Source organism: Streptomyces sp. NBC_00659, from assembly GCF_036226925.1.
Lineage (GTDB): Bacteria > Actinomycetota > Actinomycetes > Streptomycetales > Streptomycetaceae > Streptomyces.
Window position 1 is genome coordinate 9,350,861 of the sequence record NZ_CP109031.1, and the last position, 57,671, is coordinate 9,408,531.

Annotated in this window: 45 protein-coding genes and 6 pseudogenes (2 of these 51 running past the window's edge); 28 read left to right on the top strand and 23 right to left on the bottom strand. The window is 69.6% G+C overall.

The features are described 5' to 3' along the window. The 6 genes from OG410_RS41150 to OG410_RS41175 all read left to right on the top strand — a co-directional run. A protein-coding gene (locus tag OG410_RS41150; RefSeq protein ID WP_329303845.1) for a type VII secretion system-associated protein crosses the window boundary here: on the top strand, positions 1–309 show its 3' portion. Its footprint begins 123 nt before the window's first position; 309 of the gene's 432 nt are visible here — the last part of the coding sequence; its start codon lies beyond the left edge, outside the window; its stop codon occupies positions 307–309. Between the two features lie 28 nt (positions 310–337). Continuing rightward, on the top strand, positions 338–2,986 hold the full coding sequence (locus OG410_RS41155; protein ID WP_329303846.1) for an AAWKG family protein: 2,649 nt from the start codon (positions 338–340) through the stop codon (positions 2,984–2,986). 35 nt (positions 2,987–3,021) lie between these two features. Continuing rightward, positions 3,022–3,465 carry a YbaB/EbfC family nucleoid-associated protein gene (locus OG410_RS41160; protein ID WP_329303847.1) on the top strand — a complete coding sequence of 148 codons (444 nt, stop codon included), beginning with the start codon at positions 3,022–3,024 and terminating at the stop codon, positions 3,463–3,465. 57 nt (positions 3,466–3,522) lie between these two features. After that, a complete protein-coding gene (locus OG410_RS41165; RefSeq protein ID WP_329303848.1) occupies positions 3,523–3,858 on the top strand; it encodes a hypothetical protein in 336 nt (111 codons plus the stop codon). 16 nt (positions 3,859–3,874) lie between these two features. Continuing rightward, positions 3,875–17,197, top strand: coding sequence for a hypothetical protein (locus OG410_RS41170; RefSeq protein WP_329303849.1), 13,323 nt, complete (start codon positions 3,875–3,877; stop codon positions 17,195–17,197). A gap of 127 nt (positions 17,198–17,324) precedes the next feature. Beyond that, on the top strand, positions 17,325–18,512 hold the full coding sequence (locus OG410_RS41175; RefSeq protein ID WP_329303850.1) for a type VII secretion system-associated protein: 1,188 nt from the start codon (positions 17,325–17,327) through the stop codon (positions 18,510–18,512). Between the two features lie 83 nt (positions 18,513–18,595). Here the strand turns inward: OG410_RS41175 and OG410_RS41180 are convergent, their stop codons facing one another. Then, a complete protein-coding gene (locus OG410_RS41180) occupies positions 18,596–22,000 on the bottom strand; it encodes a right-handed parallel beta-helix repeat-containing protein (protein ID WP_329303851.1) in 3,405 nt (1,134 codons plus the stop codon). 429 nt (positions 22,001–22,429) lie between these two features. Between OG410_RS41180 and OG410_RS41185 the strand changes: the two genes are divergently transcribed. Then, the gene (locus OG410_RS41185) at positions 22,430–22,624 is read left to right on the top strand and encodes a transposase (RefSeq protein WP_329303852.1); all 195 of its coding nucleotides are present in this window, start codon (positions 22,430–22,432) and stop codon (positions 22,622–22,624) included. Positions 22,625–22,734: 110 nt separating this feature from the next. Beyond that, positions 22,735–23,199 (top strand): transposase, encoded by a 465-nt coding sequence (locus OG410_RS41190; protein ID WP_443063864.1) that lies wholly within the window; start codon positions 22,735–22,737, stop codon positions 23,197–23,199. Between the two features lie 79 nt (positions 23,200–23,278). Here OG410_RS41190 and OG410_RS41195 read toward each other — a convergent pair. From OG410_RS41195 to OG410_RS41215, 5 genes and pseudogenes are all read right to left on the bottom strand, one after another. Continuing rightward, positions 23,279–24,253: pseudogene (locus tag OG410_RS41195) on the bottom strand (xanthine dehydrogenase family protein molybdopterin-binding subunit); the annotation flags it as partial. A 15-nt stretch (positions 24,254–24,268) separates the two neighbouring features. Continuing rightward, complete coding sequence (locus tag OG410_RS41200) at positions 24,269–25,492, bottom strand: xanthine dehydrogenase family protein molybdopterin-binding subunit (protein WP_329303853.1); 1,224 nt, start codon at positions 25,490–25,492, stop codon at positions 24,269–24,271. Then, positions 25,489–26,745, bottom strand: a complete 1,257-nt coding sequence (locus OG410_RS41205) for an XdhC/CoxI family protein (RefSeq protein WP_329303854.1) — start codon at positions 26,743–26,745, stop codon at positions 25,489–25,491. The genes OG410_RS41200 and OG410_RS41205 overlap by 4 nt, the downstream gene beginning before the upstream one ends. A 366-nt stretch (positions 26,746–27,111) precedes the next feature. After that, positions 27,112–27,582, bottom strand: a complete 471-nt coding sequence (locus tag OG410_RS41210; protein WP_329303855.1) for a (2Fe-2S)-binding protein — start codon at positions 27,580–27,582, stop codon at positions 27,112–27,114. A gap of 224 nt (positions 27,583–27,806) precedes the next feature. Further along, the gene (locus tag OG410_RS41215) at positions 27,807–28,805 is read right to left on the bottom strand and encodes an SDR family oxidoreductase (protein WP_329303856.1); all 999 of its coding nucleotides are present in this window, start codon (positions 28,803–28,805) and stop codon (positions 27,807–27,809) included. Positions 28,806–28,999: 194 nt separating this feature from the next. Here OG410_RS41215 and OG410_RS41220 point away from each other — a divergent pair, with 194 nt between their 5' ends. Further along, entirely contained in the window at positions 29,000–29,860 is an 861-nt protein-coding gene (locus tag OG410_RS41220; protein ID WP_329303857.1) for a helix-turn-helix transcriptional regulator, read from the top strand. Positions 29,861–29,897: 37 nt separating this feature from the next. Here the strand turns inward: OG410_RS41220 and OG410_RS41225 are convergent. The 3 genes and pseudogenes from OG410_RS41225 to OG410_RS41235 all read right to left on the bottom strand — a co-directional run. After that, positions 29,898–30,023 (bottom strand): annotated as a pseudogene (locus tag OG410_RS41225) (IS5/IS1182 family transposase); the annotation flags it as partial. Between the two features lie 178 nt (positions 30,024–30,201). After that, positions 30,202–30,348: pseudogene (locus OG410_RS41230) on the bottom strand (transposase family protein); the annotation flags it as partial. A 324-nt stretch (positions 30,349–30,672) separates the two neighbouring features. Beyond that, on the bottom strand, positions 30,673–32,358 hold the full coding sequence (locus OG410_RS41235) for a ribonuclease J (protein ID WP_329303858.1): 1,686 nt from the start codon (positions 32,356–32,358) through the stop codon (positions 30,673–30,675). Between OG410_RS41235 and OG410_RS41240 the strand changes: the two genes are divergently transcribed. Then, entirely contained in the window at positions 32,350–32,736 is a 387-nt protein-coding gene (locus OG410_RS41240; RefSeq protein ID WP_329303859.1) for a hypothetical protein, read from the top strand. The genes OG410_RS41235 and OG410_RS41240 overlap by 9 nt on opposite strands. Here the strand turns inward: OG410_RS41240 and OG410_RS41245 are convergent. Continuing rightward, the gene (locus tag OG410_RS41245; RefSeq protein ID WP_329303860.1) at positions 32,733–32,981 is read right to left on the bottom strand and encodes a hypothetical protein; all 249 of its coding nucleotides are present in this window, start codon (positions 32,979–32,981) and stop codon (positions 32,733–32,735) included. The genes OG410_RS41240 and OG410_RS41245 overlap by 4 nt on opposite strands. Positions 32,982–33,155: 174 nt before the next feature. Between OG410_RS41245 and OG410_RS41250 the strand changes: the two are divergent. Beyond that, a pseudogene (locus tag OG410_RS41250) lies at positions 33,156–33,440 on the top strand (integrase core domain-containing protein); the annotation flags it as partial. Positions 33,441–33,557: 117 nt separating this feature from the next. After that, entirely contained in the window at positions 33,558–33,710 is a 153-nt protein-coding gene (locus OG410_RS41255) for a hypothetical protein (protein ID WP_329303861.1), read from the top strand. 164 nt (positions 33,711–33,874) lie between these two features. On the opposite strand, the gene snpA is transcribed toward OG410_RS41255, so the two are convergent. Continuing rightward, on the bottom strand, positions 33,875–34,570 hold the full coding sequence (gene snpA, locus OG410_RS41260) for a snapalysin (protein ID WP_329303862.1): 696 nt from the start codon (positions 34,568–34,570) through the stop codon (positions 33,875–33,877). A gap of 187 nt (positions 34,571–34,757) precedes the next feature. On the opposite strand from snpA, the gene OG410_RS41265 reads away from it, so the two are divergent. From OG410_RS41265 to OG410_RS41285, 5 genes are all read left to right on the top strand, one after another. Beyond that, positions 34,758–35,795: a LysR family transcriptional regulator gene (locus tag OG410_RS41265; protein ID WP_329303863.1), complete on the top strand. Its 1,038-nt coding sequence runs from the start codon at positions 34,758–34,760 to the stop codon at positions 35,793–35,795. Positions 35,796–35,956: 161 nt separating this feature from the next. Then, positions 35,957–36,715, top strand: coding sequence for a transposase (locus OG410_RS41270; protein ID WP_329303864.1), 759 nt, complete (start codon positions 35,957–35,959; stop codon positions 36,713–36,715). A 91-nt stretch (positions 36,716–36,806) separates the two neighbouring features. Beyond that, the gene (locus OG410_RS41275) at positions 36,807–37,235 is read left to right on the top strand and encodes a hypothetical protein (RefSeq protein WP_329303865.1); all 429 of its coding nucleotides are present in this window, start codon (positions 36,807–36,809) and stop codon (positions 37,233–37,235) included. Beyond that, positions 37,235–39,355 carry a carbamoyltransferase C-terminal domain-containing protein gene (locus OG410_RS41280; protein WP_329303866.1) on the top strand — a complete coding sequence of 707 codons (2,121 nt, stop codon included), beginning with the start codon at positions 37,235–37,237 and terminating at the stop codon, positions 39,353–39,355. Before OG410_RS41275 ends, OG410_RS41280 begins: the two co-directional genes overlap by 1 nt. Before the next feature lie 37 nt (positions 39,356–39,392). Then, complete coding sequence (locus OG410_RS41285; RefSeq protein WP_329303867.1) at positions 39,393–40,028, top strand: HAD-IA family hydrolase; 636 nt, start codon at positions 39,393–39,395, stop codon at positions 40,026–40,028. Between the two features lie 193 nt (positions 40,029–40,221). On the opposite strand, the gene OG410_RS41290 is transcribed toward OG410_RS41285, so the two are convergent. Beyond that, positions 40,222–40,866 (bottom strand): hypothetical protein, encoded by a 645-nt coding sequence (locus tag OG410_RS41290; RefSeq protein WP_329303868.1) that lies wholly within the window; start codon positions 40,864–40,866, stop codon positions 40,222–40,224. A gap of 11 nt (positions 40,867–40,877) precedes the next feature. On the opposite strand from OG410_RS41290, the gene OG410_RS41295 reads away from it, so the two are divergent. Together OG410_RS41295 and OG410_RS41300 are read left to right on the top strand one after the other, a co-directional pair. Then, positions 40,878–41,096, top strand: a complete 219-nt coding sequence (locus OG410_RS41295) for a hypothetical protein (RefSeq protein WP_329303869.1) — start codon at positions 40,878–40,880, stop codon at positions 41,094–41,096. 4 nt (positions 41,097–41,100) lie between these two features. Continuing rightward, entirely contained in the window at positions 41,101–41,481 is a 381-nt protein-coding gene (locus OG410_RS41300) for a DUF6415 family natural product biosynthesis protein (RefSeq protein ID WP_329303870.1), read from the top strand. 72 nt (positions 41,482–41,553) lie between these two features. On the opposite strand, the gene OG410_RS41305 is transcribed toward OG410_RS41300, so the two are convergent. Continuing rightward, the gene (locus OG410_RS41305) at positions 41,554–41,991 is read right to left on the bottom strand and encodes a GNAT family N-acetyltransferase (protein WP_329303871.1); all 438 of its coding nucleotides are present in this window, start codon (positions 41,989–41,991) and stop codon (positions 41,554–41,556) included. Between the two features lie 546 nt (positions 41,992–42,537). On the opposite strand from OG410_RS41305, the gene OG410_RS41310 reads away from it, so the two are divergent. Next, a complete protein-coding gene (locus OG410_RS41310; protein ID WP_329303872.1) occupies positions 42,538–43,269 on the top strand; it encodes a hypothetical protein in 732 nt (243 codons plus the stop codon). A gap of 120 nt (positions 43,270–43,389) precedes the next feature. On the opposite strand, the pseudogene OG410_RS41315 reads toward OG410_RS41310, so the two are convergent. Further along, positions 43,390–43,662, bottom strand: a pseudogene (locus OG410_RS41315) (hypothetical protein); the annotation flags it as partial. Positions 43,663–43,694: 32 nt separating this feature from the next. Here OG410_RS41315 and OG410_RS41320 point away from each other — a divergent pair. After that, a complete protein-coding gene (locus OG410_RS41320) occupies positions 43,695–44,045 on the top strand; it encodes a hypothetical protein (RefSeq protein WP_329303873.1) in 351 nt (116 codons plus the stop codon). Positions 44,046–44,339: 294 nt separating this feature from the next. On the opposite strand, the gene OG410_RS41325 is transcribed toward OG410_RS41320, so the two are convergent. The 3 genes from OG410_RS41325 to OG410_RS41335 all read right to left on the bottom strand — a co-directional run bounded on the left by OG410_RS41325 (position 44,340) and on the right by OG410_RS41335 (position 46,720). Next, the gene (locus tag OG410_RS41325; protein ID WP_329303874.1) at positions 44,340–45,053 is read right to left on the bottom strand and encodes a tetratricopeptide repeat protein; all 714 of its coding nucleotides are present in this window, start codon (positions 45,051–45,053) and stop codon (positions 44,340–44,342) included. Beyond that, the gene (locus tag OG410_RS41330; protein WP_329303875.1) at positions 45,053–45,856 is read right to left on the bottom strand and encodes a hypothetical protein; all 804 of its coding nucleotides are present in this window, start codon (positions 45,854–45,856) and stop codon (positions 45,053–45,055) included. The genes OG410_RS41325 and OG410_RS41330 overlap by 1 nt, the downstream gene beginning before the upstream one ends. Positions 45,857–46,045: 189 nt before the next feature. Continuing rightward, the gene (locus OG410_RS41335; protein WP_329303876.1) at positions 46,046–46,720 is read right to left on the bottom strand and encodes an HAD family hydrolase; all 675 of its coding nucleotides are present in this window, start codon (positions 46,718–46,720) and stop codon (positions 46,046–46,048) included. Positions 46,721–46,843: 123 nt separating this feature from the next. On the opposite strand from OG410_RS41335, the gene OG410_RS41340 reads away from it, so the two are divergent. Continuing rightward, the gene (locus OG410_RS41340; protein ID WP_329303877.1) at positions 46,844–47,830 is read left to right on the top strand and encodes a helix-turn-helix domain-containing protein; all 987 of its coding nucleotides are present in this window, start codon (positions 46,844–46,846) and stop codon (positions 47,828–47,830) included. A 132-nt stretch (positions 47,831–47,962) separates the two neighbouring features. Here OG410_RS41340 and OG410_RS41345 read toward each other — a convergent pair whose 3' ends face one another. After that, positions 47,963–48,430, bottom strand: coding sequence for a PaaI family thioesterase (locus OG410_RS41345; protein WP_329303878.1), 468 nt, complete (start codon positions 48,428–48,430; stop codon positions 47,963–47,965). Between the two features lie 265 nt (positions 48,431–48,695). Between OG410_RS41345 and OG410_RS41350 the strand changes: the two genes are divergently transcribed. Next, complete coding sequence (locus OG410_RS41350) at positions 48,696–50,315, top strand: endo-1,4-beta-xylanase (protein ID WP_329303879.1); 1,620 nt, start codon at positions 48,696–48,698, stop codon at positions 50,313–50,315. A gap of 404 nt (positions 50,316–50,719) precedes the next feature. Further along, positions 50,720–51,079 (top strand): hypothetical protein, encoded by a 360-nt coding sequence (locus OG410_RS41355; RefSeq protein ID WP_329303880.1) that lies wholly within the window; start codon positions 50,720–50,722, stop codon positions 51,077–51,079. A 163-nt stretch (positions 51,080–51,242) separates the two neighbouring features. Here the strand turns inward: OG410_RS41355 and OG410_RS41360 are convergent. Next, positions 51,243–52,523 (bottom strand): annotated as a pseudogene (locus OG410_RS41360) (IS256 family transposase). Positions 52,524–52,580: 57 nt separating this feature from the next. Here OG410_RS41360 and OG410_RS41365 point away from each other — a divergent pair. After that, complete coding sequence (locus OG410_RS41365) at positions 52,581–52,991, top strand: transposase (protein ID WP_329304471.1); 411 nt, start codon at positions 52,581–52,583, stop codon at positions 52,989–52,991. Between the two features lie 45 nt (positions 52,992–53,036). On the opposite strand, the gene OG410_RS41370 is transcribed toward OG410_RS41365, so the two are convergent. Further along, on the bottom strand, positions 53,037–53,450 hold the full coding sequence (locus OG410_RS41370) for a contact-dependent growth inhibition system immunity protein (RefSeq protein WP_329303881.1): 414 nt from the start codon (positions 53,448–53,450) through the stop codon (positions 53,037–53,039). 348 nt (positions 53,451–53,798) lie between these two features. On the opposite strand from OG410_RS41370, the gene gcvH reads away from it, so the two are divergent. After that, positions 53,799–54,182: a glycine cleavage system protein GcvH gene (gene gcvH / locus OG410_RS41375; protein ID WP_329303882.1), complete on the top strand. Its 384-nt coding sequence runs from the start codon at positions 53,799–53,801 to the stop codon at positions 54,180–54,182. A gap of 239 nt (positions 54,183–54,421) precedes the next feature. On the opposite strand, the gene OG410_RS41380 is transcribed toward gcvH, so the two are convergent. Next, positions 54,422–54,883, bottom strand: coding sequence for a DUF6924 domain-containing protein (locus OG410_RS41380; protein ID WP_329303883.1), 462 nt, complete (start codon positions 54,881–54,883; stop codon positions 54,422–54,424). Positions 54,884–55,515: 632 nt separating this feature from the next. Here OG410_RS41380 and OG410_RS41385 point away from each other — a divergent pair. Then, positions 55,516–55,797 carry a hypothetical protein gene (locus OG410_RS41385; RefSeq protein ID WP_329303884.1) on the top strand — a complete coding sequence of 94 codons (282 nt, stop codon included), beginning with the start codon at positions 55,516–55,518 and terminating at the stop codon, positions 55,795–55,797. A gap of 28 nt (positions 55,798–55,825) precedes the next feature. Here OG410_RS41385 and OG410_RS41390 read toward each other — a convergent pair whose 3' ends face one another. After that, complete coding sequence (locus OG410_RS41390) at positions 55,826–56,227, bottom strand: nuclear transport factor 2 family protein (protein WP_329303885.1); 402 nt, start codon at positions 56,225–56,227, stop codon at positions 55,826–55,828. Further along, the gene (locus tag OG410_RS41395; protein ID WP_329303886.1) at positions 56,224–57,222 is read right to left on the bottom strand and encodes an NADP-dependent oxidoreductase; all 999 of its coding nucleotides are present in this window, start codon (positions 57,220–57,222) and stop codon (positions 56,224–56,226) included. The genes OG410_RS41390 and OG410_RS41395 overlap by 4 nt, the downstream gene beginning before the upstream one ends. 122 nt (positions 57,223–57,344) lie before the next feature. Between OG410_RS41395 and OG410_RS41400 the strand changes: the two genes are divergently transcribed. Continuing rightward, positions 57,345–57,671, top strand: the beginning of a protein-coding gene (locus OG410_RS41400) for a LysR family transcriptional regulator (RefSeq protein WP_329303887.1). 549 nt of this gene lie beyond the right edge of the window; the window shows 327 of its 876 coding nt (coding positions 1–327); its start codon is at positions 57,345–57,347; its stop codon lies beyond the right edge, outside the window.

Here is a 57,671-nt window from a genome sequence, read left to right on the forward strand (position 1 = left end):
TCGCTGTTCACCATCCACTCGGCGCTCAGCGCCACCCCCGACAAACAGCTCGCCATCGGCCCCATGGGGACCGCCGGCACGGTGCACGGTGACGCCCTGCGCACCAACACGGTCGCGCTGATGAAGAACGTCGACCAGGTCTTCGTCAAGCAGAAGAAGCTGTTCAACGACATGGAGCGGGACCTCAGGGACACCGTGACGACCCTGCTCGACACCTCCGGGTCCTCGTTGCAGGCCGTGGCCACCGACCGGTTCGTCTCGTCCATGGCCGACGTCGGTCAGGACCTCGGCGGCACCAGCCTCGCCTGACCCCCACCCACCAGGAGTTCCCGGCACCATGGCAGACGAAGGCAAGTGGGAGCAGGCGGTCTACCTGATGACCGGATGGAAGGTTCCGGCCAGGGGCTCCGTCACCAGCGACCTCCAGGGCAAGTCGAACCGGAACGGCGGCAGCGGTGACGACGCCGTCGACACCCCCTGGTTCTCCGTGACCATCTCCGACGTCGGGAAGACCGACGCGACGGCCGCCGCCCAGCGGCTGGCCGCGGCCGGCGGGAACTACGTGCTGTTCTTCGCGGGCACCGGCGACGCGGGTCCGATGGAGAACGCGAAGTCCCTCAACCTGTATGTCGCGAAGGTCACTTACGCGTGGCAGACCGGCAGCGGCGTGAGCGGGACCAACTTCTACAAGTACGCCAACGGCGTCGCGTCGGCCCTGGACCAGCTGGCGGCCTCCCCCTGGAGGACCAACGGTTTCTCCTTCGACGGACTGGCCGTGACGGAGACCGACTCCGTCGACCTGGGCACCTTCTCCTACCGGGCCAAGTCCCTCGACCGGGCGAAACTGTTCTTCGAGGAGCACCAGACCCGGCTCGAGGGCTGGGTCGACGCCATGGGACGGGACAACGCGGCCTGGCAGGGCAATGCGGCCGGTGTCTTCGTCAACCTCCTCGACACCCTGCGCAAGCAGTACAAGCACTACGACGAGCAGTTGGCGCCCAACGGCTTCAGCGCCCAGAGCGCGAGCGTCGTGGACGGCTATGCGAGCAAGACCTTCCAGGGCAACGGTCTGATCGAGGCGGAGCACGCCCTGAGCGCGGCTGTCAAGACGCTCAGGGACGCCTGGACCAAGTGGCACGGAGACCAGAACGGCAACGTCACCGGAAAGGCGCCGGACGGCTCCGCCAACACCCCCGCGGGCCACTGGAACCCGGAGGACGTGATGCGTGACGTCCTCACCGAGATCAAGCAGTGGCTCGACGCCAACAACGCCGGCAGGGTGGTCACCCACTCCAACACCTACGGCACCTCCTACGGCGGCACCGAGTACTGGTACGACCTCATGGAGGGGTTCAAGGAGAACGTACCGGCGTACGGCAGCCTCACCGACCCCGCCAACTGGGCGAAGATCGGCCAGGAGGCGGTGGCCCGCTGGAACAACGGCGTCACCGCCCATCTGGACCCCGCGGCCGACACCGCGACGACGACCCTCAGCGGCGCCTGGTCGAAACTGATGAACACCGACTGGGACCCCGGCTACGGCTTCGAGGAGGCGCCCTCCGCCACCCTCACCACGACGGGCGGCAGCGGCAACGACGGCAGCGGCAACAGCGATTCGGACTTCGATGTCAGCGACATCGCGAACATGCTGAACAACCAGAACTCCTCCGTCAGCAACGCCCTCAACGACATCGCCTCGTCCACGAACGACGCGCTGAACGGCGTGGGCTCGTCCACGAACGACGCGCTCAACGACATTCTGTCCGGAGGGAGTTCGGGCAGCACCGGTGGCGGCGGCATCGGCACCGACCTCAACAGCGATCTCAACGACATCCTCGGCACCGACGGCCTGTCGGGCGACGGGACGGGAACCGGCAGCGACCTGGGCACCTCGCCCACCTACACCTCGCTGCTCAACAACGCGCTCAACGGCATCGGTTCGTCCGGCTCCGGCACCACGAAGATCAACTCGGACGGCAGCATCACCGTCACCAACCCCGACGGCAGTACGACGACCACCAGACCGGACGGCACCGAGGTCACCGAGTACCCGGACGGCAGCACCCTCACCACCGACCCGGACGGCCGGACCACCCTGGCCAACGCCGACGGCAGCACCTCCGTGCAGAACGCCGACGGCTCCGTGACCACCACCTATCCGGACGGCAGCGAGGTCACCCTCGACCCCGACGGCTCCTACACCGTCCAGGGCGCCGACGGCGCGGTCAGCGACCTCGACCTGAAGCCGGGCCAGACCGTCACCAACCCCGACGGCAGCACCACCACCCTCAACTCCGACGGCAGCATCACCACGAAATACCCCGACGGCCTGGTCAGCACCCTCGAACCGGACGGCACCTACACCGTCGACGCCCCCGGCACCGGCGGAGTCGACACCTCCTCACCGTCCCCGGACGGCTCGGGCACGTCGACGGGTTCCGGCACCGGCCTCAACAGTTCCGGCACCTCGACCGGCACCGGTCTGAACGGCGCGCTCGACGACCTCCTCAACGGCACCGCGTCCACCACCGACTCCCTCACCACCGCGACACAGGACGGCGACTTCCTCTACGACGACGTCCCCTACACCTCGTCGCTCTCCGGCGCGCTCGGCGGCCAGGTCCCGTCCGGCGACGGCCTCACCGGGTCGTCCGGTCTGAACCCCGGAGCGCTCGCCGCCTCCCGCATGGGCGGCCTGGGCGGCGAGATGACCGCGGCCGAACGCGTCCGGTCCGGCTACGCCGACACCGACGCGGCCGGCGGCACCACCCGCACCACCGCCGCCCGGTCGGCCACGACCACCGAACAGGCCGCGTCCCGGGCCACCACCAGCTCGGGGATGCCGTTCATGCCACCCGGCGCCGGACAGGGCAGCCAGGCCACACAGAGCGAGGGACGCACCCGCACCACCTGGCTGTCCGAGGACGAGGAGGTCTGGGGCACCGACGAGGACGCCGCCCCCGCGGTCCTGGGCCGCGACCACTGAGCGCCACCCGAGCGCGGAACGCAAGGAGACAGACCATGGAATCCGTCGAGGAACGCCTCGCCGAGGCCATACAGGCCCTGGAGTCCACCAGGGCGGCGGTCGCCGACGCCGAGCGGAGACTGCGCGAGGCGTCCGTCACCGTGATGTCCAAGGACCGCTCGGTGGAGGTCACCGTGGGCGCCCAGGGAGACCTGCGGGCCCTGCGGTTCCACGACGGCAAGTACCGGTCGATGGCCCCGGCCCAGCTCTCCGCCGTACTGCTGGAGACGATCGGCCAGGCCCGCGCCCGGATGTCCCGCCAGGTGGTCGACACCTACCGGCCGATCTCCGAGAGCGTCCCCCGGATCCCGGGGATGCCGGGCGCGGAGATCGACTGGGAGCGGCTGTCCGGTTCCGCCGACGAGGACGGCGCGGCTGCCAGACGCAAGCAGGCAGGCAGGTTGCGCGACGAGATCGTGGAGGACCCGGCCCAGCCGTGAGTCGGACCGGGAAGCCCCGGCAGACCGTGAAGCCCCGAGGAACGAAGGAGAACCACCGTGGCGAGTTCGTTCGAAGCCAACCCCTATCTGACCCGCAGGGGCGCCCAGGTACTGGCGGACATCGCCGACCACGCCCATGCCCTGGTCAACGACCTTGAGCACTACCGGAACACGCTCACCGGCTGGGCGGGCGTCGACGACGACTACGCCGGGCAGGTCGGCCCGCAGATCAAGCGCAACTACCGGCAGACCCTCGGCTCAGGTCAGCAGGTCACCGAGGCCATCGTCTCCGTCGTCGGCAACACCGCAGGCACCGCGAAGCACGTCGAGCGCGCACAGAACGAGGCGTACGACGGCATCGCGGCCGAAGAGGCCCAGTACGGCAGGCACTGAGAGCGGGAAGTGAACCATGGGTGATCTGAGGGTTTCGGAGGCGGTGAACGGTGTTCTGATCGCGTTGATCGGTACGGGACTGCCGCAGGCGAGTGAGACGGGGGCGCGGGTCTCCAGCCAGAAGCTGGCCGAGTTCGGGCGTCGGATGCGGGAGCTGGAGCAGGACATCGACTACTCGGTGGCGCACATCGGCGACTCGTTGCCGGGCGACGCGGGCCGTGAGTACGTGCGGGCGATGTCGGTGCTGACGGGCGCGGACGGCGGGACGAACTATCTGCGGGAGTACGAGCGGAGCCTGCGCAGTGTGGCGGCGGGTCATCGTGACCAGTCGATGAACATCCAGGAGAGCAAGTGGCAGATCATCGCGGAGCTGATCCGTCTGGTGATCGAGCTGACGATCCTGGCGGCGACGGCGTGGATCAACCCGGCGGCGGCGGGTCAGGCCGCGGTGGCGAAGGCGCGGAGTACGACGGTTTTCCTGACGGTGCTGGATCTGTTCCTGCGGCGTACGCATCTGATGCCGAGCCTGAGCGAGGCGTTGGAGGAGGCCTTCCAGACGCTGGTGGTGCGGCTGGGGCTGATGGCGTTCAACGATCCGGACATGCGGCCGTCGGGGGTGGACTGGCGGGCGGTGTGGCAGAGCGCCGCCTTCGGCGGTGCGGCGGGCTGGCTGTCGGGCCCCCTGCGCAACTTCGCGGACCGTTTCAACGGGCTGTTCGCGAAGAGCGGGAGCCGGGGGCTGTTCAAGGACCTGTCGGGGGACGTGACGTCGAAGTCGGGGCGGGATCTTCCCGGTGGCGGGGGTACTTCGGGCAATTCGCCGCAGTCGTTCGGAGCACGGCTGGCGTCGTCACCGCGGCGGGTGTCGGAGTTCGTGGCGGACGGTCTGACGGAGGCGTTGCCTGAGACGCTGCTGGCGATGGCGTTCTTCGGGACGCCGTTCTCGTGGAGCGCGTTCGCGACGACGTTCTGGACATCGGCCGTCAGTGAGCAGACGTCGGATCTGCTCGGCGAGGGCGTGACGCATGGGGTGGGGAACGTCCGCGAGGCCTACGACGACTCGGCACTCCAGGCGAAGAACACGGCAGGCGTGACCGGCGCGGCGGTCCCCACCAGCTCACGTGGCACCTCCTCCACGACGGGCGGCACCACCGCCCCTACCGGGAGCGGCAGGACCCGCCCGGCCCTGGGCACCGACGTCAACGCCCTGGACGTGCTCGACCGGATCGGCGCACCCGGCGTGACCGCCCCCACCACCGAGACCGGCACCGGCCGCACCGGTGCGACGGACACCGAGTCGGTGCAGGCCCCCCGTACGACAGGAGGTTCGGGCACCCGGCCCGTCACGGAGCGCGCCGTGCCCGACGAGGTCCTGGGCACCGACCGCCCCGGCCTCGCTGCGGAGCCGCAGACCGAGGACGTCACGGCGCCCGGCACGACGGCGTCGCCCACGACCACGGCCTCTGCGGGCGTCTCGACCGGGTCCAACACCCCCTCCACGAAAGGCACTTCCGCCACGGCCGACACCAACCGGGCCATCAACACGCCGGCGTCCGAGGCGAACCGCGCCAACGCGGCCTCACTCGACGGCCGTACCGCGGCGGCCCCGGAAGCGGCCCGCACCACCGGCGCCCCGCCCGCCGAGGCGAACCGCCCGTCGACGACGTCCTCCCCGGGCGCCGACCCCCGTACCCCCGCCGCCGGGTCCGCGCGGACCGCGGAGACCTCCGCTCCCTCCGTTCCCTCCGCGATCTCGGAGAAGAGCCGCGCGGAGGACCGTTCCGTGCCGCCCGTGGCCGAGAAGGCACGGCCCACCACGACCACCGGATCATCCCCGTCGAGCCGGTCCACGACCACCGGGTCGCCCGCCGCCGACACCTTCGCGCAGCCGGAGCGGGACACCCTGCGTGAAGAACTTCCCGCAGCCTGGGCGGCGAGCGCGCCGACTCCGGACGACATCACCACGGCCCACAACATCGTCCGCACACACCAGAGGCTGACGGAGTTCGAACCCGCCGAGCGGCCCTCCTTCGCGGACCTGGACCCGGGCCATCTGGCCGTCTACGCGGTCGCTCTCGACCTGAGCGCGCACGACGACATCGATCGGTCCGAGGCGCTCTCCCGACGGCTCGCCCAGGGGCGGCCGAGGGCGGAGCGCGGCTATCTGCCCGGCGGCTCCGGACGGGGAGGGTCCGGACGGCCGGGCGAAGGCACGTCCGGCGGATCGAACCGCTCCGAGCGCGTGTTCGGGCCCCGGAGCCCCCGCTCGGCGTCGGGATCCAGCGGCACCGGGTCCGTCGAGCCCGCCCGGCGGACCGCGACGAGCACGACGACCGCGACGAACACAGCACCGGCGGCCGTCCCCACGGTCCCCACCGCGACCTCGTCGACCTCGTCGACCGTCACGACACCGGCCTCGACGGATGCGGCACAGCAGCGCTTCCGTCGTCTCCCCGTCCCACCCGGATCCACCGCGAACCAGCCGGGCGCCCGGGCGACCGATTCCGCGCAGCCGGACCGGTCCGCGGAGTCCTCGCGGACCAGTGCAGGACGGCGCCCTGCCGTCTCGACCGCCTCCTCCACGCCTGCCGACGGCACCGGCACATCGACCGACGCGGCGTCCGGCGGACGGACCCGGCCGAGGCGTCAGCCCATGGGGTCCCGCGGCCCCGACGTGGCGCGTCGTGACCTGAGTGCGCCGACGAGGGCCACCGGGCGCGGGCCGGACACCTCGACTCCGGGCCACGCTCCCCGCGAGGTGTTCCGCACGGTCGACGTCGACGACCGCCCGTTCGAGGTGCTGCGGGTGGAACCGGACGGCGAGTGCTTCATGACCTCGACGCTCGCGGGCCTCTCCCGCCAGCTGCCCGGTTCGCCGACGGCCGGCCTGACGGTACGGCAGCTGCGCGACCACGTGGGCGACTGGCTCGCCGGGAACAGCGCGGTGGCGGTGGCGCGGCGCGCGGAACTCGACTCCGGCCCGTCTCCCGTCCGGGTGGTCGTCAACGACCTCGGGCTCCCGCAGTTGGAAGATCTCCTCGAGCGCAAGGCTCCCCGGCCCACCCCCGGACAACTGGCCGCGATCGACCGCGACCTGAGCCGACCGCAGTACGTGAGGGAGCTGCTGCGCAGGTTCCCCGACCCCGCCGACCGGTCGGTCATCGGTGACTTCACGGCGGGCATGGCCGCCGCCCTGCTGCCCGACTTCACGCCGGATCCCACGCAGATCCGTCCGGCGGACCGCCACAGGCTCGTCGCGGACCTGCGGCTGACGGCCCTGCGTGAGCAGGCGGCCCGCGAACTCGCCACGGTCACTCCGCGCAGCCAGGCCCTCTACACGTCCCTGATCAGCTCGTACCCGGGCCTCCAGCGCATGTTCCCCCGGCTCCGGGACCTGCAGGCGCTCACCCCGAGCGCCGTCGCCGAGAGCGCGGTGCGCAACGTCGACATGTGGACGACCCCGTTCTACGACCAGGTGCCGCAGCTCACCGCCCTGGCGCTGGATCTGAACATCACGCCGGTACAGCCGGTCGAGGGCATGGGCGACCTCGCCTTCGCCAACCCGCTGAACCCTTCCGCCGCACGCTCCCTGCACGTCTTCTACGAGGGAGGCGATCACTACTCGGCGATGAACCCGGTCGGCGGGGCGGTCCCGGTCCCGTCGCCCGTGATGATCACCGACAGCCTCCTGACCGGTGACAGCCCGGTGAACGGCCTGCCCCCCGCGGCGCCCTGGGCCCCGCCCGCGCGCCCCGAACCGGCCGCGCTCGTCGCCATGCTGCGCGACAAGGGTGCCAGCGACAACCTGCTCGCCCGTCTGAACGACCTCTCACCGCAGGCCGTCGACCGGCTCGGCGGGATGGTCACCCGGACACGTGCCACAGCCGATCCCGCCGCCGCTGCCGACCAGGGGACGCCCCCCACGCCCGGTTCGGTGCTGGCCGCCGGCGCCACCGCCCGCAGACGCCGCGACGCCGCCAGGACGCGCGAGACCTCCTCGCGGCCCGAACCCGTCGTGCTCACCTTCCCCGAACGGGTGACCGACATCGGGGCGGTCCAGGCACGGGAGCTGGACACCGTGGTCGAACTGGTCGCGGAACAGGCGCTGATCAACGTGATGAGGGGAAAGCCGCTGCCCGTGCTCGGCATCGAGACGGAGCCCGCCCGACGAGCCCGGTTCGTGCTGCCCGGCACCGGCACGAGAGACGCGGGCGCGGTACGCGAGGAGTCCGCCGAGCGCTATGTCCGCGACCGGCTCGCCGAGGTCCTGCGCGACAAGCAGCCCGCGTACCGCAGACACCCGGTCACCGCCGACGACTTCCGCATCGAGACGGGCGCACGGGCCCGGAGCAGGTCGCAGGAGACGGCACCCTCCAGGACCGCACAGCCCGCGAACACCGTACGGATCACGGTCGACCACAGCCCGCCGCTCAACCCGGCGCAGGAGGAACTCGCTCCAGAGGTCCTGCACGACGAGTGGGCCTATCTGGCGCGATCGGTCAACCCCCGGCGCGAGGCGGCCCTGCAGATCGCCCTCATCATCGTCCGTACCCATCAACGGGTCGCGGGGTTCCAGGTGGAGGCGGATCCCGAGTTCGGGGACCTGCCGCTCTCCCACCGCGCGGTGTACGCCGTCGCGGCCGCCCTGGTCCGCGACCCGCACGACGTCCCGGCCTTGGAGGAACTGTCCCGGACGCTCGCGGCCGACCAGCCCCCGCCGGAGAACACGCCCCGGCCGGGCCCGCCCGCGCAGGGCCGTTCGCGGTTCGGACGGACGTCCGGAGACCGGGCGCTGCCCGCCCCGCCGCCCGTGTCCGGCGGCACCGCGTTCGCCACCACCGGCCGGCAGCACGCGGAGTCACCCGTCGGCGTGCCCACCCCGGTCCGGCCGCTCGGGCGCCCCCGTGTCCTGGCCCTGCCCCTGGCGGTGATGTTGCCCGCCGAGCGACGGGCGGCGCTGCTCGGCATGACCGACGACGAGCGGTCCTGGATCGCGACGGACCACGGACTGGTCCACGATCTGCGGAACTCGCTGAGCCGAAAGGAGTTCGCGCGGACCGCCGCGGTCCTCATGGTCGACGTGGCGCCCGGCGTGGACCAGCCGGTCTCCGCACGCCGGGAGGCGCACCGCCTGTTCGCCGCCCTGCTGCGGGACCCGGAGACCACCGAGCGGATCCTGACCAGCGGCGCGCGCGTCACCGTGATCCCGAAGGACGTCCCCCTGACCGACGTTGCGCCGTTCACGGCCCTGTCCGGGCGGGCGCTCTCCGGCGGCCGGGTCTGGGACGACGTACGCGGCACATCGGGGAGGATCACCGCGATCAGTGAGGAGAACCTCCTCGGCGAGAACTCCGCGCTGCCGGACAGCGAGTACGCCGACGGATATTCGACGGCCGCGCACGAGCTGGCCCATGTCGTCCACAGGTACGGGCTCTCCGACGCGGACCGTGAGGCCATCGACCGGTCCTTCCGGGACAGGACCGCACAGGGTCCCGACGCCCAGTGGCCGGACGGCATACGCCGCGACCTGCACGGCCGGGTCACCGACAACTACTCCGCCACCGACCCCTACGAGTACTTCGCCCAGCTCAGCAACGCCTACCTCGGCGTCAACACGGGAACCGACGCGGCCACCGGACGCGCCCGCAACAACGGCGTCGGCTACGTGCGCGCCCACGAGGGACCCCTGCGGGACCTCCTGGAACGCCTCTACGGCACCGATCCCACGCTTGTGCGGACGGGCCCCGCCAACCCGGTCGACGCGACCCGCGAGGAGAACGAGACCTACGCGGCCGTCCGCCACCTCTACCCCGACCTGCCCCCGCTGCGCGACGAGCCCCCGTCGGCCGACACCCCCGTCGGCGACCTGGTGCGCTGGAACGGCCCGCTGACCGAGGCGCAGACCGAGAGCGTGAAGAAGCGGGTCACCGAACTGGGGAGGACCTCCCGGCTGAGCGCCGTCCGTATCGTGCGGGACCGGCTGAAGAAGCGCGCCGCCCGGCTGGAGGGCACACGGTTCCAGGACGAGGCCCGGGAACTCAAGGAATGGGTCACCCGGGAACTCGGGTACGCCTCGGACGGGGCCGGGATGAAGTCCCCGCCCAAGACCGTCAACTTCTGCTGGGTCGGCCGCCCGCTGTCTCCCGCCGCCGTCGCCAACGTGCTGGCCTGGGCCGAGACCGCCCGTACCCACGGCTGGACCGTACAGATGTGGACGGACACCACCCCGGTCACCATGGAAGGCGACAGGGAGCAGAAGCCGTCGCTGAGCACCTGGAGTACCGGGACCGGCCAGGCCTTCGCAGAGGCCGGCATCAGGTTCCGCTCGGTCCGAGACCTGTTCCCGCCCGACCGGCCGCCCACCGAAGGCGACGACGGCTTCACCCTCGTCAACAAGCGACTGAAGAAGCTCCGCACCATCTACGACCGGGCGCGCACGACCCCCACGGCGTTCCCGGTCGCCTCGGACGCGACGCGGCTCGGCATCATGCTGTACGAAGGCGGCACCTACGCGGACGTCGACCTCGAACCCGGCACGGTGGACCTCTTCTCACAGCCGCGCAAGATGGGCCGCTCCGACATCCCGCTCATCGGCCCCATGTTCCGGGACCAGCGGAACTTCCAGGAGCAGCGAGCCGAGTTCGCCGAGCAACTGCGCCTGCGTCCCGACGAGATGGGCATGGTGGACGTCGCGTCGTACGCCATGACCCATGGGCGGTTCGGCAACGCCCTGATGTCGACCGTGCCCGAGTCGTCGTTCTTCCGGCGCGTCATCGACGCTGTCGATGAGGACATCGTCACCTGGAACGCGGAGGAACTGGCCGCGGGCGGGGCGTTTCTGACCGGCCCCCTGACCTTCACCAGGGCCGCCTTCGCACAGAGCGCCACATACGGGCTCGGCGAGGTCGACGGGTCCGAGCACGGTGTGGCCATGGACCCCTTCGAGGTGGGGCGCTGGGCGCACATCGGCTGGCTCACGGACGAGAGCGAGAACCAGGTCGACCGCGCCCCGACCGGCGCCCCGGTACCGGGCCAGCTCCCGCCCCCGCTCCCGAAGGGAACCGTCTCCACGGTCTCCGGCGGGCAGGTCCATACCGGGCTGCCCGTCCCGACCGGTCCCGGCTCCTCCGTCCCGGCCGGCACGGTCTCGGAGCAGGCGGTCTCCACGGACGGCTCCGACGACAGCTACGACAGCGACGACAGCGACGACGAAGTGACCATCACGCTCGGGGCGCGCGGCTCGTCCACGGCACCCCCCGCCGCACTCACCCCGCAGGCCGTGGCGCGGGACCACCGCCGGATGCTCGCCGACGGCACGATCGCGGCGTTGTCGGCACAGGGCCGGGCGGACCTGAAGGCCGACGCCATGGTGATGGACGTCCTCGCCGCCGAGTTGTCGCCCGCCGAGTTCGGGCGGCTGGCCGCTGAGCTGATGGTCGAGGTCCCGCAGGGCACGGACCGGCCGGTCTCGGCACGCGCGGTCGCGCACGACCTGATCTCCCGGATGCTGCCGAACCCGCGGATCGCCAGGACACTGCTGGGTCGCGGGGCGCGGGTGGTGGTGCTGCCACGGGACACACCACTGACCGATCTGCCGTTCGCCCACCACCTCCGGGGCGCGGCGACCAGGGACGGCCGTCCCTGGGACACCGTCAGAGGTGCACGGATCGGCGCGCACGCCGTGATCCCCGAGGAGAACCTGCTCGGGGAGTACCAGAGGACGGCCCCCTACCCCGACGGGTTCTCGTCCGCCGTGCACGAGATGGCCCACCTCATCCACGTCATCGCCATGGACGACGCCTCGAAGCAGCTGATCGAAGACGCCTATGTCGCACGGCGGGCCGAGGGCCCCGACGAGTCCTGGCCGGACGGCATCCGCCGGGACGTGCTCGGCAATCCGGTGGACAACTACTCCTCGACGGACGTCTACGAGTACTTCGCCCAGCTCAGCAACGTGTATTTCGGCGTGAACGCGGGGCTGGACAAAGCCACCAGACGGAAGAAGCCGAACGGGGCCGAGTGGGTGGTGGACCACGAGGACGGGCTGCGCCCGCTGCTCGAGGATCTCTACGGGCCCGTGGACCAGGCCCGGATCACCGTCCCGGTCAATCCCGTCGACCGCACCGTCCTGGAGGAACAGGGATACCAGGGCGTACGCGCCCTGTTCGGCGGGGAACCGGACCGCTTCGACGAGCGCAGCGGGCCGGCCGCCGTGAACGACGTACTGCGGCAGGACGCCGTGGCGCCCCCGGACGCCGGACGCCTCGTGCGTGAACTGCCGCGAGTCACACAGGGGGAGAGAGCGGACCTGCTCCTCGGCATGGCCCCGGAGCACCGGCGGTGGCTGTCCCTCCACCACGGACTGGTCGACGACCTCGCGCGGTCGCTGTCCGCCCGGGATTTCGCGGCCACGGCGGCGCTGCTCGCGGTCGACGTCCCGGAGAACTCGTGGAACGCGCAGGAGACAGGCGTCCGGGCGCGGGCGGTGCTCAGCCGTTTGCTGGCGGACCCGCGGGTGACCGCACGGCTCCTGAAGAGCGGCGCTCACGTCACGGTGCTCCCGGACGGGGTGTCGCTGACCGACCTGCCGCAGTTCCGGCATCTCCAGGGGCGGTCGCCCGTCGAAGGACGCTCCTACGAGAGCGTCACGACACTCCAGGGAGTGCTCGGCACGGTCGTTCCCCAGGCGCTCCTGTTCGGCTCGGGGACGCCGGGTTCACCGGCAGAACTCGCGCGGGGCCTGGGCGAGATGACGGGCTCACTGGCCCGCGCCGTCCATCTGTACGGCCTCACCCCCGAGGACCGTCTCCTGGTGGACGCCGCCTTCGACGCGAGGAGGGCCCTGGGCCAGGACGCGCCATGGCCGGACGGGATCCGCCGCGACCCGGGCGGACTGCCCAGGGAGAACACCTCCTCGCAGAACACGAACGGCTACTTCGCCCAGCTGACGAGGACCTATCTGCGGATGAACCAGGGCATCGACCCGCAGACCCTGCGACAGCGGGAGAACGGTGGTGCCTGGGTCGCAGCGAACGAACCCGGCCTCATGCCCCTGCTGGAGCGTCTGTACGGACCGCAGCCCGACTTCTCCGCCGGCGGGACCGTCCCGACGGCCCTCGCACCACAACCCCGCACGTCCGCCACCGCCGGGCAGGATCCCGAAGGGCCGAACCCGCCACCGGCCGCGGACCGCACGGGCACCGGGAACGGCCTGACGGCGCCGGGCTCCACGGCCCCCCGGACCGTCGTCGCCGTCACGAGAGCTCCGGTCTCCGGAGGCACTGAGGCCGTGGCGTTCGCGGCGTCCGCGGCTTCCACGACGGAGCAGCCGCCGGAGCAGCCGTCGCAGGGCGTCGACGGTCCGGACGACGGCGAGACCGATCCGAAACTCAAGGCCGAGCAGCTGGAGTTGGCTTCTGAACAGCGGGAACTGTCCGCGGCCGAGGAGGAATCCGTCGCCGGATCCACATCCCCGGAGGAGAAGCCCCTGACCGTCCGCTTCCCGAAGGGCTCGCGCACGATGGCTGACGGTGAGCACGAGGCGCTGCGCGTGCTGGCCCGGCGGGTGGCACGGGAGGCGCTGCGCGAGCACGCAGCCGGACGGACACCGCGGGTGATCCGGGTACGTGGCCGGGGCAACGGTTCGGACCACGCCGGACACACCGGAAATGAGCGGGCGAAGAACACCGCACGGGTTCTGGAAGCCTATCTGGCGGCCGAGTTGCGGACCCTCCAGACAGACGTCCGCTTCCCGCTGACCACCGGCGACATCACGATTCTCCACGGCTACGAGGACACCGCCGACCAGCGCCGCACGGACCCCTACGAGCGCCGCACCGCGATCGTCACCCTCGGCGACGAGGGCCCCGACGGCGTCACGTGGACGCCGTTGCGGGAGTCCGGCCACCGGGACCGTCACGAACTCGCCGAGACGCCGACGCGCATCCTGTTCGGCAGAGGCGACAAGACGGTGTCGGACCGTGGCCGTCGGGACATCGAGGATCTGGTGGACCGGATCGCTGTACGGGCACTGCGTGAGCGCAGGCCGGGGGGCAGGCCGACCGTGATCCGGGTGGCGGGCCGCGGCAACGGGCGGCACACGGCCGCGGCGACCGGAGAACTGCGAGCGGTCAACACGGGGGCCGCGGTGGAACAGGCCCTGGCCCGCAGGCTGGCGGAACTCCAGAGCGGAACGGCCGACTCGCTGACGATCGACGACTTCACGATCGAGAACGTCTACGACGACACCCCCAGGGAGCTCTACGAGGACCCGCTGACCCATCGCCAGGCGATCGTCACGGTCGACTGGCCCGCCGGGGAGGACGACGAGGTCAGGCCCGAGGAGACGGCCCTGGCCGACAAGGACGGGAGTGGTCCGACCGTCGAGGTCGTCCCCCTGGAGGGCGCCCTCCTCGCCCTGCGTTCCCCGTCCGTCCCCGGCAACGGCTTCGTCGAGGCCGTGCTGACCGCCCACCGGGACTCGATCCGGGGGACGGCCGACTGGTATCTCGACGACGGCACCCCCGACCCGGAGGCCGTCCTCTGGCTCCGCAAGGAGATGGTCGCCGACCTGATCGGATCCGATGTGCGGGACCCGCTCGCGTCGTTCCCGGCCGAAGGGCTGACCGTGTCGGCGGAGGAACTGGATCTGATCGGCGCCCTGGAGACGGCGGGCCGGGAGACGGACGACGGGACCCGCGCACTGGGTCCCGACGACCTCACGCCGTTGCAGTACACCCGGCTCCTGCTGCTCCGCTCCGACGGCTGGACCCCGCAGATCGCAGTGCTGGCACTGGAGCGCATCGGTTCCCTGCTCACGCACGACCTCACGCTCTTCGACCTGGACAACGGCACGACGCACAGGGCCGGCCCGGGCGTCGGCTCCGGCAGACTCGTCCTGTCCGGCGGACGCTTCCACTGGACGGAACCCCATGACCCGACCGGCCAGGATTCCACCGTCGGTTTCGCGGCCATGCGCAAGCACCTTGCCGCCCAGTGGTCGCAGCCGGACGCGGACGACCTCACCCTGGCCCGCAACATCGTTCTCACCCATCAGCGACTGACGTCGTTCGCACCGGAGACCGAGCCCGACTTCGCCACCCTGGACCCCGCCCATCTGGCCGTCTACGCGGTAGCCCTCGACCTCCAGGCGTACGACAAGGACCACGCCGAGGAACTCTCCAGGCAACTGGCCCAGGGCCGGAGCAGGGCCGTACGCGGCTACATGCCCGGCGGCAGCGGCAGGGGGAAGGGAGGCAGCGGCGGCCGCAAGCCGAAGGTGGTCAATATCCATGCCGGTCCGAACACGGGGGCGGGGAGCACGGCGGGTGCGTACGGCGGTGGCGCCACCGGTTCGTGGACGACGAGCGGATCCGGCGGCTACAGCACGACCTGGGGACAGACGCCGGCCTACTCGCAGTACGGAACCATGGCGGCGGGCTCCTCGGGTGCGAACCCGGCGCCGGCGGACTGGCACGGGCTGTCCGCGGATGCGGCACTCAAGGTCCTGAGGGATTCACCGAAGCGATTCCTCGACAACAATGTGCTGATCGTGCGCTTGGACGAGGGATTGCGTGCGCGGTCGTCCATTTCCCTCTCCGATGCGGCCACGTTCATCCAGTGGATGAACGAGCAGGATCAGCACTGGTTCGTGCTGACCAAGGACCCGGGACGGCTCGCGACAGGCGGCCAGCCGGTGTACCTGCTGACCCCGGCGGTGGAAAAATACTGGGAGACGTTCGGGGGGCGCAGTGCGCGCCTCCCGGAGATAGTCGCGAGGATCGGCGTTCCTCGACTCGACCATTCGAAAACCTATTTGAACGCGCACTTCATTCCCTATCTGACGGGATCCACAGTGGACCCCGACAGGAATGTCGGTCATACCGAGATCCCGGTGAACGGGAGTGGTGGTTCCTTCGGCAGTTCCGACTTCGTGTTCACTCCCGGGATGAACGGCTGCGCCCTGGCGGTGACCGCGAGTCGAGTGCCCGGCAACTTCACCGCCTGGCACTACCAGTCGCCGAGCAGTCTCAGCAATGTGGTGGCCGCCGAGCAGTTCCGCACGGGGAGAGATCCTTTCGAATGGTTCGGGCACGAGCAGTACATGACGTCGGTCCAGGGATTGATGCCGGAGGCCACGAACTTCATGTGGCACCATCCGAATGGATGGCGGATCCTCAGTCAGGACAACCAGCTGCCGTTCACCACCTCGAACTCGGTGACTTCCGTGAGGGTCCAGGAAAAGCCGCTCGCCACCGGGCGTGGGTGGATCGATATGGCCACGATCTACCAGGCCATGGCGAGTGAACGCCTGGACAAGGTCGGGCAGGGCCATGGCGAATACATCCAACATCTGAAGAACGGCAAGAGAAATCAGAATCTCATCACGGCCTACGGAGCCGTGATGGCGCAGGCGCAGTTCGATGTGCGGACCTTGCAGGACGCGAACGGTCCGCAAGGTCTGGTGACTGCCGCCCAGGCGATCCGGGACGGCCATGCGGCGACGGATTCACACGTCGCGACACTTCTCGCGCAGCAGGACTCCGCGGAGAGGCAGCCGAAGACGGGAGTGTTCGGCCGGCCGAAGGCGGACGGTGAGCAGACGAGGCGTGACCAGGCGCGGAAAATCATCGGCGAGGTGTCCGACCACGAGTGGTTCGGGAGCCTGGGCCGGGAGGCCGTCGCCCTCGCCGGCCGGTCCCTCCCCTTGCCCTCCCCGGGAACGGACCCCTATGGCTCCTACGCTCCCTCTCCCGGTATGTCCGGAAGGTTCGCCTTCTCGCCGCCCTCGGTGCCGTCCCACGGCTACGCATCGGCCGGGGCCACGAGCCAGGGCTGGCCGTCGTCCCCGGGCACCCACCACCAGGCGGGGTGGGGAACGGCAGGCGGCAGCAGCAGTGGCTTCGGGCAGGCTCCTCGGACCCCGGCGAGTTCGGGAGTTCCGGTCTCGGCGGGGACGGCATACGCGACCTATCCGACCTATCCGACCTATCCGACCTATCCGACCTACTCGGCTCCGCCGGCCACCGACTTCGTGCTCGCTCCCGTTCCGGGCGGTCCGGTCGGACGCGGTTCCGGGGCGCCGGTGTACCCGGCGTACACCACCGGGGCGCCTTCGGGGAGCGGGACCTCCTCGGCGTACGGCTACGGCGACGGCTACACCCACGGTCCGGGGCCGGTTCCGGGAGGTCCGGGCGTTCCGGGAGCGCCGGTCTCCGGGGGGACGGCGTTCACCGGGTACTACGGCGCGATGCCTCCCTCAGGGTTCCCCATGGCTCCACCGCCGGAGGAGGAGGACTACGACGAGCCCGTGATTCCCTCCCGGGGGCGCCCGTGGTGAGCGACCTGCCGGACAGCCGAGCGGCCCGCGACCCCGGCACTCCCTTCCTCCCGCTCCGGTCCTCGGCAGGCCCGGAGCGCACGACCGACCGACCCCGACCATGACGATCACCGTGAGGACCCAGCCGATGACGAACGACGCCCCACCGGCCGAGGAGGCTGCCGCGCCGCAGGACGACCTCCCGGCGCTGCTCGCCCCCCTCGGCCTCACCCCGGAGGACCTGTCTCCCGACCTGGCCGAGGAGGCGGGGCAACCCGAGGACACCCGGCCGCCGGTGCTCAGCCGTCCGGTCGCCCTCGACGACCCGGCCCCGGGCGACGCCGGGACCGGCGACGACCCCGGGCTCGCCGGGGCGATGCCCGCACCGCCGCGCCATGTGGTCGAGGCCGCCGAGGAGGCCCCCGGGCACTGGTTCGCCCTGCCCGACCCCGCCTGGACCGGGGCCTGGCCGCCACCGGCGTGGACCGTGGTGGGGGAGTGGCGCGCGGACGACCTCGGACAGCTCGTCGAGTGGCGGCACAACCCGGACTACGTGCGTTCCCCGGCGGCCCGCGGCTGGCCGCGGCCGACCGACGCGATCGACGCCGCCGTCCAGCGCGCCGCCGCGGGCTACGGCCAGGACGACGAGGTGCCCGAACTGCTCGCCGGGGCCGAGGTGGCCGTCTTCGTGGGGCCCGGCGGGGAACCGGTGGCTGCGGTCGCCCCGGACGGCACCCCGGTGATCCTCGCGTTCACCTCGGAGGCCCATCTGACGAACGCGGGACGCCTCACGTACGAGATCCACGACGTGCCCGCTCTCGCCGACCGGCTGCCCGAGGACCACCAGATCTATCTCAACGCCTCGGCGTCGGTGTCCATGTGCGTGGAACCGGCGGCCCTCGCGCGGGCGATCGAGCGCGCTCGCCAGGAGACCGACGCTCCCGAGGCCGGTGAGGAGGAACCCGCCTCCGAACCGGACAAGGGGCTCGATGCGACGCCGGAGGAGAAGCCGGAGACCAAGTCGGACGAGGGGCCGGAGGCCGAGTCGGAGGAGGGGCTGACGACCGAGCCGGACGGAGGACCACAGGTCGAGCCGGACGAGGTCATCGCCGCGGCTGTCCGCGTCGACACCAGCGGATCCACGCCCGCGCCCGCCCCGTCGTCCGCGGCCACGGCCACAGCCCTCGGCACGGGGACCCTCTCCGACGACGTCCCCGAGCCGTCCGATACTCCCGCCCTCGCCCCAGCCCCCGCCGCCGTTCCCGCCCCCGCTCCGGTCACCGCGACGCTCGCCGAGAGCGCGGCGGCGGCTCTGATGCCCACTGCGGATCGCTGACGGCTCCTGCCCGCAGGACGACGAACGCCGTGGCCCCCGAGCGAGGGAGCCACGGCGTTCGTCGTGCTGTGGTGCTGTCCGCTTCAGTGCCCCGGCAGGGCTCCGGCGGGGCACTGCGCCCCGCTCGCCGGCTCCCTCTCCGCCGTTGCCTTCGCCTGCGTCTCCGCCTCCGGCAGGTCCTGCGGCAGCAGCGCCTGAAGGTCCTCCAGCCCCGGCGTGGCCATCGCGCCGAGACGGCGGGCCTGACCGGTGGTCATCGACTGGAGCAGCTGACGTGCCGTACGGGCATTGCCGAAGGAGCGGTCACGGGGGAGTGCGGCGAGATGCCCGCGCAGGGCCTCGACGGTCTCGGGCCCGCAGGTGTAGCCCGCGTCGGACGCCTGGGTGCGGACGATGGTGAGCAGTTCCTCCGTGGTGTAGTCCTCGAACCGCACATGCCGGGAGAACCGCGAGCCGAGCCCCGGGTTGGAGGCGAGGAAGCGGCGCATCTCCTCGGTGTATCCGGCGACGATGACCACCACGTCGTCCCGGTGGTCCTCCATCAGCTTGAGCAGGGTGTCGATCGCTTCCCTGCCGAAGTCGGAGGGCGCGTTCTCGGGCGTCAGCGTGTATGCCTCGTCGATGAACAGCACACCCCCCAGGGCACGTTCGAAGGTCTCCCGGGTCAACTGGGCGGTGTGGCCGACGTACCGGCCGACCAGATCGGCGCGGGCCACCTCGACCAGCTGGCCGCGCGGCAGCACACCGAGGGAGCGCAGCAGGTCCGCGTAGAGCCGGGCCACGGTGGTCTTGCCGGTGCCGGGCGGGCCCGCGAAGACCAGATGATGGCTGAGCCCGGGGGCCGGCAGGCCGACGGCTTCCCGTTGCCGGGCCGCCGCCAGTACGCTCACCAGGTCGCCGACCTCCCGCTTGACCGCGTGCAGGCCCACCATGGCGTCCAGCCCCGAGAGCAGCGTCTGCGGATCGGGCACCGCGTCCTGTGCCGTACCGGACTCGTCCGCGCAGACGTCGGCGGGAAGCAGCAGCGCCAGATCGCTCTCCGCGGGATCCACCATCGCCGCGAGCCGTACGGCCTGCCGGTCGACCATCTCCTCGAACATCCGGCGTGCCTCACGGCCGTTGCCGAACGAGGCGTCGCGGGGCATCTGCCGGTAGAGCAGGGCGAGGGCTTCCCGGGTACTCGGGTGCAATTCGTACCGGTGGGCCGCGCACATGTTCTCCGTGATGGTGACCATGTCCGTGTCGGAGTAGTCGACGAACTCGATGCTGCGGGTGAAACGCGAGGCCAGACCCGCGTTCGCACCGAGGAACGCCTCCATCTCCGCGGTGTACCCGGCCACCACCACGACGACGTCGTCCCGGTGGTCCTCCATCAGCTTCACCAGGGTGTCGATCGCCTCACGGCCGAAGTCGGCGCCGGAACCCTTGCTGTCGGAGAGGAGCGTGTACGCCTCGTCGACGAACAGCACACCGCCGAGCGCCTCCTTGAACGCCTCCGTCGTCTTGATGGCCGTACCGCCGATGACCTGGGCCACCAGGTCGGCCCGCGAGACCTCGACCAGATGGCCGGAGCGGAGCACGCCGAGCGAGGCGAGGATGCCGCCGTAGAGCCGGGCCACGGTGGTCTTGCCGGTGCCGGGCGGGCCCGCGAAGACGAGATGGCGGCTCATCGGAGGCACCGGCATGCCCAGCTTCGCGCGCCGCTGGGCCAGCTGGTTGAGGTGGACCAGTGTGGAGACCTGCTGCTTGACGCCTTCCAGGCCGACCAGTGCCTCCAGTTCGGCCATCGGCCCCGAGACGGGGGCGCCCTTGGCGGCCCCGCCCGGCACGCTTGCGGCACCGGGGCCCGCCGGTGTCTCCCGGCCGCTCCCGTCGAAGACCTGCGGGCCCCAGGCGTCCGGGGCGGCGTTGTCGAGGCTGGACAGGTCCTCGACGCTGAGCCGTTCGCCGGTGCGGGTCCGGCGCAGTCCGGAGCCCCGGTTGTCGCGCACGGTACAGCCGGTCACGGAGACCGCCTCCGCGGTGTCCACCCTGATGCCGTCGCCGAGGCCGCCGGACGCCTCGCACTGCCCGATGACGGCCCTGGCGCCCGGGGACAGCAGGATCCCGTGGGCTCCGGAGCCGGTGATCCGGCAGCGGGTCGCGGCCAGTTCCGCCCCTTCGGACACGACGATCCCGGAGCCCGAACTTCCCTCGACGGCGGTGTCCCGCACGGTCACGCGGCCGCCGGACGCGACGGTCACGCCCGCCTCGCCCGGCGTGTGCAGCCGGCCGTCGCCGAGGTACAGGCTGCTGCCCTCGGCGACCAGCACCGCGGAACCCTTCGCGCCCTCGATCCGGCAGCCCTCCAGCCTGCCGCGTCCCCCGTCGCCCACCTCCACGCCGTGCCCGCCGGGGGAGGAGACCAGGGCCCGGTGCAACAGGGGGTTGGCGCCCGAGCGCACGGCCACGGCGATCCCCGCCGCGTCCGCCACCTCCAGCCGGTCGAACTCGGGGGCGGAGTCCTCCGTGATCAGTACGGCGGCCCGCGGGTCGGCGCAGTCGCGCACCACGGCCCGGTCGAACACCGGCGTCGCACCACCGCTCACCCGGATCGCGGGCCCGGCCGCGGACAGGAACTCGCACTCCTCGAAGGTCCCCCGCGACCGCTCGTCGACCACGAGCCCGGCCGCGGCGGTCCGGACCGTACGGCAGCGGCGCAGCGTGGGATCGCCGCCCGAGGACACCACGATGCCGACCTGCGAGGTCTCGGTGACGACGACGTCCTCCAGGACGTTGCGCGCGGCCGAGGTGACATAGACGCCGGTGGTGACGTCGCGCACGGTGGTGCGGAGCACCGTGGTGCAACTGAGCGCCTCCAGGGCGATGCCGGGCTTGTCGGTGGTGGAGATCTCACAGTTCTCGACAGAGCCCCGCGCCTCGCCGTTGGCCAGTACGCCGTTGCCCCGCGCGTCCCGCATCCGGCAGCCCCGGACGGTGGTGCGCGAGCGCTCGCCGAGAACGATCGCCGAAGACCCCAGATGCTCGATCTGGCAGTCCTCGACGACACTCCCGCCTGGCGAGATGTCCACCACTCCGGCGCCCGCCGGATTGGTGACACGGCAGCCCCGCATGGCCAGCGAACCCGACATCCGGGCCAGTACGGCGGCCCAGCCGGAGCCGACCACCGTGCAGCGCTCCATGACGACCTGGCCGCGCGGCGCGTCGACCACCGGTACGTCCTCGTCGCCGCCGCGCAGCAGGAGACCGGTGAGCATGACCTCCTCGGCCATGAGGGTCACCGCGCTTCCCCGGCGCGGGCAGATCTCGACGCTGTCCCGCTCGCCCTCGGCGACGATCGTCACCCTGGTCCGGATGTTGAGGTTCTCGGCATAGCGCCCGGGGGCCACACTGATCACGGCGCCCGTGCGTGCCTGCGCCAAGGCCTCGCCGATCGTACGGTAGCCGTCCGGGCGTTCCGGGCAGACCATGAGCACCTGCCGTGACACTGTCCAACCTCTCTGAGCCACGTACGCACGTGCGCGGACGACGCAGCACCGACGACTGTGGTTCACATCCCCGGGCCGGTAGCGGCGCCGGGTTGTTGGATCGTAGACAGAGAAGTGTGCGTAAGAACTGACCTCGAGGAGAGGGACCGGAGCCGATCAGGCACGGGGACGACATCAGACACGGCCGTGTCGGCCGGCATTGCGGAAGGTGCTCGTCCGCGGTACGCCCGATGTCCGAGCGGAGCATTCGAGGTTCGTGAATGCGGTGCGCGTGGCATCAAGGGTCTCAGGCTGACGGCCGGCAACGGGAGGCTCCCGCCTGCTCCGTCGCTCGCTCCGCCCGTGCGGCCGGCGTGACGGTCGCACAGGGCGCGGGTCCGTAAAGTGTTGACCGTACAGACCATGTGATGATTCGACCGTTCGCGATGTGTGACGACTTGGTCGTGGATCGTGGACGACGACTTGTGGGCGCTGATCGAACCGTTGCTGCCGCCGTGGCCGGAGGGTTCACCAGGGCCGAGACCGGTGCCGGACCGGCTGTGTCTGCAGGGCATTCTCTACGTCCTGCACCAGGACGTCGCCCGGCAACTCCTGCCGCTGGAAATGGGGTTCGGCTCCGGGTAGACCTGCTGGCGACGTCTGGACCGCTGGCAGAAGGCTGGAGTCTTCGAGCAGTTGCACCGGATCCTGCTTGCCGAGCTGCATGCGGTCGGCAAGCTCGACTGGACTCGCGCGTGCGTGGACGGATCACACGTCCGTGCGAAAAGGGGGGTGCCGCAACCGGTCCGTCACCGGTCGACCGGCGGAAGACGGGCAGCAAACACCACTTGATCTGCGACGGACGCGGCATCCCGCTCCACGTCATCACCACCGCGGCCAACGTCAACGACATCACCCAGACACTCAACCTAGTCGACGGCATCCCGCCGGTGGCCGGACGTCCGGGCCGTCCACGACGCCGCCCCGAATCCGTCCTGGGCGACAAGACACCCCATCAGCCGTCCGTGGCCTCAGCCCTGCCCGAAGTCCTCTCTCTCGTGAAGAGCTCGAAGGCTCTGGCCAATTGGGAGGTGGCTCTGGGAACGGGCTCGAATCACGGCACCGTACGGCGACTGGAGCCGACATGGCAGGGGCCTGAACCGCGTCCGTCTTGTCGAAGCACTCCTGGCGCTGCCTATATCCCAGACGTCTCGCTCTGACCCCTGCCGACCGGCCCAACCGGCCAACCCACATGCCTATTAGGCGTATGGTCCGTTTGCCGTGCAGACGGCGCAGTGTCTACAGCAGTTTGTCGAGGGTGATGGGGAGGGTGTGTACCCGGATTCCGGTGGCGTTGTAGGCGGCGTTGCCGACTGCGGCGGCGGAGCCGACGGTGCCGAGTTCTCCGCAGCCGCGAGCGCCGAAGGCGCTGATGACGGGGTCGGGCTTGTCGACCAAGTGCACGTCGATGTCGGGGATGTCGGCGTTGACGGGGACCATGTAGTCGGCCATGTTGCTGTCGGCCAGTCGGCCGGTGTCGAGTTCCAGAGGGTTGTGCTCGAGCAGGGCGTGACCGATGCCGAAGATGATGCCGCCGACGATTTGGCTGCGGGTGGCCTGGGCGTTCACGACGCGGCCGACGTCCACGACGGTGGTGAAGCGGGTGACGCGGGGCTCGCCGGTGAACCGGTTGACCCTGACCTCGCAGAAGTGGGCGCCGAAGCTGCTGAATTCGTACTGGGTGGCTTCCGGGCCGGGTGCGGCCGCCGCGGTGGCCTCGACGTCGGGGACACCGATGGTGGCGAGCAGGCGGCCGAAGGTCATCGAGCGGTCCGCGCCGTGCAGTCGGCCGTCCTCGTAGGTCAGGTCGCGGGTGTTCGTACCGTGCCACGGTGAGCGGGGACTGGTCACCGCAAGCTGGATGAGGGCCTTCTTGGCGGCGTCCGCGGCGTCTGCGACCGCCGGGACGGTACTGGACGTGGCGGCCGACCGCGCGGCCGGTGCGCCCGGCGGCAGCGCGGTGTCACCGATTTCGGGTTTCACCCGGTGCAGCGGGATGCCCAGGGCGTCGGCGCCGGTGATCGCCAGCATGGTCCACGCGCCGGTGCCCGGATCGGCGGTTGCGGAGGACACGATAGCGGTGTCGTCGTCGAGCAGTCGGACACAGACGTGGACGGGGTCGTGCTGGCGGTCCCCCGGATAGATGGCGGTGGCCATTCCCATGCCGATCAGCCATTGCCCGTCGACCCGGGCGCGGGGCGTGGCTCTGCGGGCCGACCAGCCGAAGCGTCAGGCACCGATGCGGTAGCAGTCGTGGAGGTGTTTGCTCGACCACGCCCGGTCCGTGCCGGGCACGACGGTGGCGTAGTTGCGCAAGCGCAGTTCGAGCGGGTCGATCCGGGCGGCAATGGCCAGTTCGTCCATCGCGGTTTCCAGCGCGAACGTTCCGGGGGCTTCGCTGAGTGCCCGCATCACGGAGGTCGGGGGCATGTCGAGGATGACCCGCTGCTGGTCGACGTGCAGGTTCGGGGTCTTGTACAGCTTGGCCGAGGTGCCTTCGGCCGGAACGGAGCTCCACCAGCCGACGGCCGGCATCTCGGCGACGCTCTCGTGGCTGATGACGGTGAGCACTCCGTCGCGGGAGGCGCCCAGCTTGATGGTCTGGTCGACCTGATCCCGGTGGCCGGCGATGGTGAACACCTGTTCCCGGGTCAGGGCGAGCTTGACTGGACGGTTCAGCCTGCCGGCCGCGGCGGCGGTCATGGCGGCTTCGCTCCACGGCAGGGTCCGGCCGCCGAAACCGCCACCGACGTACTCGGTGATCACCCGCACCGCGGGCGGCGGCTGTGTGCCGAGCCGAGCGGCTACCGCCATGGCGTGGGCGTGGGGCAACTGCGCGCCGCTGTGGATGGTCAGCTTGGTGTTGTTCTCGCTCCACTCGGCGAGGATGGCGTGGGGTTCCATCGCGACGTGATGGTGCACCGGCTGGTGGAAGCCGGCCTGCACGACGATGTCGCCGGCAGCCAGTGCCGCGTCGATCGAGGCGACGCCGGGAGCGAGGATCGTGCGCTTGGGCTCAGGCGCCGTGGGCCCTACGGACGGTTCGCGGGGCCCGTCGGCCAGTGAGGTGCGGGCCGTCTGTTCGTCGTAGGTTGTGGTGATCAGCCCTGCGGCGTCGCGTGCCTGCTCGAAGCTCTCGGCGACGACCATGGCGATGATCTGGCCGTGGTAGTGGATCTGGAATTCCTCCAGGGGTGCGTATGTGTCCCCGAGGTCTGGCACCGCCCGCAGGCCCAGCTTGTTGAACGGGCTGTATACGTCGAGGACACCGGGTGCGTTCCGCGCGGTGGTGGTGTCCATGCGGCGGATCACGCCCCGTGCAATCGTGCTGGTCACCACATAGGCGTAGGCCTTGTTCGAGGCTGTGTGGTCGGCCGCGTACCGGGCGGCGCCGGTCACTTTCAGCCGGCCGTCGACGCGGTCGATCTCGCGTCCGACTGGGGAGGCGGTCATCCTGACTCCTGACTGCTGGAAAGGGCTTCCGAGTTCGGCACCTCGGTGCCGGCGGCATCGGGACGGGGCGGGCGAGGCCGGTCGATGCCGCCGCTGTGGTCGAGACGTCCAGCCGTCGAGGCCGTCCAGAAGGCTTCCGGTGGCGGGACGTCGCGGTGGTGGATGGGTACGCCGGTGCGCAGCGGTACCCCGGTGCCGCCGTGCCGGTGCGCGACGATCTCCGCGGCGATCGACAGTGCGGTTTCCTGGGGGGTACGGGCGCCGAGGTCGAGCCCGATCGGCGAGTGCAGACGGCTGAGTTCACGGTCGGTCAGGCCGGCCTCGCGCAGGCGCGCCAGACGCTCCTCGTGGGTGCGTCGCGATCCCATGGCCCCGACGTAGGCCACCGGCAGCCGCAGCGCGGTGTCGAGCAGCGGCACGTCGAACTTCGGGTCGTGGGTGAGCACGCAGATGACCGTGCCGCCGTCGAGGCGCTGCGCTTGCAGATAGCGGTGCGGCCAGTCGACGACCACCTCGTGGGCGTGCGGGAATCTGTCCGGCGTGGCGAACGTGGCCCGCGCGTCGCAGACGGTCACCCGGTAGTCGAGGAATGTGCCGATGCGGGCCAGCGCCGCGGCATGGTCGATGGCCCCGAAGACGAGCATCCGCGGTGCCGGGGTGTTGCTCTCCACCAGCAGGGTCATGGGCTTCTGGCAGTAGCCGTCGGCCACCCCGATGTCGACGGTGCCGGTCCGCCCGGCGTGCAGCATGCCGGTCGCCTGGATGACCGCTACCTGATCGAGCCGTTCGCTGCCGAGTGTTCCCGCGCTGGGTCGGCCGGGTCGCACGACGATCATCCGCCCGAGGTGAGCGCTCGGGCCGCCCACGATCGTGGCCACGGCGACCGGTTTGTCCTGCGCGGCGTCGGTGAAGGCGGGTGCGAGTCCCGGCTCGCTGCGCGGATCGTGGCGGTGCAGGATGAGCTCGATCGTGCCGCCACAGGTGAGGCCCACGGCGAGAGCGTCACCGTCGCTGTAGCCGAACCGCAGAACCTTGGGCCGGCTGTCCCCGATCAGCATCTGCCGGCACGCTTCGTAGACGGCGGCGTCGACGCAGCCCCCGGACACATTGCCCAGTACGGCACCGTCCGCGTCGACGACCAGGGACGCGCCGGGCCGGCGGGGAGTGCTGCCGTCCACGCTCGTGACGGTGGCGGCCACAAACGGGGTCCGGCCGCGGACACGGTCGAGCAGCTCGGCGGCCAGTTCAAGCATGACCGCCGCCTCTGCGGGCTGCCGGGGTCGGGGTCCCGCGTATGCCGGGTCGCGCGCCAGCGCTGCCGTGCTGGTCGTTCATCGGCGGTCCTGCAGGGTGGTGAGAGCCCGGATCAGGGTGCGCTGCAGCAGCGCCGGCTTGAACTTGTTGTGCGTCAGCGGCCGGGCGCCGTCCGCGGCGTGGCGGACCGCGGACTCGAACGTCTCAGTGGTGACGGGTCGGCCGGCCAGGGCTCGTTCGACCGTCGTGAGCTGCCACGGCCTGGTCGACCAGAGTCGTGCCGCCGGCCAGAAAAGCGGTGTCGGCCCCGGCGTCCCGGACGGCCTCGAGCACGGAGCGCGGTCGGGTGAACGCGTAGCCCTGCATCAGCGCATCACCTTCTGCGCGTCCCGGATCGCGTCGACGATGAACGGATAGCAACTGCACCGGCAGATGTTGCCCGACATGCGCTCGCGGATCTCGTCGTCGGAGCTCGCGTGTCCTTCATGGACCATGGCGACCGCCGACATGATCTGCCCCGGGGTACAGAACCCGCACTGCAGACCGTCGTGCTCGATGAAGGCCTGCTGCATCGGATGCAGCCGGTCGCCCTGGGCGAGACCCTCGATCGTGGTGACCTCACGCTCGTCGGTCGTGGCCGCCAGCGTCAGGCAGGACAGCACACGCCGGCCGTCGACGTGCACCGTGCACGCCCCGCACTGACCACGGTCGCAGCCCTTCTTCGTCCCGACGAGCTCCAGCCGTTCGCGGAGCGTGTCGAGCAGGGTGGCCCGCGGGTCGACCTCTAACGTTTGCGGACTGCCGTTGACCTTGACCCGTACCGTCACGAGATCCATGCCCTCTGCGGCGAGGGCCGGCCCGGCGTTTGCGGTCCTTGCCGGCAGCGGCGTCGCTACCGCAACGACGGCAGTGGCGCCCAGAACGGTTCGCCGGGACACGCCCGACCGCTCGTGGCCTGCATCATCACTGGGACTCACCGATTTCTCCCCTGGTTTGCGCTTGATGGGACACGCCGGAACCGTCGGCGCAGTCGACCGGCTCCAGGTGCTGCCCACTCCGATCACTGAGGTCGACGGTCGCCAGGACCCGTCGATCCCAGGCTGGGGCGGGCACCCTCGTCGGCCGGGAAGGGGGTGTGGGTGAGGTTCTCGGAGATCTGCCAGATGCGTTCGGCGTCGTCCTCGCCGCGAAGCCGGGAGTAGACGGTCTGTTCGGCGGGCGCGCCCGACAGATGTCCGAGACCGCTGGGACCGTACAGGCGGGCGCCGTGTGCGTCCGGCGAGGTGGCGGCCAACAGGGCCGGAAGCAGCGCGGTCTCGACCGTCCCGGCGAGGATGCCACGGCGGGACAGAACGCGGATGAGGCGCACGCCGGCGGTGTCTTTTGCCCGGCCGACCTCGGGGCGCGCGGCCAGGAGACTGGTGGGGGCGATGCCGGGGTGGGAGAGGTTGCTGGTGATACCCCAGCCTCCGGCCTGGCTGCGCCGGTCCAGTTCGAGTCCGAACAGGCCGAGCGCGATCTTGGACTGGCTGTACGCGCGGCGGCCGTGGTAGGACCGGTCCCAGTTCAGGTCGTCCCAGTTGATGGCGTTCTCGTTCGCGCTGATGCTGAGCTGTGAAGTCACGCGTGCGCGGCCGGCGCGGAGCAGGGGCAGCAGGTGGGCGACGAGAGCGAAGTGCCCGAGGTGGTTGCTGCCGAACTGCAGCTCGAACCCGTCGACGGTGGTCCGCCGGTCCGGCGGAGTCATCACGCCGGCGTTGTTGATGAGGATGTGGATTGGACGGTCCTCGTCGCGCAGCGTGGCTCCCAGCGCGGCGACCGAGCCCAGCGACGACAGGTCGAGGTCCCTCAGGGACAGGGCCGCTTCCGGGTGCTGCTGCTTGATCCTGGCGATCGCCGCTTCGCCCTTGCGAGGGTTGCAGACGGGCATGACGACCTCGGCACCGGCGGCGGCGAGGCGACCCGCCAGGCCCAGTCCGACACCGTCGCTGGCACCGGTGACGACGGCGAGTTTCCCGGAGAGGTCGGCAACGGTGATGTCCGGTTGTGTGCGTGCCATGTGCTGCTCCTGGTTTCTCCAGAGAGTGGATGTGATCTCAGGCTGCGCCTGATCCACGGGGATATCCACGGCCTCTCGATCCCAGGCTGGCCGGACCCGGCCGGCCGCGGTCCGAAGGGGGGATCGACAGGCCGAGGCAGCCGTCCGGCACCGGTGGCACGATGAAAAGCACTGGAACCAGGGAGGAAGCAGTCGTGATCGATCGAGCTGGGCTCGCCGAGTTCCTGCGCCGCCATCGGGAGTCACTTCAGCCTGAAGACGTCGGTCTCCCGCGTGGGCAGCGGCGCAGAACCGCAGGTCTGCGCCGCGAAGAAGTCGCCACGCTCTGCCACATCTCCACCGACTACTACAGCCGGCTCGAGCGGGAACGCGGACCGCACCCGTCCGAGCAGATGATCGCCTCGATCGCGCAGGGTCTGCATCTGTCCCTCGACGAACGCGACCACCTGTTCCGTCTCGCCGGGCACAACCCACCCGCGAGAGGCCCGATCAGCGAGCACGTCAGTCCCGGCCTGCTGCGCATCTTCGACCGTCTCACCGACACCCCCGCCGAGATCGTCACCGAGCTCGGCGAGACACTCCGGCAGACCCCGCTCGGCGTCGCACTCACCGGCGACACCACCCGGTACACCGGCCCGGCCCGCAGCATCATCTTCCGGTGGTTCACCGACCCGGCCACCCAGGCCCTCTACCACCCCGACGACCACGCGCACCACTCCCGCGTCTTCGCCGCCGGGCTGCGCAAGATGGTCACACTCCGCGGGCCCGACTCACGGGCCGCTCACCTGGTGGACCTGCTGCTCGCCCGCAGCGAAGAGTTCCGCACCGTCTGGAAAGAACACGAAATCGGCATCCACTACAACGGCGTCAAACGCTACATGCACCCCGAGGTCGGCGCCCTGGAACTGACCTGCCAGACACTTCTCGACCCCGAGCAGTCACACATCCTTCTCGTCTACACCGCCGTCCCCGGCAGCGAAAGCCACGAAAAACTACAGCTCCTCTCGGTCATCGGACCCCCGCACATCGTCCCGCAGACACCCCCGAACGCGTGACTGCATTGCACAGGTTCTGATAGCTCGGCTTGCCGACAACGTCGTTGCGGTTGCCGCCGCCGGTCAGCAGGACAGCCAGCGGGGTGCCGTGCCTGTCAGTGATCAAGTGATGTTTGGAGCCGGCTCGGCCCCGGTCGACCGGCGAGGGGCCTGTCTGGCGCCCCGTTACCGTCTTCGTGGCCCCGTAATGGGGCTCCTGGCCTTCGGCCCCGGTATGACTTGATCCCTCAGTCGAGATGATCGAAAAGGTGGTGCCGCCGGTGTCGGAGGCATTGGCAGACCGCTGATCAGAGGCACGAGCGCTGATCCCCTGAGGGGCGAGGCAGACTCTTCGTAACGTGGCTTCCGCCTTGCGCAGCATGACGGCGGCCCTCGATCCCGGCCTGCCAGGGCCCGGCCAACTCCTCGACCAGACAAGCCAGATGGCGCCGAGAGACCCCGGTGAACAGCCAATGTGTCAGGACCTGTCGATTGACCGTGATCGCCACGCCCGGATCGTTCCACCAGCCAGCAACAATGCCTCACCCGCTATCACGCACCAGCTCGTAAGAGGGGGAGGAGGTCAATGAGCGAATAGATGTGCCGGGCCCACCGGGACCCGGCACACACTCGAGTGAGATCCGTATGAACGAGTTCCGCCGCCGTGCCGCGCCCGCCAGGGTGGAGCGGGTGGCAATGTCACCCCTTCGCTGCCCGAGCGCCATCGGCTGCGACCGACTGTGTGGCGACTCCTCGGGCGGCTGCTGCCTGCCGTGCCCGGCTTCGATACTCGCGAGGCCGGGCACGGCAGGCAGGGGCCGTGCTGCCGGGGCTCAGGCGTCGATGATGACGGGGATGATGAGGGGCCTGCGGCGGTAGGTGCGAAACGCCCAGTTCGCCACGGCGCGGGCGATGAGCTGTTCGAGTTGGATCGCGTTCCCGACGCCTTCGGCGGCGGCGGTGGCCAGGGTCTTCTCGATGACGGGGATGACCGGCTCGAAGGTGGTGTCGTCATGGGCGAAGCCGCGGGCCAGGAAGTCGGGGGCTTCGGCGAGGGCGCCGGTGTCGGCGTCGACGATCGCCACCACCGTGACCACACCCTCTTCCCCAAGCGTGCGGCGGTCCTTGAGGGAGGCTTCGGTGACGCCGCCGACCTCCATCCCGTCCACGTAGACGTAGCCTGCGGGGACCTTCCCGGTGATGGACGCGCGGCCGTCGACGAGGTCGACGACGACGCCGTCCTCGGCGATGACGACCCGGTCCGGGTCGACACCGGTACGGATGGCGAGGTCGCCGTTGGCCTGCAGGTGGCGCCATTCGCCGTGCACAGGCATGACATTGCGGGGTTTGACGATGTTGTAGCAGTAGACGAGTTCGCCGGCGCTGGCGTGCCCGGAGACGTGGACCTTGGCGTTGCCCTTGTGGACCACGTGGGCGCCCCACCGGGTAAGCCCGTTGATGACGCGGTAGATGGCGCTCTCGTTGCCGGGGATGAGGGAGCTGGCGAGCAGGACGGTGTCGCCCTTGCCGATACGGATCTGGTGGTCGCGGTTGGCCATCCGTGACAGCGCGGCCATCGGTTCGCCCTGGGAGCCGGTGCACACCAGAGTGATCTTGTGGTCCGGGAGCTTCTCCAGCTCCTTCGTGTTCACGACCAGACCGGAGGGGACCTTCAGATAGCCCAGGTCACGGGCGATTCCCATGTTGCGGACCATCGACCGGCCGACGAAGGCGACCTTGCGGCCGTGCTGGTGGGCGGCGTCCAGGACCTGTTGGATGCGGTGCACATGGCTGGCGAAGCTGGAGACGATGACCCGGCGCGGCGCGGTGCGCAGCACCTGCTCGATCGCCGGGTTCAGCTCACGCTCGGAGGTGGTGAAGCCGGGTACTTCGGCGTTGGTGGAGTCGGTGAGGAACAGGTCCACGCCCTCCTCGCCGAGGCGGGCGAAGGCACGCAGATCGGTGATGCGGTCGTCGAGAGGGAACTGGTCCATCTTGAAGTCGCCGGTGTGCAGCACCATCCCGGCGCCGGTGCGGATCGCGACCGCGAGGCCGTCCGGGATGGAGTGGTTGACTGCCACGAACTCGCAGTCGAAGGGACCGAAGCTGCGCCGGTCGCCCTCCCGCACGCGCACCGTGCGCGGCCGGATGCCGTGTTCCTTGAGCTTGGCCTCCAGGAACGCCAGCGTCAGCTTGGAGGCGACGATGGGAATGTCGGACCGCTCGCGCAGCAGGTAGGGCACGCCGCCGATGTGGTCCTCGTGGCCGTGGGTGAGGACCACGGCCACGATGTCGTCCAGCCGGTCCCGGATGGAGGTGAAGTCCGGAAGGATTACGTCTACGCCGGGCTGGGTCTCTTCGGGGAACAGCACGCCGCAGTCGACGATGAGCAGTTTGCCGGCGTGCTCGAAGACGGTCATGTTGCGGCCGATCTCGCCCAGGCCGCCCAGGGCAATGACCCGCAGCCCTCCTTCGGGAAGGGGCGGAGCGGCTTTCAGCTCGGGGTGTGGATGACTCATGCCTGGACGGTACCCGGAGAGTGGGACGAGGTGATCCATTGCCTGGGCGATCTCTTCCTCCTGCCGAGCGGATCGAGCGGTGCCGGCAGCAGGCCAACGACCGCCTCACCAGCCGCCTGCGGCACCGCCCAGGGCTTCCTCCGCGCGATCGGCGAAGCCCGCCTGGTCACCCCGCTGCGCTCCGCGGGCGGCCACCGCCGCTACTCCAGCTACCAGCTGCGCATCGCGGCCCGCGCCCGTGAGCTCGTGGACCGGGGTACTCCGATCGAGGCCGCGTGCCGCATCGTCATCCTCGAGGACCAGCTCGAAGAGGCCCAGCAGCTGAACGCCGCATACCGCCGCGAGACCGGAACGGCGGACCCGACGAGCGCTGTTTAAGGAGCGGTCTGCGGCGAGCTGGAGGCGTCAGCCATCTGCTGCTCGTGGTGGTGCTTGAGCGCGTCACGGGCCGCGAGGAGGTCGGCCGGGGCGAGGCTGGTCCAGTACGCGTGCGTGACGATCGTCCCGGCGAGTTCGACTTTCCCGCGCCCGTAGCCGGGCGATCTCCGCCGCGTCCTGGGGATCCCAGCCGGGGGAGGAGGGCCGGGGACGACTTCCGCCAGGCGTTCTCGTGCGTCTCCCACGCGTCCAGCGGGTCGGCCGACCACGCCAGCCCGTCACACGGGTGAGGGCCCGATACCGGTGCGTGGAGTGCGGTCCATCCGACCGCACGCCTTTCAAGAATGGGATTCCTGATCCGGCCTGCGATGACCTGCTCAACGATTTCCATCGCCTGCAGACACGCACTGGGTGTGCTTTCGGCCGCCTTCGCCGAGGTCTGCCGCCGGCACGGTATCCGCCGCAGCATGGGCCGGGTCGGCTCACGTTACGACAACGCCCTCGCCGAATCGTTCTTCCAGGGTCTCAAGCGCGAGTTGCTGCACGGAAGGCGCTGGACCTCGAAGGCGCAGACACGGCTGGAGCTGTTCAGGTGGCTGTCGTACTACAACCGGCGCCGCCGCCACTCCGTCCTCGGCTACCTCACGCCGGCCGAGTACGAACAGCAATCGATCACGTCACGTACGCTGGCACTCGTCGCGTGAAACCCGGTGTCCACCCCCTGGGATCAACCTCAGTACGGCGGCTGGCCCTTCGGTGAGGGCCAGGCGTGGGCGTACTTCGTCTGCCGCCCTTCCTGGACACGGGAAAACGAAAACGAGGTGGCACTCCTGGAGGGTGTCGTCACGCTCGCCCGTTATTTCGGCGCTAACAAGGTGCTGCGCAAGAGCGGGCAGTACGGGCCGCGGGTCGAGGTTCCCGAGAGTGCTGACGTACAGACTCGTCTGCTCACCTTCATCGGACGTCAGCCCTGAGCGACGCGTCCGGCCGGATCACCGCCCGGACGGGTCGTGTCCCGATCGGGCCACGGCCCGCACCCGGACGAACCCGGTACGGGCCGTTGCCTCACACCACGGCCCGTACCGGCTCGACTCGAGTGTGCGGCGCGCAGCGCTCGGCACACGTGCAGGACGCTGGGTCAGCGCGCCTTCTCCAGCTTGGCGAGGGCCTTCGCGAGGCCGTTGGCCCAGAGCTGGTTCACGCGGGAGCGCTCGGCCGTGTTCGGGTAGCGGTTGGTGCAGGACGTGCCCGGGCCGCCGCCCGACATCAGCTCGCTGCACGGACCGCTGTAGTGGTCCGGCAGACCCAGCACGTGACCGGTCTCGTGGGCGGTGACGCGGATCGAGTCGTACTGCCGGTTCTGCGCGTAGTCGAGGAAGATGTAGCCGCTGCCGTGGCCGTCCGTGGAGGCGTACGACCCGCGCGAGTCGTTGCCCTCGTAGTAGGTGAAGTCCGCACCGCTCGAGGCCGCCTGGAGCTTGACGTTCGACACGGAACTGTTCCAGATCGAGGCGGAACTCGATATCTGGGAGCGGAAAGTCGGCGCCTGGGAGGCGTTGTAGTAGACGGTCACCGACTGCACGGAGGGGTTGGCCGCCTGCTTCTTGGCGACCGACTTCAGGACGGCGTCGAAGAACGCCTTGTTGCCGGCGGTGTCTTCGGCCGAGCCGGCGTACAGGGCCGTCGCGGCGGAGGCGGAACCGGCCGGGGCGGAATCCGCCGACTTGGCGCTCGCCGGGACCGCGGTGCCCAGCGCTGCGGATGCCAGACCGAGGCCGAGCGTGAGAGCCAGAAGTCTCCTGGAGGCCTTCGACTTCATGCGGGAGGACAGCATGGGGGGTGCTCCTACTCGTTCGTGTGGGGTGGTGAACGATTGGTTCAGCAGGAGTCTCGGGGAGGCCAAGGGAGTAGCGGATGATGGCATTCGGGGATAGCGCGGAGCTATCGGGGAGCCGACTCGTCAGGCTTCGTCGCGTTTTGAACATCTGGTGCGCCGCTCCGCGTCGCCCTACCCTTCCGGCATGGAGCTCGAGGTGAGGCACTTACGTGCCCTGTGCGCCATCGCCGACACGGGCAGCCTGCACAAGGCGGCCCGTGAGCTCGGGGTGGCACAGCCCTCGTTGAGCACCCAACTGCGCCGCATCGAGCAGGCACTCGGCGTGCAGCTCTTCGTCCGCACAGGCACGGGCTGCCGCCCCACACCACTGGGCCACGCGGTGCTGAGCCGCGCCAGACCTCTCGTCGCCGAACTCGCTGCGATCGTCACGGAGACGAGGGCGGCGGTGGCCCGGGCCACGGATGAGTACACACTGCGGATCGGTGCCACGGCCAGCCGTGCCCTGCCCGGCTGGCTGCGCCGACTGCGCGCCCGTGTTCCCCGCATCGAACCCACACTCCGGATGGACGTCTCGGCGAACTCCCTGCTGCGCATGGTCGCCGGGGGGTGGCTCGAACTGGCCTTCGTGCATGAGGTCGAGGGCAGTCCCCTGTGCATCCCGTCCGGGCTCTGTCTGCGCGTCCTGGTCGAACGCGAACCGCAGTTCGTCACGATCGCCGCCGACCACCCGGCTGCGGAACGTTCCGAGGTGCGGCTCGCCGACCTGGCCGACGACCACTGGATGGTGGACTCGACGGTCGACGGCGAGTGGGACGCACTCTGCCGTGTCCTGCGGGACGCGGGGCTCGAGCCCGACATGCTGCACGGCGACTACCTCACGGCGTACTCGCTGGCCGCCACCGGCGAAGTCGTCACGGTCAGCCAGCCCACCGCCCGCCCGCGATCCGATGTCGTCGTCCGGCCCCTGCAGGGCGACCCGATAGGAGTACGACTGCTGCTCGCCGCCCGCTCGGAGGCCGAACTCGATCTCGGATACGACGAGTTGGTGGACGCCTACCGGGAGGCGGTCCGTCAGGCACCGGCCTACCGTGAATGGCTGAAGCGTTCGGGTACGCCGGAGGCCACGCGAGTCCTGTGTGAACCCGGGACCGCCGACACGCGGGAGACGCCCGAGCGGGTGCTCACGACGGACGGTACCGGCATGGGCAAAGTCGTGCGGTGACTGGGTAGGTCCGGGCTCGTGATCAGTCTTTGCGCATCAGGAGATGGCCCGACGGGTCTGCCGCACGATCGGGTGACATCTTGACCTGCCCCACCATTTGGGTTCCAGGCTCGGTGACTAAAGGGTGTTGCACAAGCCCATGATCAGGGCATTTCTCCTGTATGGGTGGGGTGTTGAGGGCTGATCCGTTGTGGGTGGAGACGTTCACCGGGCTGCGGATGGACCGGTTCGCGAAGGTGGTGCGGGAGCGGGAGCGGGGCGGGAACGGGCCGGGCGGCGGTCGGCCCTGGTGCCTGCCGCTGTCGGACCGGGTGCTGCTGGTGGCCGTCTACTACCGCACCAACCTCACGATGCGCCAGCTCGCCCCACTGTTCGGCATCTCCTCAGCGACGGTCTGCCGGGTCGTCCAGCGGCTTGGCCCGCTGCTTGCCCTGCAGCCCGCGCCACGGCCGACGGCGGACATCGAACGCCTTTGGATCGTGGACGGCACCCTGATCCCAGTCCGTGACCGCAAGGTCGGCGCCTCGAGCCGCAACTACCGGTTCTCAGCGGACGTGCAGGTCATCATCGACGTCGACACGCGCCTGGTCATCGCCTCGGCCCGGCCCGCGCCGGGCAACAAGGCCGATGCCCACGTGTGGCGCGAGTCGGATCTGCCGGCCGCGGCGGCCGGAACAACGGTGCTCGCGGACGGCGCCTACCTGGGCACCGGGCTGATCGTCCCGCACCGCAAACGGGCCGGACGGCCCCTTCTGCGCGGGCAGGAGGAGGACAACGCCGAACACCGACGGGCGCGGGCCCGCGTCGAGCACACCTTCGCCCGCATGAAGAACTGGAAGATCCTCCGCGACTGCCGTCAGAAGGGCGACAGCCTCCACCACGCCGTCGCCACCATGCACAACCTCGCCCTCGCCGGGTGAAACACCAGGTCAAGCGCCACTTCGACCTGCCTGAGCAGGACCTTGTGCAACACTCTTTAGTCCCGCCCAGAGCCTGGCCCGCCGCGGCCGCGTGGCCGAACTGCCGCGCTGGAAGCAGTGGTTCGACGAAGGCCTCCTCGAGCGGCTGCACACCTTCTACACCGACATCGCCCCGACGCTGTGCCCGATCCCACCGGCGATCATCGACACCGACGGAGCCACCCCAGAGGCGGTACTCGCGCAAGTCGCCGGGGTGCTCACGGACGCGGGCCTCGACCAGACCGCGCGACGCCTCACCTCAGCACCCGCGCCCACCACGCGGCCGGCAGTGGACGAGCAGTTCGTCGATGCCTACACCCAGCTCGGCGGGCTGGAGGCCTTCGGACACGCCCTCACCCATCCGATCAACCACCGCGGAGCCACCGTCCAGCTGTGCCAGCTCGGCGCCCTGCACCGCGATCCGGCGGGCCGCACCCGGCTGTGGAACCCGCTCACCGACCCCGCACGGAGGGCCGCCTGATGAAACGGGCCACCCCGTGCGTCGTCGGCATCAACCTGGGCCACGACGGCGGAGCCGCACTGATCACCGACACGACGATGGTCGCGATCGGCGAAGAGCGACTCAACCGCACCCGCTACAGCCCCGGCTGGCAAGCCGCCCTGCTCTACTGCCTGCGCGCAGCAGGCCTGACGCTCGCCGATGTCGGCCTGGTCGCCGTCAGCGGCATCGGCCGCACCCCGCCCACCCGGGCCGAGACCGGCCTGGCCCACCTCGGCATCGACCCCAGCCGGATCATCCCGGTCGACCACCACCTCAGCCACGCCTACACCGCCTACTGCCTCAGCCCCTACCAGGACGCGACCGTCCTGGTCGTCGACGGCGGCGGCAACAACAACGACACCGAGACCTACTACCGGGCCACCCGAGACGGCATCGAACGTTGCGGGGGCAACCCGCCCGCCCGGCCCCGGGCCGGCGGAATCGGCGCAGCCTACGAAGCCTTCACCAACTGGCTCGGCTGGCACGAACAGGAAGCCGGAAAGACCATGGCCCTCGCCTCGTACGGCGATGCGGGCCACTACCTCGCGCCGCTCTTCGACGTCGTCGACACCCACGTCCACGGACGCCTCACCCACACCCACGCACCCGGGGTCGCCGACCTCGCCGAACGGACCGGCTTCGACTTCGGCCCCCAGGGCAGCCGCGGCCGACATGAGCTCGGCATCAACGCCGCCGCCTACATCCAGGAGCAGACCGAACGCGCCCTGTGCGCCCTCGCCGAACAGACCATCACCACGACCGGGCTCGGCAACCTGTGCCTGGCGGGCGGGGTCGCCCTCAACTGCGTCGCCGCCGACAAGATCCGCCGCCTGGACACGGTCACCGGCTACTTCGCCCCACCCGCCGCGTCCGATCGCGGCCAGGCTCTCGGCTGTGCCCTGTACGCCTGGCACCGCCTCACCGGCGACCTGCCAAAACGTCCCCTGACCAACGACTACTTCGGCCGCGACTACACCGACGAGGAGATCCTGCAGGCCCTGGACCGGGACCCCCGCTCCGGCATCGTCGAACGGCGCCGCACACCCTTCACCTGGCGCCGCGAGAGCGACATCGCCCAAACAGCCGCCCAGATGATCGCCGACGGAAAGATCATCGGATGGTTCCAGGGCGGCAGCGAACTCGGGCCCCGCGCACTGGGGGCCCGCAGCATCCTCGCCGACCCCCGCACCACCGCCGGCGCCCTCAACCACAGGATCAAGCACCGCGAGCCGTTCCGGCCATTTGCCCCGGCCGTCCTCGCCGACCACGCCGCCACCTGGTTCGACCTCGATGTGCCCAGCCCGTTCATGCTGCTCGCCCCGCCCGTACGCGAGGACCGCGCCGACAAAATCGCCGGAGTGGTGCACGTCGACGGCACCGCCCGCGTCCAGACCGTCGACCCCGAAGCCGCGCCCGCCTACGGTGCGCTGATCGAGCACTTCCACCAGCTGACAGGAGTACCCGTCGTCCTGAACACGTCCTTCAACGACCGCGAGCCCATCGTCGAGACCCCAGCCACGCGCTCGCGACACTCCAGGACTGCGATCTGGACGCGGCATGCATTGGCGGATACCTGGTCGAGCGGTCCTGACTCCGCACCGGGGGCTGCCACACTGAAAAGCATGACGACCTCCACTCCGCCGCTGAGGGAAGCTGCCCGCGCCATCGTCGTCGACGCGGAGGATCGCATCCTGCTGCTGCGCTACGACGAGAACGGCGGCTTCTGGGCAACGCCCGGCGGCTCGCTGGAGGACGGAGAGGACCACGCCACGGCGACGCTCCGCGAGCTGCGTGAAGAACTCGGTATCGACGCGAAGGCCGTCGAACTGGGGGCGCAGCTCGCCGAGCGCAGCCAGGATCACCTGGTCGGCGGGCGCGAAGTCCGGCAGGTGGAGAAGTACTTCCTTGCGCGCGTCTGCGCAGCCGACGTCAACCCGGCCCACGCCACGCAACCCGACAACATCCGCGAGCACCGCTGGTGGACCATCGCCGAACTGCGCGCCGCCCAGGAAACGGTCTACCCCGTGGGCCTCGCCGACCTGGTCACCGCCACACTCGAGCACGGTGCGCCCCTGCGCCCCGTCGTCCTGACCGGATGAACCGTCCCGGCACCGTGCGGGGGAGCAGACTGCGGGCGTGACTGAGAACTGCCCAGCGAGTTCCTGCCTGCCCTATGCCGCCGTACTCTGCGACGTCGACGGCGTGCTGAGGCACTGGCCCGCCGACATCGAGATCGAGCACGCCCATGGACTGCCCGCCGGCTCCCTCGCGGCCGCGGCCTTCGCACCCGCTCGAATCAACCCCGCGATCACCGGCGAGATCACCGACGAACAGTGGCGGTCCGCGGTGGCGGCCGACCTCGCCACCATCTGCGGCTCTGATAAGCGGGCCCGCGCCGCCGTGACCGCCTGGTCCGACCGCGCCCCGTCCGTGGACCTGGAACTGGTGGCTCTGCTCACCCGGGTCCGCGAGGTCGCCCGCGTCGCCCTGGTCCCCAACGGAACCACACGGCTGGAGCAGGACCTCGCCCGCCAGGGACTGGACAGTCTTGCCCACACGGTGGTGAACACCGCCCGGATCGGCATCGCGAAACCCGATCCCAGGGCCTACCGCATCGCTGCCGAACGCGTCGGGGCCACCACCGAACGCTGCTTGTTCGTCGACGACATCGCAGCGAACGTCACGGCTGCCCGCGAGACCGGCATGACCGGTCTCCACTACCGACGGATCGACGAGCTGCGCACAGCGCTCACGCCCCTGCTTGGACGTTAGCCGCCGATGGCCCGTTGCTGTGTACGGGTTTGAGGAAGCCGATGGAGCGCAACCGGTGCGCCGGGACGACCAACGGGCGCACCGCCCGCAGGAGCCCGGACCACACCGCGGCCGGGAGGCCGGCCACTGAGCGGACGCCGCCGACCGCACCGGTGCGCATCGTCCACCGAGTGGATGCGCTCGGGCGGCTGGCCTATCGCACCGGAGCGGCGAGCACAGCCCTGGCCTCCCGGATGAAGTTGCGCTGCGCCTGTTCCAGCGCCGTGCTGTGCTCTCCGAACATGCGGACACGTTGCGCGAAGTCCGCCGCGGGAAGGCGCATTGCGTTCGCCTTCGCCTGGACTGCTTCATGGATGGCAGACGCCAAGTCGGCCATGGAGTCAGGGCCGGTGATGGCCACCGCTGTCACTGCTCGCTGTAGTGCGTCCAGGGCGGCGTTGGTAGGAGCCCATAGCTCCCGGTGGTCAGCATCGTCATCCCACCCAGGCTGGGCACGCGCAACGATGATCGGGCTGAAGGTGGCCTCTGCCTCGCTACATCGATCAAGGACGGCTGCAAACGCCGCTTGCCGCTCTTCCCTCAACCGATGCCTTACATCGACGGCTTCTTGGTCCCGCACCTGCCGCCGGATCACTCGTCCTTGGACGATGGCGCCTCCCAGTGCCCCCGCCAGCGTTCCAGCAATTCCCAGTGCAGCAGCCCACACGGCTGCATCCCCCTGATCCATGTCACGCATCATGCCGCCCCGCCGGTCAACGAGATGCAGAGTTCTGTTGGAGTGGATCGTCTTGGACTCGGTGCGCATCGGGTGGGTGCGCACCAACGCACCGGTGCGCATCACCCGCACCGGTGGTGCGGTTACCGGTGCAGGGCCACCACGGTGTTCACCACCGCACGAGTCCGCTCCACCTGCTCATCGCGCAGCGCCTGCAGAGCCCGGACGACGTCCTTGGGCGCGGTCTCGCCCTCGTCGACAGCGTGGTGCACAACAACGGCGGCACCTGGGGCACGAAGGACGCCGGCATCGTCTGGTGCCAACTCGCCCTCCCCGAGGGGGTGTCGCGATGACCACGTGGATACCCCGTTGGGCCCCGAGGTTCTCGTCGGCCTCCTTGCGAAGATGCACAGCTGGCAGCCCTTCGACGGGGACGCCCTCCTGGACGACGTCGCGGCCGCCCTCGATGACGTCGCCCCAGAGGCCGAGGACATCGGGGAGCTGACGGCCCGCCTCAGCCGGCACCTCGTGCAGCTCGTCCACATCGCTGCTGCCGTCCAGGCGGAGCGGCCCGATGAGTGCATCGCCCGTCTCCTCGCCTGGGCCCGCCCGTTGGCCGATGCGGAACTCCCCGCTGACCGCCGCGAGTCGGTGGGCCACGTACGTCGGATCGGCTGGGCCGTCGACGGCCTCCTCGAACGGCTCGTGGAGACCAGGAGTCTCCGGGCAGCGGCATGAGCAGCGGACCGTCACATCGACAAGGCCAACCCCAGTGCCGGTGAACGCCGGCCTGGCCGAGGCGGCAGCACCTTAGAGATCCTTGCGGAGGGCCCGGTTTACGTCGGGGTTCCTGTCGGGCCGGTATGACTTGATCGGCATGTACCCCTGAGATCGGTACAGCGCCAAGGCCGCCGTGTTGTCTATGCCCGTCTCCAGCTGAACACGGGTGGCGCCCCTGAGTTTCGCGTCGGTTTCCAGGCGTTGCAGGATCTCCCGTCCCAGGGACTGGGATCGGGCTGCGGGGTGGACATACATCCGTTTGATCTCTGCGGTCTGCGTGTCCAGGAACGACCATCCGCCGCACCCGAGGGGGCTCCCGTCTTCGTCTCGCGTCAGCAGGAACAGTCCGCGCGGGGGAGTGAACTGGGAGACGGGCGTATCGGCGGGGTTGTCGGCGAAGCCGTACATCGCGAGCTGTTCGTCGTGGAATTTCAGCAGCAACCGTTGGACCGCAGGGTCGTCGTACAAGGCGGGAGCTATGGTCCTGGCGGGCCGGAGACGAGGGCGGCTGGTGTGCGTCATGTGCCTGATAGTGCCCGGTCGACGGAGTCGAGGACATCGCTTCGTCCGGCGGATCGCAGATTGCGGGCCGCACGGCGACGGACTTCGTGCAGGAGTGCCCGGCACCTCAGCGACTCGACGCCCCGTAGGTGTTCGACCACGGCGCTCAGGGTCTGAGCGGTTGTTTCGACGTCCCGGGTGAGAAGTCCGGTACGGGCGAGGTGGATACCGTGCAGGACGGCGGAGCGCTGGTATCCGACGGTTGAGCCCTTGTTGACGAGCGGGGACAGCAGCCCGGTGGCCTCGCGCAGGAGGGGGCGCCGCCCGGAGGAGCGGGTGACGGCCAGCTCGACCAGGGCGTGCCCGGACTCGGAGGCGAACTGCGGGCCGGGGGAAGGATCTGTCGGGGCTGATGGGGCTCCTTGAAAACGGTTCTGACCGCAGTTCCGTGAAGGATCTTGGAGTCTCTCGGCCCGGTGCGGTCCGTCCGGAGCCGCCTGGTTGGATGACCGCATGACGGATTGGTCGACACTCACCGACGCGTGCGGTTCGGCAGAGCATGTGCCTGCTCTCTTGGACCGGTTCGAGGCCGATCCGAGCGGTGTGTGGTCCGAGCTGATGGACCACCTGTGTCCGCAGCTGGACCTCGCCTTCACCGCCAGTTTCGCGGCGCTTCCGCGCTTGGCCGAGATCGCGACCGCGGGCAGGCCGGGAACCCTGGGCTGGGTGCTGCTGGCGGCGGGAGCAATCGCTTCCTGTTCGCCCGGGTTGTCCGATCCCGGCAGCCCTCTGACGGTCTTCTCGGCTCCAATTGCGGTTCTGCATGACCTCACCGATCGCCGCCTGAGCCAGACGGCCGGGGCGGAGGAGTACGTGAACCTGCTGCAGGCTCTGCTCTCCTTCGAGGGCGTCGAAATCTGGGACCGCTCCCTGGACGGCCTGCAGAGCGGGGAGTACGAGGTCGACTGCCCCTACTGCGGCGTCAACATATTCGTGGTGATCGGGCAGGACGACTCCTTCTGCTGCACCGACGACTACGCGCTGCAAGATGTGCTGAAGTCACCCCTCCAACCGGCGCGAACGCAGCAGTTGGAAGGGCTGCCGCGGAGGCTGTTCTCGCGGGCCTTGGCGGACGGTCAGGAGGGCCTGGCGCATGGCGTCCGTTACCTGTTCGGGCGGGCCGCCTGTCCGGACTGCGGGACCGACTTTTCGGTGGCCGAGCGGGTGGCCGGCTGGATTCTGTGACCGGCCCGAGGCTATGGGCGGGTGAGGACGCGGGTCCGTAGTAGTCGGATAGCCGGCCCGTCCGTACATGGCTCGCTTGATCGTTTTCGCGCGATTGACATGGCCTTCGACCTTGCCGGAGCTCCATTCGTGGGTGAGGCCGGCGGTGGCAGCGTCGAAGTCCTGGCGGAGGAACGCGGCGAACTTGGCGACCGGGAGAGCGTCGGAGTGTTCGGCCTGGCGGATCCAGGCAGGCAGCAGTTGGCCTCGGCGGTTGCGGACGAGGTCCGTGAAGGCCCGGGCGAGGTCGCAGGCCCGCGCGATGTCCGGGCACGCGAGGCGGGCCTGGTCGAGGTGTTCGACCTCCTGGGTGTTGAGGAGTCGGCACCGTCTTCGAAACCTGGAACTCCTCAGGCCCGCTCAGCAGGACGTCGGCGCGCAACGCCGTGCTGCTCAGCGGATGCACCGGCGTCGTCGGCTGGGTCGGTGACGACCGGGTGCTGTGCCGCACGTCGTCCGGTTCGTTCCGGACCATGGACGCCCGCACCGGCCGCGCAGCGGGCGCCCCGATCAGCGTGGTCGACCCGCAGGACGGCATCGTCGCGGAGGGACTACTGGTGTCACCCGACGGGACGAAGTTCATCGTCTCCGTCCACCTACCCAATGCCGAGCAGTACCCCGACTATGGGTACGATGCGCCCGACTTCCGAGTGGTGCCGACCACACGGGGAGCAACGGCGACCGATCTCGCCGGCGCGGAGCTGAACGTACTCACGGTGTTCCTGAGCTGGTCGTGAGCGGCTGTCCGGGGCCCCGGCCCGGGTGCGGTCGCGGTGACTGCGCGGAGGCACTCGACGCTCGCCGAGACTCCCCACTCCGTTGACCATCGGAGCATGTGAGGCGACGAGCGCTCTTGGTCGAATTCAGAGATCCCCATCAGGGCTGCGGGGAACGGCTGAGGCCGGGACCCGGCCCGGTCTGCAGCTGTCACCGGCCGGGGGCGTCCTTGCTCCGCTCGTGCTTCCTCCGCCGGTTCCAGTCCTGCAGGGCCACGTCGGCGACCAGCCGGGTGCGCCGCTCCTGCAGACGCTTCATCTCGTGGTCACCGAGGTCTCGTCGACGCCGTAGATAGTGCCCCGCTCGGCTTCGATTTCCTCCTCCAGGAGGTCCAGGGCCTCCTGGAAGTCGCCGTTCAGCTCCAGCACCGTGACCAGGGCCTTGCGTATGGACCGCGTCTCGTCCCTCCGCTCCCAGCCGAAGGCCTGGGACTCGGCATACAGGACTCGCAGCAGGCGTACCCCCTCGGCCGCTTCGCCGTTCTCGGCGAGGAACCGGGCCAGGTTCGCCCGCCAGCCGTGGGTGCCGACGTGGTCGGGGCCCAGCACCCTGGCGGAGTCGTCCGCTCCCGCCCGCGCCTCGGCGACGGCGCCGTCCAGATCACCGACCCTGCGGCGGCGCCAGGCGAGTGACGATCGATACCTCAGGGTGTCGGGGTCGTCGGCCCCGAACTCCGCGGTCCGTTCGGCCACTTCCGCCTCGGCCAGCCGCAGGGTCTCGGGGTGCCGCCCTTCGTGGAGGAGCCAGGTGAGAACCCTGGAGCGGGCGGCGAGGGTGTCGGGGTGCCAGCGGCCCAACTCCCGGGTGAGGTACGTGACGTCCTCGTGCACGTCCGGCCAGGGCCGGGCCTCCGGCCGCTCCCAGTGCCGGAAACGGCGCCTGACCCGCCAGGTGCGGACAGTGCGTCGCGGCGTGCGCTGCTTCTCAGACGTGCCCCGGTCGCTCCGGCTCTCGCGCATTTCCGTCATCAGAACCCGCCTCCGTGGTCCACCCACGTCTCCTCGTCCCTGGCCCGGTCGTACGCGCTGCGCCAGGTCCCGCTGCGGTCCAGCAGGTCACGCTCCTCTGTGCTGAGGGCCCGCTCGGCCGGGTGCGCCGGGAGACGGCGGCAGTGCGCCTCGAACTGGTCACGACGCCTCGGCCAGCAGCGTCCCACAAGCCAGGCCAATGGCACCCCCGTCACTGCCCACAGCACCAGACAGCACCACGCGCCGGCCACGATCGGCTCGACGCCGTTGGTCCAGTACTCCTGCCGCAGGAAGACCACCTGGACGTAGGTCCAGAGGGTGAACAGAAGCGGGGTCACGAAGGCAGCGCGTGCGATTGAGTCCCTTGTGCGCAGCGACCAACGCGGCACCTTGAGATCCTCGGCCCGCAGGAAGGCGTCACGCTGCCGCTCGTAACCGGACTCCCAGTACAGCCGGCTCAGCGGAAACGGTTCGCCCCGCCGTCGCAGTGTGGCCAGCAGGGCGGCCGGCACCGGATGCCCGGGTGCCGCGGCAGACTCCTCGGCCCTGTCGGTGACCTCCATCATCCCGTCGTCGCGGATCCTGATCAGGCCAGCGAGTAGCAGTTCGGCGGCCGCGGCCTTGTCCGCGTAGGACGGAGCACGGGCCGTGGCCACCGCGTGGTACGGGTCGATGTCCACCGCGTCCAGCCCCGCTGCCGCCGCCCGGTCGGCCCGGTCCCGGATCCACCACAGCACGCCGAGCACGGGAAACACCGCGCAGGCCGACGCCAGCGCAACCAGGAACATCTCCAACTGACTCAAGACCACACCCCCTTTTCTCCGGAAGCCCGTCGATTTCCTTCCCTTCCCTGAAGGCGCACATCCACGGGGAACGGTTGCAGACACGAGTGACCTCCGCCCCGGGGAATCGGGAACCCGCTCAACGACGGCCGCGGCTCAGAAACCCGCACTGACACTGGAACCCGGGAGGGGGTCGTCTTTCCTGCTGAGCTATTCGTTGCCGCGTACGAGTTCGACGAGCAGTTCGGCGTCGCGCAGGTCGGAGAGAACGGTCTCGGCGCCAGCGGCGCGCAGGGAGGCTTCGTCGCTGCGTCCGGAGGCCACGGCGATCACGCGTACGCCGTTGGCGTGTGCGCCCGCCACGTCGGCGGGGGTGTCCCCGATCAGTACCGCGTCCAAGGCTTTGGTGCCGGCGCGCTGAAGGCAGAGGCGGACGAGGTCGGCGCGCGCGTCGCGCTCCTCGCCGTAAGCGCCGATCTCCCACAGGATGTGCCGGTCGAGGCCGAAGACGGAGAGCTTGGTCTGGGCAGCGGGGCGGATGTTGCCGGACACCACGGTCTGGCGGACACCGTCGGCGTCCAGGGCATCGAGGGCGGTGGCCGCTCCGGGCAGCGCGTGCCCGCGCTCGCGAAGGGCGGCTGCCCGGCGCAGATGGCCGTCGGCCAAGGCGTTGGCGAAGCGTTCGAAGTCGGGCCGGCTGGTGGTCACGCCGTGAAGCTTGGCGGTCTCGCGGAAGATGACCGGCTCTGTGATGCCGTCGATTTTCGCCTGCTGGCGCATGGGCTGGCCGAGGGCCGCTTCGAAGGCGGCAGCGGACAGCTCGCGTCCGACACCACGCGTGTCGATCAGTGTGTGGTCGGCGTCCCACAGCACCAGCCTCGCCATGCGCCCCCCTCAACTCGCCGCAGTCCAGGGTCACAAGGGTCACACGATCGTGTGCGGAGCGTGCAGGCGTCCGTGCGTCCGGTTCTACTCTGACGGTACGAAAGCCGCGCAGGAGGGGGACCGGTGTCGACGCCGCACCTTCCGATCGGCCGCACCGTGCGCTACCACCGGCGGCGCGACGGCCGGACCGTCGCCGCGATCGCCGGCCTGTGCGGCATCACGGCACGCTATCTGGAGATGATCGAGGCCGAAACCAAGGTTCCATCGACCGAGGTCCTGGCCCGCCTCGCCGCCGAGCTCGGTGTCCCGATCGCCGCCCTGTTCGCCGAGACGCTCGCCAAGGAGCCGGCCCCGCCGGTGAGCACCGCACCTTCCATCGCCCGCGCGCTCATGAGCCACGCCCTGCCCGCGAGCGCCGCCGTGCAGAGTCCTGCCGTATTGCGTGAGCGGGTGGAGGCCGCCTGGCGGATCTGGCAGTGCTCCAGGAACCGGTTCACTGACATCGCTGAAGTCCTGCCTGCGCTGATCGAGGACGTGGAACACGCGGTGCGCGCACACCGCGGCGGTAGTGAACCGGCGCTACGACGCGAGGTCCTGCGCGTGGCCGCCGACCTGTACGGGCTGCTGCGCTCGTACTGCCGCAGAACCGGGCGCCTCGACCTGTCCCTCATGGTCGCCGACCGTGCCATCCGGGCCGCCCAGGACGCAGACGACCCCGTACGCATCGCCGTCGGAACCTGGAACCTCGGCCACGTGCTGCTCTCCCATACCGACGCGAGCTCCGTGGACGAGGCCAAAGACGTCGCGCTCCGGGCCGCCGACCAGCTACGCCGCGGCGCACCCGCATCTGCGGAGACTGCCGCCGTGGAAGGCGCGCTGGAACTGGTGGCCGTCGTCTCCGATGCACGCCAGCGCCGCTGGACGGACGCACGCCGGCGCCTGAAGGAGCGGGCCGCCCCGCTCGCCGAGCAGGCAGGCGACGGCAACGTCGCCTGGACGGTCTTCGGGCCCACCAACGTTGCCCTGCACGCCATCAGTATCGAGACGCTGGCCGGTGACGCACTCTGCCGGCACGCCCAGCAAGCCCTGACCACAAGCGTCGCGTCGTAGCAAGCGCGGCATCATCCGGCTTCCAACACACGCTTGAGTAACCGGCCGTGCAGGCTGGCCTGTCGCGCCAGGTCGGCAGACCGGCCGTAGGGCACGCCTCTACGCAGACCCTCGCCAGGGACTATCGATGCCTCAGGGTGGTCCCGGTCGCAGCGCCATGAAGAGGCCCTCGGCGTCGGTCGTGAGCACATCGCCGTGGTGGATCGTCGCGGTGAGGTAGCGCTTGCGGCCCTCCTCGCGCGAGAAACGCGCGGTCAGCCGGAGCTCGGGACCGATGGGGGTGATGCTGCGGAAGTTGACGTGCAGGTATGCCGTGCGCGCCCGGCTGCGGCCGGTGTTGGCGAGACGGCCCAGCACCTCGTCGAACATGAGCGGAATCACTCCGCCGTGCGCTGCGCCGTTGCCGCCGAGGTAGTAGCGGCCGAGCCGGAACGTGCCGGTGGCGTGCTTCTCGTCCCACTCGTCCACGTGGAAGGCCGGAGTCAGCGCCTGTCCGCGTCCGGGGAGGTCGAGGCGGTTACCGGTGATCTGTTCGCGTTCGCCGACGCGGTGCGCCGCGAGAGCCTCCGCGACGTCCCTACCGAACCCGGAACGGTTCATCCACCCACCCGCACCTGAGACAATGGCGATCAGTCACAGCGGGGCGGCGCGATCGGTCGCACACCGTTCTTGCCGCGGCTGGGGAGGGATGGTGCTCGGCGACGGTGTGGCCGAGGGGGGGCGATGCCTTCGGAAAACAGACTGGGGATACGGAGCGCTGCTGTTCATGCGGTTACGGAAGAGTGCTGTCGCTGCGGTTGTGTGCGCCTTGCTTGCTGGTGTCTCGGGGGATTGCGCCGGCGCTTCCGCGCCCGCTCGGGGGCCTGTGGCGGACCTCCTGAACGGCCGGGACTGGGCCCACTTCGCTGGAGGGAAGCCCACCCGCGCAGGGGTACGCGTCACACACCTCGACCGGCGCATCACACGCCAGGACGGCACCGGTGGGCAGCCGAACCCGCCGGTGAACCTGCGCGGTCCCCACATGGTGTTCCGCGGGGACGTCCGGATCGAAGCGAGCCTGCGGCGCACGGATGACACGGACGCCTACCTGCATCTGTACGGGGAGACGCCGGTCATCTACGACGAATGGCGCTACGAGCGGCGCGGCGTACGCATCGGCGTGGTCGGCGGGAGGCTCCGGATCGACCGCTGGGACGGGGACTCCGACAGACCTGCGGTGACCCGGACCCTCGGGGGCGGCCTGGGGCACGAAGTCCGCCTCGCCCTCGAAGTCCGCGGAAGCAGACTCGTGGTGGAGACCGACGGAAGGGTCGTGGGAACCGTTCCCGCGCGGGACGTCTTCGGCCGTGGCCGCATCTGGTTCGGCGCGGATGCGGGAGCCCGCGGGAAGGGCTGGACCCTCAGCGATCTCCACGCGCAGTCACTGGGCCGGGGCCGGATGTCCGTCGTGGACGCGCCTGGCCTGCGAGTGCCCCGGTCCACCGACGCGATGCGTGATCTGGCGGCGGGGCTTCCCCGCCCGATCCATATGGGAACCGCCTTGGCCGCAGGCCCCTTGCTGACTGACAGCGCCTACCGCCGGACGGCGGGTGAGGAGTTCTCCATGCTCACACCGGAGAACGACTTCAAGCCGCAGTTCGTCCAGCCCCGACGCGGCGTGTTCGCGTTCGCGGAGGGCGACACCTTGGTGGACTTCGCCAAGGCCAACAAGATGAAGGTGCACGCCCACACCCTCGTCTGGTTCGAAGCCCTGCCCGCATGGATGCGCGCCGAGATGACGCACGAGCAACGCAGGCGCGTCATGGCGGAGCACATACGGGCGGTCGCGGGCCACTTCCGGGGGAAGGTGGCGGAATGGGACGTGGTGAACGAGCCCATGTCCGACGAGGATGAGGACTACTCCACCGGCAACCGGGGCGTGCGGCCACAACTGTGGTTCGAAGCGATGGGTGAGCAGTACATCGACATCGCCTTCCGGACGGCCCGCGAGGCTGACCCGCACGCGGTGCTGTACCTCAACGAGTACGGGGTGGAGGAGGACGGTCCACGCTGGGATGCCCTCTACGCGCTGCTGATCCGGCTGAAGAAGCGGGGCGTTCCGATCGATGGCGTCGGTTTCCAGGACCACGAATACGCCGTCGGCGACCGTACCGACCCCGAGGTCTTCCGACGCAAGGTCCGGGCTTTGGCCGGGCTCGGCCTGAAGGCCCGGGTCTCGGAGGCGGACGTCCTCGTCGACGAGGCCGAGGAGGACGTCCAGGCCCGCCAGTTGGCAGGGAAACTCGCCGTCTGCAGCGAAGAACCCAACTGCACCTCGTTCTCGACCTGGGGCTTCACCGACAGGTACGGCTCCACGGCCGACCTCCGGCACTATCCCCCGAGTCCGGGAAACGCCCTTCCCTGGGACACAACGTACGAGGCGAAACCTGCCTACTGGGCATTGCGTGACGTCCTGGACGACGCTCGCCGCTCAGGTACTGGGTAGGTACGGCGAACGCCCTTGAACGGCCAGTCGGAAAGCCACAGGTGAGATCAAGAACAGTCGCCTGGCCGCGACCGACCGGCACTGGGCGTTCGCCGCGCCGACCGCCTCACCCGCCGCGCGAGCGGCCCGGGTTCTCACCCTCCTGCACCACTTCCACCAGTCGGTCGAGCATGCTCTGCCACGTGTCCCTTCTTGTGGTGTAGCCGATCAACGGGACGTTGTGTTGGTGGTGTTGGGTAGCGCGGGGGCTCATTCGGGAGCTCGGTGGGCTTGCGTACAGCGGTGACCAGGCCGTCGAGGGGGTCTGGAGCGGTGCTTCACCGGAGGTTTGGGTCTTGCCAGGCTGGCCCCAGCCCGCGAAGGTGATCACCTCAAGAAAGGCCGATCATGCAGGTGGTATTGCAATGAGCTTCGATCTCTATGTCTGGCACGAGCCGATGCCGATCACGGTCGACCGGGCACTCCTTGTCTGCCAGAGCTTGGCAGACGGCGATGACACCGTTGTTCAGCCTGACCCGCGGAATCTCGCCCTCCTGGATGATCTGCTGGTCGGGTTCCCCGACCCCGACGACCCGGATGACGATGAGATCGATGGCCTCGCGTGGAGCGTGAGCCCCGACGCAAACGAGCATCGGTTGATCCTCTGTGTCGGCTGGTCGCGGGCCGATGACTTCTCTCGTGCGGTCTTCGCCCTTGCGCAAAAACACGGCTTGACCTGCTTTGACCCGCAACGCAACGAGGTCCACAACCCATCGACGTCCTGAGGGGCGCGTGCCCCTTGTGGCGTAGCGATTGAACCGTTCCGGGTTCGGTAGAGACTCTAGATCTTGACTGTGACCTGGTGTTTTGCGGTCTCGCGGTAGTAGTTGGTCTCGTATTCGGCGGGAGGTCTGTAAAGTTAACGGTGGTTCTGGAGTTGTTAGTGGGTCAGCGGCGGGCGGCGGAGAGCCGACCGTCGAAGGTGATCTCGAAGGCGTTCAGGGCCGCCTTCCAGCGCTGGGTCCAGCGTTTACGTCCCTGGCCGGTGGGGTCCAGGCTCATGATGGCCATGTAGACGCACTTGATGGCGGCCTGCTAGTTCGGGAAGTGGCCGCGAGCTCGGACGGCTTTGCGGATCCGCGCGTTCACGGACTCAATCGCGTTCGTCGTGCAGACGATCCGCCGAATCTCGGCATCGAACTGCAGGAACGGCACGAACTCCGCCCACGCGTTCTCCCACAACCGGACGATCGCCGGGTACTTCCTGCCCCATTGCTCCTGGAATTCCAGGAACCGTTCCGTGGCGGCGTCCTCGGTCGGTGCGGTGTAGACCGGCTTGAGGGCCTTCGATATCTTGTCCCAGTCCTGCCGGGCCGCGTAACGGAACGAGGCCCGCAGCAGGTGAACGACACAGGTCTGCGTGATCGCCTGCGGCCAGACCGCCCCGATCGCGTCGGGCAGAGCCTTGAGTCCGTCGCAGACGACCATGCAGACGTCCTCCGCGCCGCGGTTTTTGATCTCGGTGAGGACCTGGAGCCAGTACTTGGCACCCTCCCCGCCATCGCCGGCCCACAGCCCCAGGATCTCGCGAGTGCCCTCGACGGTGACCGCCAGGACCACATAGACCGGCCTGTTCGCGACCTTCCCGTCCTGCAGCTTCACGTGGACACAGTCAATGAACAAAACCGGATAGACCGAGTCGAGGGGCCGGTTCTGCCATTCGTTCATGCCCTCGATCACCTTGTCGGTGATCGTGGAAATCGTCTGCCTGGAGACCTCGGCGCCGTAGACCTCCGCGAGGTGGGCGGAGATCTCACCGTGCGTCAGGCCGCGGGCGGACAACGAGAGCACCATCTCATCGACACCGGTCAGCCGACGCTGCCGCTTCTTGACGATCTGCGGCTCGAACGAGCCCTCCCGGTCCCGGGGGACTTCGAGGACGACCGGACCGACCTCGGTCACCACGGTCTTGGACCGGGTGCCGTTGCGGGTGTTGCCCGAGCCGGCCTTCTCATGCTTCTCGTGCCCGAGATGGTCGGTGATCTCACCTTCCAGGGCCGACTCGAGGATCCGCTTCGTCAGCTGCTGCAGCAGACCGTCCTGGCCCGTCAGCTTGATCCCGTCGGCCTTGGCCCGGTCCACCAGCTGACTGATCAGCTGGTCATCCAGAACATCCGGCGCCAACCCGGACGGCTGCACTTCCGCCACGGCCTCCGCCGACACGGTCACATCTGTCATCAGGCGTCACTTCCTCTTCGAAGATCCACCGTTGACCGTACAGACCCGCTGCTGGCGGTTCACGTGGTCGCGGCGAACATCCAGGACCGCGACGGCGCGAAGCGTTCGTTGCTGTGGACCCGCCTGGACCATCCGGGTGTTCAGAAGATCTGGGCGGACCAGGGCTTCGCCGGCCGCCTTGTGGAGTGGTCACGCACGATCCTCGGCCGCGAGCTTGAGATCGTGCGCAAGGCCCCGGACCAGCGCGGATTCCAGGTCCAGCCCAAGAGATGGGCGGTCGAGCGCACCTTCTCGTGGCTCACCGCCCACCGCCGCCTCGCGCGTGACTACGAGATCAGTCCGGCCCGCTCGGAGACCATGATCCGCTGGGCAATGATCGGCATTATGGTCCGCCGACTCACCCGTGGCCGACCAGCGACGCGTCCGGGCCGGCGCTTGCTCCTGCGAGATGTTCCGTAGATACGTCGGCCTTCTCTTCCACGGGGAGCGTCCTGCGTCGGTGCGCTATTGAGCCAGAAGGCGCTCAGCCCTCTGACGCGCGTCAGAGGGCAGGCCGGTCAACTTCGAGACGCCGGTCAACTTCGAGACGATCGCGCGAAGCTCTCGGCCGAGTTCGGGAAACTCGGTCCAGACTGCTGGGTTCCTGGTGAGGACCGCGGACAGCAGATCGCCTTCGTACATGTGCCCCTCTGCCATCGGGTTGTCCCGCAGCACCTCCAGTGCCAGTGGCAGGAGGTAGGGCAGGCCTATGTCCTGCCTGATCAACAAGCGCATGTCTTCGACGGTCAGCTCGCCGATCGGCCGACTCCGCAAGGCGAGTGCAGTAGCGACAAGACGGGTGTCGTCGGCTGACGGGGCTGGCCAGCGGTCGTGTTCAAGCTCTTCAAGGGAGCGGTCACGATGCAAGGGAGGCGTCACCGATCGATTGTCCTACGACCAGATCTCAAACGCGGTCTGAACTTCAATTCGGGCCGTTCTACACCGGAGCCGCAACAAGTGATTACGCCGTAATCACTGGAGCGTGCGGTGGGCGTGCCCGCCTCGCTGCGGTTGTGTCCGTCACGCCCGGCAGCACGGAGGGCAGACCCCGTTGAAGGGCGCCCCGATCGGCGAGGGCCGCCGCACGGACACGCGACCGACTCCGGAGCCTTCGGCCCGGAGCTGGGTCAATCGGCCGGATCACGTTGCCCTCGTTCGAGTTAGCTCCCGCCCAGAGCCGAGGGAGCGGGGAAGGCTGTGCCCTCAGCGACAGCCAAGGAGACGGGCATGTATCCCACTGAGTACAAGTACACCCAGGAGCACGAATGGATCCGGGTCGACGGCAAAACGGCCTCTATCGGTCTGACGGACTTCGCGCAGAAGCAGCTCGGTGACGTCGTCTTCGTGGAGGTGATGCAGAAGGTGGGCGAACTGTTCGAGGCTGGGGAAGCTTTCGGCACTGTGGAGTCGGTCAAGGCGGTATCCGAGCTGTTCATGCCGGTCACCGGCAAGTTCGTCGAGTTCAACACACGGCTCGAAGAAGAACCGGAAGCCCTCAACACCGATCCCCACGACACCTGGATCATCAAGATCGAGATGTCCGACGCCAAGGAGCTGGACGAGCTGTTCACCGCCACCCAGTACGAGAAGTACCTCGCCAACGAGGCGTAGCGCCGGGCCACCCGCTCCCGTGCCCGGCGCGATCAGCGCTCTCGGAACCCTCGCAACCACCGGGGGCACGCAGATTCGGTTCGAGGAGACTGCCCTGGTCCTCGGGGACCGATGATTACGCCGTAATCACCAGGAGGCGGCCAGCCCCGAACGTCAGGTGATTACGGCGTAATCACCTGACCCGTCTCAGCGGAGTTCGACCGATCTCACCGAAGTTTGACCGCGGCCGTGGTGAGTCCCTAGATGGATCGAAAGATCCCTGCGGGATCGGTCCGGGCGGCCTCTGCAAAGTCTGCGAAGTCCAGGTTGGCGATCGACAGGTTCGCGTGGATGTCGTGAATGCCTGCGGGGACGGTGCGGACCGATCCGCCGTAGGCCTCGAACTCCTCGTCGCTCTCGCACTCGTCCCTGGTCAGGACCGCCACAGCCAGCAGTGGGTGCTCGCGGTCCCGCATGGTGATGCGGTCGGCGAGGAAGACGACGCTCAGATCCTCGTCCGCAGATACGGCGGCGATCACGTGATCGGTTGTGGCACCGATCCAGACCAGATCGTCGACGATGTGGACGTGGGGCTCATAGTCACCGTCGCCCCACGGCCTCAACGACTCCGCACACACGGCTCGCCAGACTGTCTCGTCGCTGAAGTCGGTTCTAATGATCAGTGCGGCGAACTCATCGCGGCCGGTGACAGCGGGCAGCACTTCGGGTTCCGATCTCTATGGGTGCAGGTACTGCGTACAAGGTGCCAGGCCGTGCCGACAGCCGGTCAAAGTTCAGTGAGATCCGCCAAACTCCGCTGAGACGGGACATCATCGACCGGACCACAGACCCTCGAGCAAGGCTTCCGCTTGGACCGGACGTGTGCTCCCCCGCGAACTCGCTGGGGAAGCGGGGGACCTCGGCGAGTTCTGCAACCCACTGGGAAGCATCAGCCGACTTCGCCCGGGGCGCACGCCTGTTGCTGGCGTTCCTACGCAACCAGCATCTTGAGGAGTACCGCGGACTGCTGCTCGAACTGGGCCAGCAGGAGCAACAGTCGGCCTGACCGCAGGCGAAAACACAAAAGGCCCGTGCCCCCTGCGAGTTCGCCGGGGGCACGGGCCTTTTGTCGTACTTGGTGCGCGTCAGTCCGCCGTGGTCGAGGTTCGGAAGGCCGGCTGCGGCTGCCGGTGCGGCCGGGTGGCGCATCGCAGTGATCGGGATCGCGCCGGGCTCGGTGGGGGGCGCCCAGACCATGCGCCATGTGTCCTCCCACTCGCAGCCGCACGGGTGGTCCGGGTGAGGGTGCCGTAAGAAGACGCCGTGGGTGTGGACGGCGCGAGGGATGCGGGGGATGAGCACCGCCGCGTCGTCACCGGGGTACAAGCACTGGTGGAGTGTCGGTATTCGAGAGTTGCAGTATTCGCCCGCAGGGCGCGCAGCCCCGCACCTGGATCACCCCTGCGGCTGCAAGTACGACGACACCCCGACCGTCTGCTCGATCTGCCAGTGGGCAGCCGAACCTGCTGGCGTTCAACAACGCGTCGACCGGCTGGCCATCTCCCTACAGAGGGCCGCGCTGTTCGTCGTCGGCCCAATCGGTAACCGGGCGGCGCCGCCGGGAGGCACCCGATGATCCGCCGGACACACTGCCTGGCCCCGCCCTAAAAGGCGTTGTCCAGCGTCAGGGTGAGCTCGGCGATCCGCCACCCACCGTCGGACCGGCGCAGGCCGAACGTGTAGACCCCGGTCGAGATCATCTGGATGCTCTCGCCGGTGTTCCTCGTCTGCACCAGATAGGCCCGCACCTCAGCGGTAGCGGCGTCCGTCGTCGTGACCACGACATTGCCCAGGTGGTGCCGCACCCTTCCGGTCTGGACCGTGTGCCCGTCACGGACGAAGTCGAGCACCGCCGCGCGTCCGGCGACCGGGCCGAGCACTCCCTGTCCGGGCATCGTGAAGGTCCAGGTGGTGTCTTCGGCCAGGACCGCTTCCAGCTCGGGCACATTCAGCTCGTCCAGGGCGTGGGCGTACTTCGCCACCGCCTGCTGGAGTTCGGCGATCACGAGACCACCGTCAGCACGATCTTGCCTTGGAGGTGGCCCTGCGCGGCTCGCGTGTGTGCGCTGCCCGCCTCGGGCAGCGGGTAGGTGCTGTCCACCCCGACCTGGAGCTTGCCCTCGCCGAACAGGCGCCCGATCTCGGCGAGCTGGGGACCGTTGGAACGCACCTGAATGTTCGAGACTGTGATGCCCAGACGCGCCGTCTCTTCCGGGTCGTACTCGGCGAAGAACACCGGAAGCATGGTGCCGCCGCGCTTGAGCACGCTCAGAAAGCGTGAGCTGTCCGGACCACCGACGGTGTCGATCACCAGGTCCATACCGCTGACCACGTCCGCGGCCTGCGTCCTGGTGTAGTCGATGAACTCATCGGCGCCGAGCTTGCGCAGGAACTGCTCGTGCCGGCCCGAGGCCACCGCGATGACGTGTGCCCCCTTCCATTTCGCCAGCTGCACCGCGAAGTGGCCCACTCCACCGGCGGCCCCGTTGACCAGCACGGTCATCCCTGGCGTGATCGGCACCGGCTGGTGCACCTGGCCGGTGAAAGGAGACGGCACGTCGTGGCCAAGATCAACCAGGTACTGCCAGGCCGTCAGCACGGCCATCGGCGCCCCAGCCGCCTGCACATGGTCAATACTGGTCGGCTTGTGAGCCAGGTCCGAAGCCGGCGCGGCCACGTACTCGGCGTACGTCCGGCCGTCGAATCCGGGGAACCGCAGCATGCCGAAGACCTCGTCACCGACGGCGAACCCCGACACGTCCGGAGCGACCGCCTGGACCACGCCCGACATGTCCGTTCCGGGGATCAGGGGGAACTCCAGCGCCGGCCTCATCTCGGCCGGCATGACCTTCATCCCCTCACGCAGGTACCAGTCCGGCGGGTTGATACCCGCCGCGTGCACCCGGACGAGCACCTCGCCCGGGCCGATCTCGGGAACCGGCACCTCGTCATACTGCAGAACTTCCGGCCCGCCCGCTTCGTGGAACTGGATCGCCTTCATCACACCTGTCGCTTTCCTGGGGAAACGTTGCTCCTTCAGTCAAGGCCCAGGACGGCATGACCGTCCAAGACCGGTTCGGCAACCTGATCATTCCGAAACGGCATGACGCGTACGCTCGAAGAGTGAACGATCTCGGACAGGACCTGGAACTGCGGCTGGTGCGCTACTTCACCGTGGTGGCGGCGCACCAGCACTTCAGCCGGGCCGCCGCCGAACTGCACGTGGCCCAGCCAGCGCTGAGCCGCCAGATCCAACGGCTCGAGAAGTATCTTGGCGCACGCCTGCTGGACCGCACACCCCAGGGCACCCGGCTCACTCCGGCCGGACAGAGCTTCCTCCCCCGGGCCCAAGCTTTGCTGCAGGCCGCCCGCCAGGCCGAGCTGGCCGTGCGTGAACAAGCCGAGACCGAACGAATCGCCATCGGCTACGTCGAAGACCTGGTGATCACT

Bases quoted from the DNA above. Each gene is read 5' to 3' on its own strand.
- OG410_RS41155 (WP_329303846.1), top strand. From the start codon at position 338: ATGGCAGACGAAGGCAAGTGGGAGCAGGCGGTCTACCTGATGACCGGA.
- OG410_RS41160 (WP_329303847.1), top strand. From the start codon at position 3,022: ATGGAATCCGTCGAGGAACGCCTCGCCGAGGCCATACAGGCCCTGGAG.
- OG410_RS41170 (WP_329303849.1), top strand. From the start codon at position 3,875: ATGGGTGATCTGAGGGTTTCGGAGGCGGTGAACGGTGTTCTGATCGCG.
- OG410_RS41175 (WP_329303850.1), top strand. From the start codon at position 17,325: ATGACGAACGACGCCCCACCGGCCGAGGAGGCTGCCGCGCCGCAGGAC.
- OG410_RS41200 (WP_329303853.1), bottom strand. From the start codon at position 25,492: ATGACCGCCTCCCCAGTCGGACGCGAGATCGACCGCGTCGACGGCCGG.
- OG410_RS41205 (WP_329303854.1), bottom strand. From the start codon at position 26,745: ATGCTTGAACTGGCCGCCGAGCTGCTCGACCGTGTCCGCGGCCGGACC.
- OG410_RS41210 (WP_329303855.1), bottom strand. From the start codon at position 27,582: ATGGATCTCGTGACGGTACGGGTCAAGGTCAACGGCAGTCCGCAAACG.
- OG410_RS41215 (WP_329303856.1), bottom strand. From the start codon at position 28,805: ATGGCACGCACACAACCGGACATCACCGTTGCCGACCTCTCCGGGAAA.
- OG410_RS41240 (WP_329303859.1), top strand. From the start codon at position 32,350: ATGACTCATGCCTGGACGGTACCCGGAGAGTGGGACGAGGTGATCCAT.
- OG410_RS41235 (WP_329303858.1), bottom strand. From the start codon at position 32,358: ATGAGTCATCCACACCCCGAGCTGAAAGCCGCTCCGCCCCTTCCCGAA.
- snpA (WP_329303862.1), bottom strand. From the start codon at position 34,570: ATGCTGTCCTCCCGCATGAAGTCGAAGGCCTCCAGGAGACTTCTGGCT.
- OG410_RS41265 (WP_329303863.1), top strand. From the start codon at position 34,758: ATGGAGCTCGAGGTGAGGCACTTACGTGCCCTGTGCGCCATCGCCGAC.
- OG410_RS41270 (WP_329303864.1), top strand. From the start codon at position 35,957: ATGGGTGGGGTGTTGAGGGCTGATCCGTTGTGGGTGGAGACGTTCACC.
- OG410_RS41280 (WP_329303866.1), top strand. From the start codon at position 37,235: ATGAAACGGGCCACCCCGTGCGTCGTCGGCATCAACCTGGGCCACGAC.
- OG410_RS41290 (WP_329303868.1), bottom strand. From the start codon at position 40,866: ATGCGCACCGGTGCGTTGGTGCGCACCCACCCGATGCGCACCGAGTCC.
- OG410_RS41310 (WP_329303872.1), top strand. From the start codon at position 42,538: ATGACGGATTGGTCGACACTCACCGACGCGTGCGGTTCGGCAGAGCAT.
- OG410_RS41325 (WP_329303874.1), bottom strand. From the start codon at position 45,053: ATGACGGAAATGCGCGAGAGCCGGAGCGACCGGGGCACGTCTGAGAAG.
- OG410_RS41335 (WP_329303876.1), bottom strand. From the start codon at position 46,720: ATGGCGAGGCTGGTGCTGTGGGACGCCGACCACACACTGATCGACACG.
- OG410_RS41345 (WP_329303878.1), bottom strand. From the start codon at position 48,430: ATGAACCGTTCCGGGTTCGGTAGGGACGTCGCGGAGGCTCTCGCGGCG.
- OG410_RS41355 (WP_329303880.1), top strand. From the start codon at position 50,720: ATGAGCTTCGATCTCTATGTCTGGCACGAGCCGATGCCGATCACGGTC.
- gcvH (WP_329303882.1), top strand. From the start codon at position 53,799: ATGTATCCCACTGAGTACAAGTACACCCAGGAGCACGAATGGATCCGG.
- OG410_RS41385 (WP_329303884.1), top strand. From the start codon at position 55,516: ATGAGCACCGCCGCGTCGTCACCGGGGTACAAGCACTGGTGGAGTGTC.
- OG410_RS41395 (WP_329303886.1), bottom strand. From the start codon at position 57,222: ATGAAGGCGATCCAGTTCCACGAAGCGGGCGGGCCGGAAGTTCTGCAG.